General features: G+C 64.6%; 47 protein-coding genes and 1 other RNA gene. 24 read left to right on the forward strand and 24 right to left on the reverse strand.

The features are described from left to right. Positions 1–333: 333 nt before the first annotated feature. From RT131_RS14315 to RT131_RS14345, 7 genes are all read right to left on the reverse strand, one after another. Complete coding sequence (locus RT131_RS14315) at positions 334–1608, reverse strand: citrate synthase (RefSeq protein WP_293706415.1); 1275 nt, start codon at positions 1606–1608, stop codon at positions 334–336. 278 nt (positions 1609–1886) lie between these two features. Next, the gene (locus RT131_RS14320) at positions 1887–2129 is read right to left on the reverse strand and encodes a type B 50S ribosomal protein L31 (protein WP_056931181.1); all 243 of its coding nucleotides are present in this window, start codon (positions 2127–2129) and stop codon (positions 1887–1889) included. A 96-nt stretch (positions 2130–2225) separates the two neighbouring features. After that, positions 2226–3161 (reverse strand): nucleoside hydrolase, encoded by a 936-nt coding sequence (locus tag RT131_RS14325; protein ID WP_313173477.1) that lies wholly within the window; start codon positions 3159–3161, stop codon positions 2226–2228. 65 nt (positions 3162–3226) lie between these two features. Next, entirely contained in the window at positions 3227–5356 is a 2130-nt protein-coding gene (gene recG, locus RT131_RS14330) for an ATP-dependent DNA helicase RecG (RefSeq protein WP_313173478.1), read from the reverse strand. Between the two features lie 239 nt (positions 5357–5595). After that, the gene (locus RT131_RS14335; protein ID WP_313173479.1) at positions 5596–8046 is read right to left on the reverse strand and encodes a TonB-dependent receptor; all 2451 of its coding nucleotides are present in this window, start codon (positions 8044–8046) and stop codon (positions 5596–5598) included. A 36-nt stretch (positions 8047–8082) separates the two neighbouring features. Next, positions 8083–9270, reverse strand: a complete 1188-nt coding sequence (locus tag RT131_RS14340; RefSeq protein ID WP_313173480.1) for an SO2930 family diheme c-type cytochrome — start codon at positions 9268–9270, stop codon at positions 8083–8085. Between the two features lie 9 nt (positions 9271–9279). Then, entirely contained in the window at positions 9280–10515 is a 1236-nt protein-coding gene (locus tag RT131_RS14345) for a parallel beta-helix domain-containing protein (protein WP_313173481.1), read from the reverse strand. A 117-nt stretch (positions 10516–10632) separates the two neighbouring features. On the opposite strand from RT131_RS14345, the gene RT131_RS14350 reads away from it, so the two are divergent. Beyond that, on the forward strand, positions 10633–11670 hold the full coding sequence (locus RT131_RS14350; RefSeq protein WP_313173482.1) for an AraC family transcriptional regulator: 1038 nt from the start codon (positions 10633–10635) through the stop codon (positions 11668–11670). 58 nt (positions 11671–11728) lie between these two features. On the opposite strand, the gene RT131_RS14355 is transcribed toward RT131_RS14350, so the two are convergent. From RT131_RS14355 to RT131_RS14380, 6 genes are all read right to left on the reverse strand, one after another. Beyond that, positions 11729–12112 (reverse strand): RidA family protein, encoded by a 384-nt coding sequence (locus RT131_RS14355; RefSeq protein ID WP_057629049.1) that lies wholly within the window; start codon positions 12110–12112, stop codon positions 11729–11731. Positions 12113–12797: 685 nt separating this feature from the next. Further along, the gene (locus tag RT131_RS14360) at positions 12798–13430 is read right to left on the reverse strand and encodes a heme-binding beta-barrel domain-containing protein (protein ID WP_313173483.1); all 633 of its coding nucleotides are present in this window, start codon (positions 13428–13430) and stop codon (positions 12798–12800) included. A gap of 790 nt (positions 13431–14220) precedes the next feature. Further along, positions 14221–16380, reverse strand: coding sequence for a bifunctional (p)ppGpp synthetase/guanosine-3',5'-bis(diphosphate) 3'-pyrophosphohydrolase (locus RT131_RS14365; protein WP_313173484.1), 2160 nt, complete (start codon positions 16378–16380; stop codon positions 14221–14223). Between the two features lie 106 nt (positions 16381–16486). Beyond that, entirely contained in the window at positions 16487–16786 is a 300-nt protein-coding gene (gene rpoZ / locus RT131_RS14370) for a DNA-directed RNA polymerase subunit omega (protein WP_313173485.1), read from the reverse strand. A 124-nt stretch (positions 16787–16910) separates the two neighbouring features. Then, positions 16911–17531: a guanylate kinase gene (gene gmk / locus RT131_RS14375; RefSeq protein WP_313173486.1), complete on the reverse strand. Its 621-nt coding sequence runs from the start codon at positions 17529–17531 to the stop codon at positions 16911–16913. 207 nt (positions 17532–17738) lie between these two features. Beyond that, a complete protein-coding gene (locus RT131_RS14380) occupies positions 17739–18599 on the reverse strand; it encodes a YicC/YloC family endoribonuclease (protein ID WP_282271467.1) in 861 nt (286 codons plus the stop codon). 110 nt (positions 18600–18709) lie between these two features. Between RT131_RS14380 and rph the strand changes: the two genes are divergently transcribed. The 8 genes from rph to pepQ all read left to right on the forward strand — a co-directional run bounded on the left by rph (position 18710) and on the right by pepQ (position 26511). Beyond that, positions 18710–19438, forward strand: a complete 729-nt coding sequence (gene rph / locus RT131_RS14385) for a ribonuclease PH (protein WP_296250270.1) — start codon at positions 18710–18712, stop codon at positions 19436–19438. Further along, on the forward strand, positions 19435–19824 hold the full coding sequence (locus RT131_RS14390) for a VOC family protein (RefSeq protein WP_313173487.1): 390 nt from the start codon (positions 19435–19437) through the stop codon (positions 19822–19824). The genes rph and RT131_RS14390 overlap by 4 nt, the downstream gene beginning before the upstream one ends. Next, a complete protein-coding gene (rdgB, locus tag RT131_RS14395) occupies positions 19821–20420 on the forward strand; it encodes an RdgB/HAM1 family non-canonical purine NTP pyrophosphatase (protein WP_313173488.1) in 600 nt (199 codons plus the stop codon). Before RT131_RS14390 ends, rdgB begins: the two co-directional genes overlap by 4 nt. A gap of 16 nt (positions 20421–20436) precedes the next feature. Then, a complete protein-coding gene (locus tag RT131_RS14400; protein ID WP_313173489.1) occupies positions 20437–20937 on the forward strand; it encodes a hypothetical protein in 501 nt (166 codons plus the stop codon). A gap of 41 nt (positions 20938–20978) precedes the next feature. Then, positions 20979–22208 carry a radical SAM family heme chaperone HemW gene (gene hemW, locus RT131_RS14405; RefSeq protein WP_313173490.1) on the forward strand — a complete coding sequence of 410 codons (1230 nt, stop codon included), beginning with the start codon at positions 20979–20981 and terminating at the stop codon, positions 22206–22208. Between the two features lie 106 nt (positions 22209–22314). Beyond that, entirely contained in the window at positions 22315–24756 is a 2442-nt protein-coding gene (locus RT131_RS14410; RefSeq protein ID WP_313173491.1) for a DUF1631 family protein, read from the forward strand. Then, entirely contained in the window at positions 24753–25100 is a 348-nt protein-coding gene (locus RT131_RS14415) for a PilZ domain-containing protein (RefSeq protein WP_313173492.1), read from the forward strand. Before RT131_RS14410 ends, RT131_RS14415 begins: the two co-directional genes overlap by 4 nt. An 82-nt stretch (positions 25101–25182) precedes the next feature. Continuing rightward, positions 25183–26511 carry a Xaa-Pro dipeptidase gene (gene pepQ / locus RT131_RS14420; RefSeq protein ID WP_313173493.1) on the forward strand — a complete coding sequence of 443 codons (1329 nt, stop codon included), beginning with the start codon at positions 25183–25185 and terminating at the stop codon, positions 26509–26511. A gap of 1119 nt (positions 26512–27630) precedes the next feature. Here pepQ and pepP read toward each other — a convergent pair. Together pepP and RT131_RS14430 are read right to left on the reverse strand one after the other, a co-directional pair. Further along, on the reverse strand, positions 27631–28956 hold the full coding sequence (gene pepP, locus RT131_RS14425; protein ID WP_313173494.1) for a Xaa-Pro aminopeptidase: 1326 nt from the start codon (positions 28954–28956) through the stop codon (positions 27631–27633). 8 nt (positions 28957–28964) lie between these two features. Further along, complete coding sequence (locus RT131_RS14430; protein WP_313173495.1) at positions 28965–29510, reverse strand: YecA family protein; 546 nt, start codon at positions 29508–29510, stop codon at positions 28965–28967. Positions 29511–29635: 125 nt separating this feature from the next. Here RT131_RS14430 and RT131_RS14435 point away from each other — a divergent pair, with 125 nt between their 5' ends. From RT131_RS14435 to RT131_RS14470, 8 genes are all read left to right on the forward strand, one after another. Beyond that, complete coding sequence (locus RT131_RS14435) at positions 29636–29857, forward strand: TIGR02449 family protein (protein WP_282273125.1); 222 nt, start codon at positions 29636–29638, stop codon at positions 29855–29857. After that, positions 29854–30153, forward strand: a complete 300-nt coding sequence (locus RT131_RS14440) for a cell division protein ZapA (RefSeq protein WP_282273119.1) — start codon at positions 29854–29856, stop codon at positions 30151–30153. Before RT131_RS14435 ends, RT131_RS14440 begins: the two co-directional genes overlap by 4 nt. A gap of 85 nt (positions 30154–30238) precedes the next feature. After that, positions 30239–30423: non-coding RNA, 6S RNA (gene ssrS, locus RT131_RS14445), on the forward strand. 293 nt (positions 30424–30716) lie between these two features. Further along, entirely contained in the window at positions 30717–31307 is a 591-nt protein-coding gene (locus RT131_RS14450; RefSeq protein ID WP_313173496.1) for a 5-formyltetrahydrofolate cyclo-ligase, read from the forward strand. Beyond that, positions 31304–31786 carry an EVE domain-containing protein gene (locus RT131_RS14455; RefSeq protein WP_313173497.1) on the forward strand — a complete coding sequence of 161 codons (483 nt, stop codon included), beginning with the start codon at positions 31304–31306 and terminating at the stop codon, positions 31784–31786. The genes RT131_RS14450 and RT131_RS14455 overlap by 4 nt, the downstream gene beginning before the upstream one ends. A gap of 119 nt (positions 31787–31905) precedes the next feature. Further along, complete coding sequence (gene rpiA / locus RT131_RS14460; RefSeq protein WP_293706389.1) at positions 31906–32553, forward strand: ribose-5-phosphate isomerase RpiA; 648 nt, start codon at positions 31906–31908, stop codon at positions 32551–32553. A gap of 219 nt (positions 32554–32772) precedes the next feature. Further along, on the forward strand, positions 32773–33231 hold the full coding sequence (locus tag RT131_RS14465) for a DUF192 domain-containing protein (RefSeq protein ID WP_313173498.1): 459 nt from the start codon (positions 32773–32775) through the stop codon (positions 33229–33231). Between the two features lie 65 nt (positions 33232–33296). Next, positions 33297–34145 carry a SirB1 family protein gene (locus RT131_RS14470; protein ID WP_313173499.1) on the forward strand — a complete coding sequence of 283 codons (849 nt, stop codon included), beginning with the start codon at positions 33297–33299 and terminating at the stop codon, positions 34143–34145. A gap of 222 nt (positions 34146–34367) precedes the next feature. Here RT131_RS14470 and RT131_RS14475 read toward each other — a convergent pair whose 3' ends face one another. Next, positions 34368–34559 carry a rubredoxin gene (locus tag RT131_RS14475; protein ID WP_303747299.1) on the reverse strand — a complete coding sequence of 64 codons (192 nt, stop codon included), beginning with the start codon at positions 34557–34559 and terminating at the stop codon, positions 34368–34370. 69 nt (positions 34560–34628) lie between these two features. Here RT131_RS14475 and thiE point away from each other — a divergent pair, with 69 nt between their 5' ends. Beyond that, a complete protein-coding gene (gene thiE, locus RT131_RS14480) occupies positions 34629–35255 on the forward strand; it encodes a thiamine phosphate synthase (RefSeq protein WP_313173500.1) in 627 nt (208 codons plus the stop codon). A 198-nt stretch (positions 35256–35453) separates the two neighbouring features. Further along, entirely contained in the window at positions 35454–36746 is a 1293-nt protein-coding gene (gene hemL / locus RT131_RS14485) for a glutamate-1-semialdehyde 2,1-aminomutase (protein WP_313173501.1), read from the forward strand. A 275-nt stretch (positions 36747–37021) separates the two neighbouring features. Here hemL and azu read toward each other — a convergent pair whose 3' ends face one another. Then, on the reverse strand, positions 37022–37474 hold the full coding sequence (azu, locus tag RT131_RS14490; protein ID WP_313173502.1) for an azurin: 453 nt from the start codon (positions 37472–37474) through the stop codon (positions 37022–37024). A gap of 137 nt (positions 37475–37611) precedes the next feature. Here azu and RT131_RS14495 point away from each other — a divergent pair, with 137 nt between their 5' ends. Next, a complete protein-coding gene (locus RT131_RS14495) occupies positions 37612–38208 on the forward strand; it encodes an HAD-IA family hydrolase (RefSeq protein ID WP_313173503.1) in 597 nt (198 codons plus the stop codon). A 250-nt stretch (positions 38209–38458) separates the two neighbouring features. Here the strand turns inward: RT131_RS14495 and RT131_RS14500 are convergent, their stop codons facing one another. Further along, positions 38459–39688, reverse strand: a complete 1230-nt coding sequence (locus tag RT131_RS14500; protein WP_313173552.1) for an acetylornithine transaminase — start codon at positions 39686–39688, stop codon at positions 38459–38461. Between the two features lie 70 nt (positions 39689–39758). Between RT131_RS14500 and RT131_RS14505 the strand changes: the two genes are divergently transcribed. Further along, a complete protein-coding gene (locus RT131_RS14505) occupies positions 39759–40622 on the forward strand; it encodes an ion transporter (RefSeq protein ID WP_313173504.1) in 864 nt (287 codons plus the stop codon). Between the two features lie 262 nt (positions 40623–40884). Here RT131_RS14505 and RT131_RS14510 read toward each other — a convergent pair whose 3' ends face one another. Continuing rightward, positions 40885–41700 (reverse strand): NAD(P)-dependent oxidoreductase, encoded by an 816-nt coding sequence (locus RT131_RS14510; protein WP_313173505.1) that lies wholly within the window; start codon positions 41698–41700, stop codon positions 40885–40887. Positions 41701–41842: 142 nt separating this feature from the next. Here RT131_RS14510 and RT131_RS14515 point away from each other — a divergent pair, with 142 nt between their 5' ends. Next, entirely contained in the window at positions 41843–42517 is a 675-nt protein-coding gene (locus RT131_RS14515) for a hypothetical protein (RefSeq protein ID WP_313173506.1), read from the forward strand. A gap of 54 nt (positions 42518–42571) precedes the next feature. On the opposite strand, the gene RT131_RS14520 is transcribed toward RT131_RS14515, so the two are convergent. Next, positions 42572–43114 (reverse strand): DUF2867 domain-containing protein, encoded by a 543-nt coding sequence (locus RT131_RS14520; protein ID WP_313173507.1) that lies wholly within the window; start codon positions 43112–43114, stop codon positions 42572–42574. After that, on the reverse strand, positions 43111–43773 hold the full coding sequence (locus tag RT131_RS14525; protein ID WP_313173508.1) for a serine/threonine protein kinase: 663 nt from the start codon (positions 43771–43773) through the stop codon (positions 43111–43113). The genes RT131_RS14520 and RT131_RS14525 overlap by 4 nt, the downstream gene beginning before the upstream one ends. A gap of 126 nt (positions 43774–43899) precedes the next feature. On the opposite strand from RT131_RS14525, the gene RT131_RS14530 reads away from it, so the two are divergent. Continuing rightward, positions 43900–45903 carry a bifunctional DedA family/phosphatase PAP2 family protein gene (locus tag RT131_RS14530; RefSeq protein WP_313173509.1) on the forward strand — a complete coding sequence of 668 codons (2004 nt, stop codon included), beginning with the start codon at positions 43900–43902 and terminating at the stop codon, positions 45901–45903. A gap of 171 nt (positions 45904–46074) precedes the next feature. Here RT131_RS14530 and RT131_RS14535 read toward each other — a convergent pair whose 3' ends face one another. From RT131_RS14535 to RT131_RS14545, 3 genes are all read right to left on the reverse strand, one after another. Further along, positions 46075–46683: an LON peptidase substrate-binding domain-containing protein gene (locus RT131_RS14535; protein ID WP_313173510.1), complete on the reverse strand. Its 609-nt coding sequence runs from the start codon at positions 46681–46683 to the stop codon at positions 46075–46077. 115 nt (positions 46684–46798) lie between these two features. Continuing rightward, on the reverse strand, positions 46799–48277 hold the full coding sequence (mpl, locus tag RT131_RS14540; RefSeq protein ID WP_313173511.1) for a UDP-N-acetylmuramate:L-alanyl-gamma-D-glutamyl-meso-diaminopimelate ligase: 1479 nt from the start codon (positions 48275–48277) through the stop codon (positions 46799–46801). Positions 48278–48604: 327 nt separating this feature from the next. Further along, positions 48605–49168: an adenylate kinase gene (locus RT131_RS14545; protein WP_313173512.1), complete on the reverse strand. Its 564-nt coding sequence runs from the start codon at positions 49166–49168 to the stop codon at positions 48605–48607. A gap of 141 nt (positions 49169–49309) precedes the next feature. Between RT131_RS14545 and RT131_RS14550 the strand changes: the two genes are divergently transcribed. After that, on the forward strand, positions 49310–50566 hold the full coding sequence (locus RT131_RS14550; protein WP_313173513.1) for a 6-phosphofructokinase: 1257 nt from the start codon (positions 49310–49312) through the stop codon (positions 50564–50566). Positions 50567–50643 lie beyond the last annotated feature (77 nt).

Genomic DNA, 50643 nt, shown 5'->3' on the forward strand with positions numbered 1-50643 from the left:
CGGCAGAGGCTTTCCCGGCATAGCCTCCCTGCCGAGCATGGCTCGGCACTACCGGACATCTCTCTGCGTTTGTGGGAGCGGCGTAAGCCGCGACGCTGGCAATGCGCGAAAAGCCGCAGAAGCGGCCCCTCCCCAACCCTCCCCTTGCCTGCGGCAAAGGGAGGGAGCGTAGTGCCGAGCCATGCTCGGCAGAGGCTTTACCTGCGAAGCTCCTGCCGAGCATGGCTCGGCACTACCAGGCATCTCCGCGCCTGTGGGAGTGGCGCACAAAAAAACCCCGCCAAGGCGGGGTTTTTGCCGTAATGGAAGCGGCGCATCGCTGCGCCACGGCCATTACTTGTAGTCGCGCACGTCGTGGCCGGTGTAGACCTGGCGCGGACGGCCGATCTTCATTTCCGGGTCGACCTGCTGTTCCAGCCAATGCGACACCCAGCCAGCCGTGCGGCCCAGCGCGAACATGACCGTGAACATCTCGGTCGGGATGTTCAGCGCCTTGTAGATGATGCCGCTGTAGAAGTCGACGTTCGGGTACAGCTTGCGGGCAACGAAGTACTCGTCCTGCAGCGCGGCCTGTTCCAGCTTGATGGCCACGTCCAGCAGCGGATCCTGCACGCCCAGCTGACCCAGCACCTGCTTGGTCATCTCGCCGATCACCTTGGCGCGCGGGTCGAAGTTCTTGTACACGCGGTGGCCGAAGCCCATCAGGCGGAAGCCCGAGGTCTTGTCCTTGGCCTTGACCACGGCCGATTCGACGTTGTCGGCCGAACCGATCTCTTCCAGCATCTTCAGCACGGCTTCGTTGGCGCCGCCGTGTGCCGGGCCCCACAGCGCGGTGACGCCAGCGGCGACCGATGCATACGGGTTGGCGCCGGTGGAACCGACCAGACGCACGGTCGAGGTCGAGGCGTTCTGCTCATGGTCGGCGTGCAGGATGAACAGCAGATCCAGCGCCTTGACCACGTCCTTGTTCAGATCGTACTTGCCGTCGGCCGACTCGAAGGTCTGCTTCAGGAAGCGGCTGACGTAATCCAGCGAGGTGTCCGGCTTGTTGGCCGGCAGGCCCTTGCCATGGCGGTAGATCAGCGCCGACAGGGTCGGCACCTTGGCGATCAGGCGCACGGCAGCCTGGCGGCGCTGCTCGGCGTCGTCCAGGTCCAGCGAGGCGTGGTACTTGGCCGACAGCTGCGCGATCGAGGCAGCCAGGATCGCCATCGGGTGGGCGTCCTTGGCGAAGCTGCCGATCAGCGTGTTGATCGAATCGTCGACGCCGGCTTCGGCGCTCAGTTCGGCTTCGAAGGCCTTGAGCTGGCCGGCGTCCGGACGCTCGCCATTGATCAGCAGGTAGGCCACTTCGACGAAGCTGGACTTCTCGGCCAGCTGCTCGATCGGATAGCCGCGGTACAGCAGCACGCCCTTGTCACCGTCGATGTAGGTGATGGCCGACTTGCAGCTGGCGGTGGCGGTGTAGCCCGAGTCGTAGGTGAAGAGACCGGTTTCCTTGGTCAGCTTCGAGATATCGACACAGTTATTGCCCAGTACGGGTTTGACGACAGGCAGAACGACCGACTTGTCGCCGGCGTTGAGCGTGACCTGATCAAGATCGGACACAGTGTGCGCTCCTCAAGTGGAAGGCGCCTGTCCTGACGAATGGGGTACGGGCAGGCGCGTGAAGGAATTCCGCAGTTTTCCACTGCGGTTCCGACGATTATCGCACAGCAGCATTTGCAGATTGCGAAGACAAAAGTCTTATAGGCGCAGTTTCGCCGCGACACAGCGTCGCATGCGCACAACCGCCCGATTCTGCAAGGGTTCAGCCGTACGACAGACAAGACAAAACAACGGCCGCGCAAAGCGCGGCCGTTGTTTGTCCAGCAACAACAGTTCGATTAGCGCGCGTAGCGCTTCTGGAACTTGTCGATGCGGCCGCTGGTGTCGATAACCTTGTGCTTGCCCGTGTAGAACGGGTGCGAAGCCGAGGAAATTTCAACCTTGATCAGCGGGTATTCTTCGCCGTCTTCCCACTTGACCGTTTCCTTGGAGGACATGGTCGAACGGGTCAGGAACTTGAAGTCGGAGGTCACGTCGTGGAAAACGACGTTGTGGTAATCGGGATGGATATCGGCCTTCATGGGCTCGCACCGTGTGGGCTGGTGGTCAAGACGGCCATTATAAGCACGACCCGCCACGATAGGCAAGTCGCGCTCACTGAACCGCTGGGCCGGCGCCTATTGGCCCAGCGCCCGCCGGACCTGGGCCTCGAAACGGGCCTGATCGTAACCGATCAACAAGGCCGTATTGTCCGCCACGCCGGTCTGGCGGTTCCAGTCGACGATGGTGGCGCCACGGGTGCGGGCGCCGGTCAACTCGATCGACAGCGGCCGCTGTTCAACCACGGTGCCCCCCTCCGGCTGCAATGCCCAGGCCATCGCCAGCGCATCGGCGGCGTACCAGCGCTCGCCGCGACTGTCTTCCGACCACAACCGGGTCTGGCGTGAAATCAGCTCGTAGAAGCGTGCCTTCTCGGTATCGGCGGCCAACCATTGCTCGACATCGCGATGCATCAAGCCATGGGCGATGGTGGCCTCCCAATCGGCGACTTCGATGAACGGGAACGCGGTGAAAACGATATGCGCCGCTTCCGGATCGAAGGCGATATTGAACTCGGCGGCCGGGGTGATGTTGCCGTGGCCGGTGATCGCGCCGCCCATCACCACGAAGCGCTTCACGCGCTGCGGCAGACTGGGGTCCAGCTTCAGCGCCAGCGCGATATTGGTCAGTGGGCCCAGCGCGACCAGCAGCAATTCGCCTGCATATTGGTGCGACAGGCGCAGGATCGCCAACGCGGCGTGCTCGGCTTCCACCTTGCGCGCGGCCAACGGCAGATCCACATCACCAAAGCCGTCGCGGCCATGCACGTGCGCGGCATCCTCGGCCGGATACACCAACGGGTCGGCGGTGCCGGCGAATACCGGCACGTCTTCGCGGCCGGCGACCTCGCACAGTTTCAGCGCGTTGCGCACGGTGTATTCAAGGCCGACATTGCCCGCCGCCACCGTCAACGCGACCACCTCGTGGCGCTCGTCGGCAAAGGCCATCAGCAGTGCCAGCGCATCGTCCACGCCCGGATCAGTATCAATCAGCAACGGTATCTTCTTGCTCATCTTCTGCTTCACTTCTGGTTGGCCATGGAGTCTGTCACGGCCTCCATGACAGTGGAAGCACGCAATCAGGCCGCTGCGTAGCGCACCGCACCGCCAATCCAACGGTTGACGATGCGGTCGGCCAGCGCCGGCGCGTCATTGAGCAGGCGTTCGGCAAGATCGTGCACGGTCGGCAGCAGGCCGGCATCGCGGGCCAGATCGGCCACGCGGAAAGTAGCCAAACCGGTCTGCCGCGTACCCAGCAGTTCGCCGGGACCACGCAGTTCCAGGTCCTTTTCCGCGATCAGAAAGCCATCTGAGGTGAGCCGCATGGTTTCCAGGCGCTCCCGCGCCATTGCCGACAGTGGCGCCTGGTACATCAGCACGCAGCTCGATGCGGTGGCTCCGCGCCCTACGCGTCCGCGCAACTGGTGCAGCTGCGCCAGGCCCAGGCGTTCGGCATTCTCGATGATCATCAGCGAGGCATTGGGCACGTCGACACCGACTTCGATCACGGTGGTGGCGACCAGCAGATCCGTCTCCGCCTGCTTGAAGGCACGCATTGCCGCCTGCTTCTCGGCCGCCTTCATGCGCCCGTGCACCAGCCCGATGCGCAGTTCCGGCAACTGGGCCGACAAGGCTTCGTAGGTGGTCTGCGCGGCCTGCGCATCCATGCGGGCGTTGCCCGGGCCCGCGCCTTCCTCGGTTTCCTCGATCAGTGTGCACACCCAGTACACCTGCCGACCCTGTTGACAGGCGATGCGGATGCGCTCGACCAGTTCCGGGCGCCGCTCGGCGCTGATGGCGATGGTCTGCACCGGCGTGCGACCGGGCGGCAGTTCGTCGATGGCGGACACATCCAGATCCGAATACGCCGCCATCGCCAGCGTGCGCGGGATTGGCGTGGCGGTCATCACCAGCTGGTGCGGCACCACCCCGGCCGTGGCGCCCTTGTCACGCAGCGCAAGCCGCTGGTGCACGCCGAAGCGGTGCTGCTCGTCGACGATGGCCAGCGCCAGATCGTTGAACACCACGTTGTCCTGCATCAGTGCGTGGGTACCGACCACTACCTGCGCATGGCCGCTGGCTACATCTTCCAGCACCTTGGCGCGGGCCTTGCCGGTGACCTTGCCGGCCAGCCAGGCAACGCGGACACCCAAGGGCTCGAGCCATGCGCGCAGGTTGGTCAGATGCTGCTCGGCCAGCAGTTCGGTGGGCGCAGCCAACGCCACCTGCTTGCCGCGTTCCACTGCCAGCATCGCGGCCAGGGCGGCGACCACGGTCTTGCCGGAACCCACGTCGCCCTGCACCAGCCGCAGCATCGGATGGGCGCGGGCCAGATCCTTGCGGATTTCGTCGAACACGCGCTGCTGTGCGCCGGTCAGTCTGAACGGCAAGGCCTCGCGCAGCGCTTTGACCAAGCCATCCTGGCCGCGCAATGACGGCGCACGGTGCTGCTGCAGGGCGATGCGCTGGCGGCGCAGGCTGAGGTGGTGGGCCAGCAGCTCTTCCATCGCCAAGCGCCGCTGCGCCGGATGCGTGCCCGCACCCAGGGCACCTATATCGGCGTCGGCGGGTGGCCGGTGCATGGTCAGCATCGCCTCGCGCAACGACGGCAGACCCATGCCGGCAAGCATGGCCGGCGGCAGCAATTCCAATGCCGCGGCATCAGGCAGGCGATCCAGTGCCTGGCCGATCAATTTGCGCAGGCTGGCCGGGCCAATGCCCTCCACTGCCGGGTACACCGGGTCCAACACCGCGCCCAGCGCGGCATCTTCGCCGTCGCCAAGCAGGTGATAACTGGGATGCACGATCTCCAGCCCATTCTGACCCGCGCGCGGCGTGCCATAGGCGCGCAGACGCCGGCCTACCGCGAACTGCGACACCTGCGCGGCGCGGAAATGGAAGAAGCGCAGTACCAGGGTGGCACCGGACTCGTCGCTGATTGCCACCCGCAGCACCGGCCGGTAGCGGAATCCACGTTCCACGGCCTCCACCCTGCCCTCCACCTGCGCGGCCATACCGGCCTTCAGGGCGCGGATGGGCAGCAGCGTGGTGCGGTCCTCGTAGCGCAACGGCAGGTGCAGCCAGAGGTCCTGCAAGGTGCTCAGGCCGCGTGCTTCCAGCTTGGCCGCCACCCGTGGCCCGACCCCGGCCAGGCGGCTCAGTGGTTCGGTGGAAAGATCGAGGGTGGCGAGGTCACGGCGTGCAGACATGGCATAAGGATGCCGTCATGTGACGCAAACAGAAACCCCGGCGAGCTTGGACGCCGGGGTTTCCTACTCCCCAAGTGTTGCTTCACTGCTGCTTTGTCGATTGGCGCCTTCAAGCAATTCGCGGAGCTGAGCCATGCTCGGCAGGGGCTTTCCCGGTAGCGCCTCAGCCGAGCGTGGCTCAGCTCCGCGGAACTCCCCTCACCCCAGCCCCTCTCCTGCAGGGAGAGGGGCTTCAAGCGTTAGAACTTCACGGTCATTTCCAGGCCGTACGTGCGTGGGTCGGTGATGGTTGCGCCGACTACGCCCAGGGGATCGTGCCCATAGGTGTTGAGGCCACGGACGTACTGCTTGTCGAACACGTTGTTGGCATACACCGCCCAGTTCCAGTGCTTCAGCGGTGAGGTCCAACCGACCCGGACATCCGTGCGCTGCTGTGATTCGCCAATGTTGAGCACCTTGCTGATGCCGCAGTCACCCTGCAGGTCGGAACCTGCGTTGCAGCGCTGGGCGCCGCGGTAAGCGTGGCGCAGCGAGAAGCGCAGCTGGCCATTGCCACCAAGGTCAGCGACGTAGACCGCACCCGCCGAGGCGGTGAAGCGCGGCTCGCCGGTCGGTGCCCCGTCCAGATCCACACCTTCCGGTGTCACGTAGTTCTTGTATTTGGAATCTATCCACTCGGCGGCTGCATCCAGGGTCAGTCCGTCGGTAACCTTCCAGCGCATATCGAAGTCAACGCCGGTCGCTTCCAGATCGCTGGTGTCGAACACGTAGACCGGGATGTCGACCGGGTTGTTCGGATCCGGATCGATCAGGCGGATCGCCTGGCGGTTGTCGTACTGGTAGTGGAAGACAGATACGTTGTAGGAGAAGCGGTCGAAGCTCTGCTTCAGGCCGACTTCCAGGTTCCATACATCCTCGTTCTCGAACGCCGGACCGATCTGCAGCGCATTGAAGCCACCGGCCTTGTAGCCCTTGGCCAGCGAGCCGAACACCATGGTGTCGTCGTTGAGGTGGTAGTCGACGACGAAGCGCGGGCTCCAGTCACTCCAGCTCTTCTTGTCGCGCACCAGCTTGCCCTTGTTGACCATGGCCGGCGGGTCGATGAAGGCCATGTCGAAGGTCAGCAGCTCGCGGGTGATCGGAATGCCCATGCCCGCCAGCGCCTGGAAGAAGCCCAGCGCTTCCAAGGTACCGAGCTTGGCCTCCAGACCGGGCGCATTGCGCGGCGTATTGAGCCAGGTGAAATCCTTCTCGTCGCGGGTGTAACGCAAGCCGAAGGTCAGGTTGAGGCGATCGGTGGCCTTCCAGATCACGTCACCGAAAGCAGCATAGGACGTGGTACCCAGCGTGTTGTTGAAGCGCTCGTTCCACTTCTCGCCAACCAGCGAAATCGGAATGCCGTTCATCTGCGCCAGCATCGAGGTGAAGTTGAACAGGCTGCCATCGGGAATGCCCAGCTGATAGGCCACCCCCATGTTGCGGATTATGTTGTCCACCGCCTCGGTATTGGTGTTGACCTCACTGGTCTGGCGCGCGTCCTCGTCGAAATAGCTGACGCCGGCCACCCAGTCGAAGCGTTCGTTGCTGCCCGAGAACTTGAACTCCTGGTAGAACGTCTCGTTGTTCTCGGTATTGACCGAATCCACGTACAGGTCGAAACGGTTGGTGCCGTCCTCCTCGGTGTGGTTGGTGGAGTCGTATTTGCGCCACGAGCTGGTGGAAGTGAAATTGCCCCAGGACAGTGCGTGGTCGACGATCAGGCTGACGCCATCGAAGGTGCGCCATTCGGCATTGTCGGCATCGCTATAGGTCTTGATCTTGCGCGGGTCCAGATAGTCATCCGGGTCCACCGGTACTGGCGGGCGCGCCGGATAGGCCGGCAGCGGCACGATGCCGGTGGTGACCCGGCCGTTCTGGTCCAGGCTTTCGTGGTCCCAGGTGATGTAGGCGGTGGTGTTGTCACCGAATCGGCTTTGCCAGGCCGCGCGCGTGGCCCAGACGTTCTCGCCGCCCAGGTCCTTGCCGGTGGCGCCGTCCTGGAACCAGCCATCGCTGGTGTTGATCAATGCATTGAAGCGCAGTGCGGAGTTGTCGCCGGTCGGGATGTTCCACATTGCATCGGCGTACTTCTTGCCGTAGTTGCCTACGCGCATGGTGGCGCGCGCCTCGGTCTCAGCCTGTGGGCGCCGGGTCACCAGCGAGATCGCGCCGGCGGCGGTATTGCGGCCGAACAAGGTGCCCTGCGGCCCCTTCAGCACTTCGATACGTTCCACATCGACGAAGGGCAGCAGCACGCCGCCACCTCGCCCGCCGTAGACGCCGTCAACGAAGATGCCTACCGCCGGATCGGTACCAATGCCGAAGTCGTCGGTCTCGACGCCGCGCAGCCGGAACGAGGGCTGGGTCGGCTGCACCGCGCTGATCACCAATCCCGGCACCAGCGAATCGATGTCGCCAAGATTCTCGGCGGCCACGTCGTTGAGCAGGTTCTGATCGACTACCTGCAGTGCGATTGGTACATCCTGTATTTCCTGCTGCCGGCTCTGCGCGGTGACGGTGATGCGATCAAGCGTGGTGGCAGCATCCTCCGTCGCCGACTGTGCCATTGCCGGGGCAACTGCCCCCACCACCATCAGCCCGGCCATGGCCCGCTGCAGTCCGACTACCAGATTCCGTTGCTTCACTCGCATCGCGTTCTCTCCCACGCAGTGAGGTGTATGCCGGCGTCAGACCGCCGGCGGGCCCGTGTTGCCGGGCTGGCCTTCGCCAGCCGTGTCGCAGTTTGTTTCCAGCGCGTTGATCCATTCCCGGATCAGGGTCACGCCTTCGCTGTGCACCACCGCCCGCCCAACCTCGGGCATCATCACCGCCGGATCATCGCTGTCCATGCGGTAGGCGATGATCGAGGCATCGGCATCACCGGGCTGGATGTCATAGCGACGATTGCCAGTGCCCTTGCCCGCGGCGATGGGTTGCTTGCACATGCCCAGCTTCAGGTGATCCTGGGTAGACGCATCCAGCCACAGGCCGGAGGTGATGGCCGGGCCGGTGCGGCTATGGCAATGGCCACAGTTCACGTCCAGATAGGCGCGTGCGCGCGCATCCAGCGGCGCGGCGGGATCAGTGGCATCGGCCGCGCGTGGCAGCTGAGCCGGTGCAGGCAGGTCTTTCAGATAGCCGACTTTGACCAGATGCGCGAGCTGGTTGTCGTGGCCGCTGAGGTAGTCAAAATCGCGATTGAGGTTGCGTGCCTTGGGGCCGATCGGCAACAGCTTGCGCGAACGGTTGTCGGTGATATGGCAACCGCCGCACTGGTTCTGGTCCGGCACCTGGTACGCAAGCGCTTCACGCGAGCCGTCTGCGGCAACCAGTTCCAGATCCACGCTGGCTCCGGTGCGTTGCAAGGTCGCCTTGGTCTGTTCTTGATTCCAGACGTAAGGCAAGGCTACCCAGCCTTCCTTGCGATGGACCAGCAGCCGGGTTTCGATCAGCCGCACCTTGGACAGATCCAGGCTCTCTTCGTGCAATGACGATTGCGACGGTGGCGTGCGTGCCACCGACCTCCCATCAGCTGCACCGCTCGCCGGCAGCGGGTAGTAGAAGGTCTTGCTGAGAATGGTGCCCACCGGAAAATCGAAGGCGTGTTCGGGCTGGTAGCCGGCGGCCTGACCCTTCGGCATCCAGACCGTGCGCAGCTTGTGCGCGTAATCACTGAACAGCGGTGTGTTCAGGTCATACGGCACCACGCCGTCATTAAGCGAAAGCCTGCCATCGCGGATGCGCAGCACATGCCATTCATCCAACGTCGCCGGCTGGCCCTGCTCGAAGAAATGCACCGCAGCCGGTTTGCCGCAGCCAACAAGCATCAGCAAGGCGCCGACCAGCGCGATCACCCGCACCATCAGATTGCGCATGCCCAAGCCTCAACCACGCTTCAGATCGATGGCCGGCAAGCGCGGCAGGTCGCATTCAAATGGCTTGGCATCCTTGCTTGGGTTCTTGTAACCGCCAGGACCATCGGCGTTGATCACGCCACTGACGTTGCGCAGGCAGATCTGCGGGCCCATCTTGACCCCGTCCACCACCCGCTCCTTGTTGTAATAACCATCCCAAAGCACGTCCGGGAAGTTGCCGGTCAGGCCATACATCGCCACCTTCAAGGCCTTCAGGTCCAGCCCGTCGGGTGAGTCACCGCCGCCGGACAAGGTGTTGTTGTGAATGTAGATGCGTTCCGGGTATGGATCGAAATTGGGCGAGGCGCTGCTGTCCTTGTAACCGGTGGAATACACGCTGGAGACGATGATGTTGGTGGTGGCGTTGTCGCGCACTTCGTTGTCAAACACCTCGATGTCATCGTTGGAATTGATGACGATGCCCGAGCCGGCCGGCACGCTGGCCACTGGCGTACCCTTGGCACCGAAGTTCTCGTGGTTGTTGGCGATGACCTTGTTGTTGAACACGCGGATGTTGGCGCCCTGCTGCGACAGGCCCGGCATGTTGAACACCAGGATGCCGCCGGTGTTGCCAGTGGCGACGTTGTCATACACATCAGCGTTGCGGGTGTTCTCGACCTCGATGCCGGCAACGTTCTGCTCGGCGCGGCTGTTGCGCACGATCACTCCGTCGGACTGGCCAACATAGATGCCGGCATCGGAGGCGCCGATGGAAATGGTGTTCTCGATCAGCACATTTTTTGTCAGCACCGGGTAGATGCCATAGGCGCCATTTTTGGTACTGGGGCCGCCGGTCCACTGCACCTTTACGCCACGGATGGTGATGTTCTCCGACTCGCTGATCTTCAGCCCGTCGCCCTTGGAGTCCTCGATGGTGAGGTTCTCAATGGTGAAGTTGTCGCCGTTGACCAGCAGCCCTTCCGCACCGGCCTTCTGCCCCTTGAAGCTGAGCACGGTCTGGTCCATGCCGGCACCACGGATGGTGACGCCGTCGGCGCGCAGGCTCAGGCTGCGCTCGAACTGGTGCCGACCGGCCGGGATGTCGATCACGTCGCCAGGCTTGGCGTCGAGCAGGCGTTCCTGCAGCGTGGCCGCGAATGCCCCGTCGGCCGCAGCCACGCTTGGTGCCTGTTCGGCCTGCTTCTGGCAGCCGACGACCATGACGGCCAAGCTGGCGGAAACCGCCCAGGTAATGCTGCGCTGCATGACTTGCTCCCATACGCTGGCAGATGTTGGGCGCAGTCTGGCCTTCAGGCAGTGTTCACGCGAAGGGCAAGAACGGCATACTTGGGGGGGCAAAGCGGACAAGCTGGAGGGGCTTGAATGCAACGCAGGAATCCAGGCAGCGACCGACTGGCCGTGGCCAACGTGCCAACCAACATGCTCAGCGGCCTGTTGTTATTGGGCAGCCAACTGGGCGTGGATACCGAAAATTGGCTGTCTGGCCTGCACCTGAGCAGCGACCAGCTCAATGACCCACGCACCCGCATTTCCTATCGACAGGCCTATGAGGTCATCCGCCGTGCCCTGCCCACCCTGCCTATCGAGGCCGCTGGGCTGGCCATGGGAGGCGCGCAGAACGGAGGCAACTTCGGCCTGCTGGGACTGGCGATGAAGACCGCACGCACCTTTGGCGATGCGGTAAAAATCGGTCTGGACTACCAGCGCAACCTTGGTCCCCTGATGGACCTGACACTGGATGAAAGCGCCGCCGAAACCCTGTCCATCGTCGCCACGGCGCCGGAGCAGGCGCATGACCTGCTGCCCTTCCTGTGTGAGGAGATGTTCTCCAGCATCCTCATGCTCGGGCGCGAGCTGGCCGGTGATGCCTTCAGTCCGGTGCGACTGGAGCTGGGCTATTCCGCCCCTGCCAAGCTGGATGCCTATCGCACCATGTTCCGCTGCGAACCCAGCTTCGACCAGCCGCGCAATGCCATCGTGGTGGAGCGGCACTGGATGCAGCTCCCTTTTGCCAGCTACAACCCGGTGACGTCGCAGCAGGCCTTGTCGCTATGCCGTGCGCAGCTGGCAACCCAGTCGATGCGGGGTGAAACCACGGCCGTGCTGGAACGTTTGTTGCGCACACGACTGCGCGACAATCCGCAGATGAGTGATGTCGCCCAGGCGCTGCACCTGAGCGAGCGTACCCTGCGCCGGCAGCTCGCCGATGAGGAAACCAGCTTCAGCGAGGTGCACGATCGCCTGCGCGTCGAACTGGCCCTGGAACTGCTGCAGGACCTGGAGCTGAGCATTGCAGCGGTCGGCAACCAGCTGGGTTTCAACGATGCGCGCGAGTTCCGCCGCGCGTTCAAGCGTTGGACTGGCCACACCCCCAGCGAGACCCGCCAATACCAGGGCTGACACGCAGATGCCCGGCACTGGCCGGGCATCTGGGGTCACTCGCAACGGCAATGATCGATCAGTCGATGATCATGATCGCGTCGACTTCAAACGCGGCGCCCTTCGGCAGGCCCGACACTTCGATGGTCGAACGGGCCGGGAACGGGGCCTGGAAGTATTCCTGCATGACCGCATTGACCTTGGCGAACTCGCCCAGGTCGGTCAGGTACAGACCCAGGCGCACCATCTTGTCCAGCGAGCCACCGGCTTCCTCGGCCACGGCCTTGAGGTTGTCGAAAGCGCGGCGGGCCTGTGCGGTGACGTCGCCGGCGACGATCTCACCGGTGGCCGGGTCCAGCGGGATCTGGCCGGAGAAGTACACGGTGTTGCCGGCGCGCACGGCCTGCGAGTACGGGCCGATGGCGGCCGGGGCGTTGGCGGTGTTGATGATCTGGCGGGACATGGACAGCTCCAGTCTGGAAAAAGGTCGGTCATTGTAACGTTGCCACCTTGGCGGGCGGCTGACCAGGCTGGCATTGATCAAAAAATCATCAGCGATCCGAAAGCTTTGCCGCACAAGGCCCATGGAGGCTTATCCACAACTTGTAGGCATCACAGGACACAAGCTGTGTGGATAGCCGCATGCAGGTAGAGCCGAGCCATGCTCGGCTGCGGCTTTCCACGCAAACCCGATGTGATCTTGTGGGAGCGGCGTCAGCCGCGAAGCTACCGATCCATCCGACTGGCAGACATGAGCATCGATTCATTGCTGCCAGTTTCGCGGCTGACGCCGCTCCCACAAGCCCCCCCGCTATGTCGGTAGGGCCCCTGCCGAGCATGGCTCGGCACTACGGTTTAGTCATCCACAGGTCGTGGACAAAATATCACCACGTTTTGCAGAGATCCACCGCGCAAGGGCTGCGCAGCCTTATCCACAGCTTGTGTATGTACCAGGACACAGTCTGTGTGGATAGCGCGGCTGGCAATCCAACGCGGGTCTGTAGGAGCGGCGTCAGCCGCGAAGCAGATGATCCATCCGGCTAGCCAGCATGCCTGCTCGACTTATTGACACCAGTTTCGCGGCTGACGCCGCTCCCACGAGTGCCTCATACCCTATCGGTAGAGCCCCTGCCGAGCATGGCTCGGCACTACACTGCCTGTGCGGTCGGGTTGGGCGTTGGCTCGCCGATCCGGCGCAGCGTATTGCGGTCGGTATGCGCGAACGGCTCGCTGCGATCGGGAATGACCAGCATCGTTTCCTGTTCATACGACCAGGTGCCATCGTCATTGATGGTGACTTCGATCTCGTAGCTCTCGGTCCGGAACGCATGTTCCAGGAACGGATTGGAGCTGATGCCATTGACCGTCGAGCCACGCTCGGCACGCAGGCGGAAGCATTTCGCATCGGGTGCGGCCCTGCCCACCGCCATCGCGGTCTGCCCGCGCGGGATGGTCAGCGTCTGGATCACCGTGCCGGTCGCCGGCTCCCACAACCAATAACCGACCTGGTCATGGAAAGTCTCCACTTCGCCCGGTTTGTGGATGCGGGTGTGGTAACGCAGGCCATAGAACAACTGCGGGCCATTGGGCTGTGCGTCGATCGGCTGCAGTTCGACATGTTCGATAAAGGCCTGCCGCTCGGGGCCATCGGCCTTGGGATTGACGTCCATGCCGCGCTCGCCGATCCAGACACCGGCCATCGGCGCCAGTGGCCCGAGGTTGGCCAGCGTATTGGTATCGGCAGTGGGTTCGGTATAGATGTCTTCCGGGAACGTCGTCATGAGGTACAGCCTGGTGAGGATCCCGGCAATGGTACGCAGAACACGCCGCGGGCTCACCTCCACCTGTCCACAAGTGATGGACAAAATATCACCATGTTTTGCAGAGGCCCGTAGTACAAGGGCTGCGCGCTGTTATCCACAACTTGTGTAGCTAGCAGGACACAAGCTGTGTGGATAGTCGAATACAGGTAGCGCCGCGCCATGCTCGGCTGGGGCGTTACCGAACAACCAGCTGTGGGTTTTGTGGGAGTGGCGTAAGCCGCGAAGCAAGTGGTCCATCCGATTGCAGGCAGCCCGGTTGTTCCAGCGCTGCCAGCTTCGCGGCTGACGCAGCTCCCACAGTTGCCGCTGCTATATCGGCAAGGCCCCTGCCGAGCATGGCTCGGCACTACAGTTGATCCATCCACAGGTCGTGGACAAAAAATCACCATGTTTTGCAGAAGCTTGCAGCGCAAGGGCTGCGCGGCCTTATCCACAGCTTGTGTAGGCAGCAGGACACAGTCTGTGTGGATAGCGGAATACAGGTAGCGCCGAGCCATGCTCGGCTGGGGCTCTACCGAACAGCAAGCTGTGGATTCGTGGGAGCGGCTTCAGCCGCGATGCAGGTGGCTCACCAGATTGCAGGCAGTCCGGCGATTTCTGCTGCGCCAGCTTCACAGCTTACGCCGCTGCTACAAATTGCCGATGACGCCCCTGCCGAGCATGGCTCGGCACTACATTGGGGGGTCTCTGCCGAGCATGGCTCGGCACTACATTGGGGGTCTCTGCCGAGCATGGCTCGGCACTACCGTTATTGGCGGCGAACGGACTGGACTACCTGCAGCCGGCGCAGGCGGCGCATGACTTCGGCCAGGTGATTACGGTCGCGGACCTGGATGTTGAAGCACAGCACCGCTGCGTTGAAATCCCGGTCCAGGTAATCCACCCGCTCGATGTTGGAATGGCTATGGGCAATGGCGGCAGCCAGCTGCGCCAGCACGCCGGTGCCGTTCTCCACCTCGACCACCAGCGCGGTGTCGTAATCGCCGACCACATTGGTATCCCAGCCAATCGGCACCCAGCGATCCGGGGTCTTGCGCAGCTCGGCCAGGTTCGGGCAATCCAGTCGATGTACGACGATGCCCTTGCCGGCGGTGTGGTAGCCCATGATGTCGTCGCCCGGAATCGGCTGGCAACAGTTGGCGAAGCTGACCACGCCACGTTCGCTGCCATTGATCAGGATCTTCTCCTGGGCGCGATGGGCGACGCCACTGGCGCGCAGCTCGGCATAGGACATCAGCGCCTGTGCGGCCTGGGTCGGCATCCAGTTGCCCAACGCCACATCGGCCAGGAAGGCTTCCAGGCGCGGGTAGCGGTGTTCGGTGAGGAAGGCATCGAGCCGTCCCTTCGGCAAGCGCTCGATCGAGCTGTCCATCGCCTCCAGCGCGCGGTCCAGCATGCTGTGGCCCAACTGCACCGCGTCCTCGTGCTCCAGCTGCTTGAGCTGGTGACGGATCGCCGTGCGCGCCTTGCTGCTGACCACGAATTCCAGCCACTGCGGCTTGGGCGAGGCCGAGCGCGCGGTGATGATCTCCACCGTCTGCCCACTGACCAGACGCGTGCGCAGCGGCACCAGCTTCTTGTCCACCCGCGAGGCCACCGCACGGTTGCCCACGTCGGTATGCACCGCATAGGCGAAGTCCAGCGCGGTGGAGTTGCGCGGCAGCGCCAGGATCTTGCCCTTGGGCGTGAACAGATAGACCTCGTCCGGGAACAGGTCGACCTTGACGTTGTCCAGGAACTCCAGCGACGAACCGGCCGTGCGCTGCGAATCGATCAGCTCGACGATCCAGGCATGCGCGCGGCTCTGCGCGCTGTTCGGGCCGTCGCCGCCGAACTTGTAGGTCCAGTGCGCGGCCACACCGCGCTCGGCGATCAGGTCCATTTCCTCGGTGCGGATCTGCACCTCGATCGGCGAACCATACGGCCCGAACAGCACCGTGTGCAGCGACTGGTAACCGTTGGCCTTGGGAATGGCGATGAAGTCACGGAAGCGACCATCCAGCGGCTTGAACGCGGCATGCACGCCGCCCAGTGCGTGGTAGCAGTTGGGCACGTTGCGCATCACCAGGCGGAAGCCGAACACATCCATCACCTGGTCGAAGCTTTTGTTCTCCTCGCGCATCTTGGTGTAGATGCTCCAGGGGGTCTTGATGCGGCTGATCAGGCGGTGTTCCAGTCCTTCGCGCGCCAGGCGCTGCGACAGCTGCACTTCCACCTGCGCCATCGACTCACGGCGCACCACCGGCTGGCTGCGGATATGTTTTTCGATAATGGCGTGGCGCCACGGGTACAGCGCGCGGAAGCCCAGGTTCTGCAGCTCGGACTTGATCAGGTTCATGCCCAGGCGCTGGGCGATGGGCGCGTAGATATCCAGCGTTTCCGTGGCGATGCGGCGCCGCGCCTCGGCACTCTGCGCACCCAGGGTACGCATGTTGTGCAGGCGGTCGGCCAGCTTGATCATGATCACGCGCAGGTCGCGCGACATCGCCAGCAGCATCTTGCGGAAGCTCTCCGCTGCCGCTTCCTGGCGGTCGCGGAACTTGAGCTTGTCCAGCTTGGTGACGCCCTCGACCAGGTCGGCCACAGCCTGGCCGAACTCGGCGGCCAGCTCTTCGCCGGTGAGCGGGGTGTCTTCGATGGTGTCGTGCAGGATGGCTGCGATCAGGGTTTCAACATCCAGGCCGAGCTCGGCCAGGATGCGCGCCACGGCCACCGGATGGGTGATGTAGGGCTCGCCGGATTTGCGGGTCTGGCCGGCGTGCGCGGCGGCGCCCACTTCCCAGGCACGACGCAGCAGCGGCAGCTGCTCGGTGGGGAGATAGCTGGCTGCGCGCTCGAGTTGCAGTACATAGTCAGGTATCACCCCGCCCGCGGGCGTGGCTACCTGGGCGGAAGGGCCTGGGTTCATGTCAGAAGACTATGCCAGCAGGCGTTCCACGGCAATTCCCATAACGCAAACAGCCCGCTTGCGGCGGGCTGTTTGCAGACACCATCAATCAACGCGAAAGAAACAATCAATCGTCGTTCTTGGACATGTCTTCGTCGGCGACAACTTCGGCTGCGGCCCACTCCAGTGCTTCACGCTCGGCACGCTCGCGCTCGGCCTTCTCGACTTCCTCGATCAGCTCGTTGTCGATGCGACGGGCGGCGATCTCGCGCAGCGCCAGCACGGTCGGCTTGTCCTCGCTCTCGCTGTTGTCGATCGTCGCCTGGACACCATTGGCCAGCTGACGGGCGCGCTTGGACGCCATCATGACCAGCTCAAAACGGTTGTTAACGACTTCCAGGCAATCTTCTACGGTAATGCGGGCCATGCGGGCTCCCGGCGACCTGCAACGGCCGCTCGATCGAATGAGGGAAAGGGGACGGATTGTAAGGGCAGACCGGTTCCGGAATCAAGCCAAGGCCTGAACAGCCCCTTGCGGATCAATCACTTGCTCAGTTTTCAGGGGCCAGCAGCGAGGCGATCAGCTCGCCGTGGCGTTGCTGCTGGGGCTCACAGCGCAGCCGGCTGGCGGCAAAGATCGAGCACATTTCACCCACCGCGGTGTCGAAATCCTCATTGATGATGACGTAGTCGAACTCGTCGTAATGCAGCATTTCCTCGCGCGCGGCGGCCAAGCGCTGGGCCATGACCGCCTCGCTGTCCTGGCCACGCTTGCGCATGCGCTCATCCAGCGCCTGCCGCGACGGCGGCAGGATGAACACGCTGACCGCGCCCGGCACCTTCTCACGCACCTGGCGCGCTCCCTGCCAGTCGATTTCCAGCAGCACGTCCTTGCCGGCCGCCAGCTGCGGTTCCACCGACTGCCGGGCCGTACCCTTCCAGTCGCCATGCACCAGCGCGTGCTCGAAGAAATCGCCGGCGGCGATCATCTGCTCGAACTCGGCGGCGGAGACGAAGTGGTAATGCTTGCCGTTGACCTCGCCCGGGCGCATGGCGCGCGAGGTGAAGGAAATCGACAGCGAAATGTGCGGGTCACGCGCCAAAGTGGCGTTGACGATGCTGCTTTTGCCGGCCCCGGACGGGGCAGCGACGATATAAAGGGTGCCACGCATGCGGTGGGCCAACGTCGGAATGGCCCGGCATTGTACCGGCGCGGGCGGCTCTGTGCAGGATCGAGGGGTGAAGGCCCCCAGTTACCGCGGGGGCGGCTCCACCTGTAGTGCCGAGCCATGCTCGGCAGGGCATTACCGGTAAGGCATCTGCCGAGCATGGCTCGGCACTACCTTGGGTTCCTTGCCGAGCATGGCTCGGCACTACCCTTACTCGATGTTCTGGACCTGCTCGCGGATCTGGTCGATCAGCACTTTCAGCTCGACGGCGGCATTGGAGGTGCGTGCGTCCACCGACTTGGAGCCCAGGGTGTTGGCTTCGCGGTTGAACTCCTGCAGCAGGAAGTCCAGGCGGCGGCCGACCGGCTCGCGCTGACGCAGCACGCGGCGGATTTCCGCGATATGGCTGTCCAGACGGTCCAGCTCCTCATCCACGTCGAGCTTCTGCAGCCACATCACCAGCTCCTGCTCCGCCCGGCCCGGATCAACCGGGTGCGGCAGGTCGGCCAGGCGTGCGGCCAGCTTGACCCGCTGCCCCTCACGGATGGCCGGGATAAGCTCGCGGACTTCACCGGCAATGCGTTCGACCGAATCGACGCGCTCGCTGATCGCCGTGGCCAGCTTGTCGCCTTCCCGCTCACGTGCCTGCACGAAGCTGGTGACGGTTTCTTCCAGCAAGGCCAGTGCTTCGGCATGCAGGGCGGCACTGTCGGTCGCCTCGGCGCGCAGCACGCCGGGGTATTGCAGCAGGTCGGTGAAGCCCACCTGCATCCCGGGGAAGCGGCTGTGCAGGCGCTGCGCCAATTCAGACAGCTGATCCACCAGCACTTCGTTGACGGCCAGCGAGGTGGCGGCTTCCGGTGCACGCAGGCGCATCACCAGGTCGAGCTTGCCGCGACTGACCCGGGCTGCAACGCGCTCGCGCAGCTGCGGCTCCAGCGCACGCAGGTCCTCGGGCAGACGCACGCCCACTTCAAGGAACCGGTGGTTCACCGAGCGCAGTTCGCAGCCCAGGGTGCCCCACGCGGTGATGCGTTCGCCGCCGGCATAGGCGGTCATGCTCCGAATCATGTGCTTTCCGATGTGTTTCAAAGGGCGAATGGTAACCTAGCCACCTCTGGACGCTGGTGCATCCACCACCCAGACGCCCGCCAGATCAACTCGTACTAACCGGATTCCCCATGACCTTCTCCCGTCCCAGCGGCCGCCAGGCCGATCAGATGCGCACCGTCACCATCGAGCGTTCCTTCACCCGCCATGCCGAAGGCTCGGTGCTGGTGAGCTTTGGAGACACCCGCGTGCTGTGCACCGCCAGCGTCGAGAACCGGGTACCGGGCTTCCTGCGTGGCAAGGGCGAAGGCTGGGTCACCGCCGAATACGGCATGCTGCCCCGCTCCACCCACACCCGCTCCGACCGTGAAGCCGCGCGCGGCAAGCAGGGCGGCCGCACCCTGGAAATCCAGCGCCTGATCGGCCGCACCCTGCGCGCCTGCATCGACCGCAACGCACTGGGCGAACGCACCATCACCCTGGACTGCGACGTGCTGCAGGCCGACGGTGGTACCCGCACCGCCGCCATCACCGGCGCATACGTCGCCCTTGTGGACGCGGTGAACCTGCTGATGAAGCGCGGCGAGATCAAGCGCAATCCGTTGTTCGGCGCCGTCGCCGCCGTGTCGGTCGGCGTCTACAAGGGCCAGCCGGTGCTGGACCTGGATTACCCCGAGGACAGCGACTGCGATACCGACATGAACATCGTCATGAATGACGGCGGTGGCTTCATCGAGCTGCAGGGCACGGCCGAAGGCCATGCCTTCCGCCGCGAGGAGCTGGACGCGCTGCTGGTGCTGGCCGAAAAGGGCATCCGCGAGCTGTTCGACGCCCAACAGGCGGCATTGGCGTCGGCATGAACCGGCGCCTCGCCCTGGTCACCCTCGTCGTCGCCGATTACGACGAAGCCATCGCCTGGTACACCGGCAAGCTCGGCTTCCAGCTGCTGGAGGACCTGGACCAGGGCCGCAAGCGCTGGGTGGTGGTCGGCCCGACCGATGGCAGCGCCGCCGCGCTGCTGTTGGCGCGTGCCAGCGACGAAGAGCAGCGCAGCCGCATCGGCAACCAGACCGGTGGCCGCGTTGGCTTCTTCCTGCACACCGATGACTTCCATCGCGACCACGCGGCAATGCTCGCGCAGGGCGTGGAATTCCTCGAAGCCCCACGCGATGAACCCTATGCGACGGTCGCGGTGTTCCGCGACCTGTACGGCAACACCTGGGACTTGTTGGAGCCCAAACAATGAAACTGGTACTGGCCAGCGGCAACGCCGGCAAGCTGAAAGAACTGCAGGCCATGTTGGCCGATCTGCCGCTACAGATCGTGCCGCAGCGCGAACTGGGCGTGGACGACGTGCCGGAAACCGGCCTGACCTTCGTCGAGAACGCGTTGATCAAGGCCCGCCATGCCTGCGCGGTGACCGGCCTGCCAGCGCTGGCCGACGACTCCGGCCTGATCGTCGATGCACTGGACGGCGCGCCCGGCCTGTACAGCGCACGCTATGCCGGCAGCCCTACCGACGATGCAGCCAACAACGCCAAGCTGCTTGATGCGCTGCACGATGTCCCGGCCGAACGCCGCACCGCGCGTTTCTACGCGGTGATCGTGCTGCTGCGCCATGCCAACGATCCGCAACCGCTGATCTGCGAAGGCAGCTGGGAAGGCCGCATCATCGACGAACTGCGCGGCAGCAATGGCTTCGGCTACAACCCGGTGTTCCTGGATGAAGAACTCGGCCTGACCGCGGCGCAGATGGAACCGGCGCAGAAGAACGGCCGCAGCCACCGCGCCAAGGCGCTGCAGCTGTTGTTGCAGCGCATCTCGCAACTTGCGTTCGATTGACCACGGAGATCAGGCAATGACGCCACGCCGCTATCGGACCCGGATGGGGCTTGTGCAGCTTGTCGCCATCCTGGGCGCTGTAAGCGGCGCGATAGTGGGCGCCATACTGGCGTATGACGGGGAGCAATCCTGGCTCGCATTGCCGCTTTGGGCGCTTGGCTGCGCCCTGGTCATTTCACTGATCGCTGCTCCCATCCTGTGGCAACGCGTGGTGCTGGATGAGCTGGCTGGCCAGCTCCGCTACCACAACATCGCCACCGCGCACCGCTGGCGCAAGGTGGACCTGGTGGACGTGCTTGAGGTCCGCTACGACAACTTCGCCGACAAGCGCAAAGCCATGGTTTCCGGCCTGTATCTGCACATGCGCAATGGCAGCCGACCGGCGCGCCACCGTCTCATGGACAACGAGGTCGGCAGCTATCAGGGGCCGTCACCGATGTTCCGCGATGTCAGCGCAGCGGTGCTACGTGCACAACCACGTTCGCTGGTCGATCCAATCCTGCTGGCCGGGCAATAGCGCCCGCAACCCTGTACTCCCACTCTTTCCAACAGCCGTCCATGCCGCACTCCCACGACCACTGCAACCACCTTCCCGGCGAATCCTGCGCGATCGATCACGGTCACGCTGCCGGCGTGCAGCTGGTACCGCCACCACTGGCGCTGTACGTGCACCTGCCGTGGTGCGTGCGCAAATGCCCGTACTGCGACTTCAACTCGCATGCCGGCAAGGGCGACCTGCCCTTCGACGCCTATATCGATGCGCTGATCCGCGACCTGGACCAGGACCTGCCACTGGTCTGGGGACGGGTAGTCAACAGCGTATTCTTTGGCGGCGGCACCCCCAGCCTGTTCCCGCCAGAGGCGATTGACCGTTTCCTGCAGGCAGCCAGTGCACGACTGCGCTTCGCGCCGAACCTGGAAGTGACGCTGGAGACCAACCCGGGCACGGCCGAACACGGCCGCTTCGACCGCTACCGCGCGGCCGGGGTAAACCGCATCAGCTTCGGCATCCAGACGTTCAATGATGAGGCACTCAAGCGACTGGGGCGCATCCACGACAGCAACGAGGCCGAGCGCGCGGTCAAGCTGGCGCAGGACGCCGGTTACAAGAACTTCAACATCGACCTGATGTACGCGCTGCCGCAGCAGACCCTGGCCCAGGCCGAGTACGACCTCGAGCGCGCCTTCGCCCTCGACCCCACCCATATCTCGCACTACCAGCTGACGCTGGAGCCGAATACGGTGTTCTTCGCCCGGCCGCCGCAGGGCATTCCGGACGAAGACAGCGCCTGGGACATCCAGGAGCATTGCCAGGCCCTGCTCGCCGAGCGTGGCTACGGCCAGTACGAGGTCAGCGCCTATGCCCGCGACGGTTGGCAGTGCCAGCACAACCTCAACTACTGGCGCTTTGGCGACTACCTTGGCATTGGCGCCGGTGCCCACGGCAAGATCAGCTCCGGCGCCGAGCAGCACGTGCTGCGCCGCTGGAAACACAAGCACCCGCAGACCTTCATGGACACCGCCGGTACCCCGGCCAGCATCGGCGGCGATGACGTAATCAGCGCCGAGCGCCTGCCGTTCGAGTACATGCTCAACCTGCTGCGCCTGCACGAAGGTTTCAGCCTGCGCGATTTCGAGTCGCGTACTGGTTTGGCACGAAGCGTGCTTGCACCTTCACTGGCAACGGCGCTGGAGCGCGGCTGGCTCATAGGTAACGGTGATTACTGGACGCCCACCGAGCTTGGCCGCCGCTTCACCAACGATGTGGTGGAGTTGTTCCTACCGTAAGACCTGCAAAAAGTGGCCGTTGCATCACATAAATGATAGAAAACGCCCATTCAGGGGCAAGGAATACGGGATGTCAGGCACAGCACCACGCTCATCCAGCAAATCCATGGCACGGATCGCCGCCACGCCGGCACCTGCGCGCGTACGACAGCTATTGGAAAGCATTTTCCTCGCCACCGATGAAGTCCTGCGCACACCGCTGCAGCTGACCGCCATGGAGCTGGAACGGGCGCTGTTCAAGAACGCGGAGATGGCCCACAACAGCCAGATCCAATCTGACATCTACGCCCAGCTGCGGGTGCTGCGCGACCACGCCGAACAGTTCCCCGATCTGTTCCTGGACGCGTTGGCAGCGCAGCTGGCCAGTTTCAAGGACCCGCCCAAGCCCGTGCAGGAAGCGCACGCGTCGACCTTCAAGTCGATGACGCTGGTTGAAGACACCGACATCGACCGCGACATCGTGCTGCACGAAATGGCGCGCCGCGAAGCCTTCCGCGCCCCCAGTCCCCTGCTGTTGCTGGGCCAGCGTTTCGCAGTCCTGGCTGCGCAGCCGGCGTTTGATCCCGAGCACCTGCCCGTAGGCCCCTACGCCCAGTGCCGGGCGTTGCGCGACAGCGGCGAACAGATGCAACTCAACCTCGATACCCAGCTGCTGCTGTTCCAGGTATTCGAGCGCATGACCATGTCGCGTCATGCGGAGCTGGTGGATCGCCTGAACATCCTGCTGGAGCGCGAGGGCGTGCTCCCGGGGCTGGTGTATCGCCCCCACCTTTCCCGTCCTTCCGCGCCCCGCGGCGCAGGGGCTGCCGGCGGCAACGCCGATGCAGGCACCGCTGGACGTCGCACTGCAGGTTCGGCGCCCCTGACCAGCTGGCAAGGCCAGGCCCCGCCGGCGTCATGGGCCAGCATCTCCAATGAGTTGCAGGCGGGTGCGCCCCCCGCCGCCGGCCCGGCCAACGCCACACCGCCCCAGCAGACGGCCATCGGCGCCCCCAGCGCGCCGATGGAAAGCCTGCACACCCTACTTGATGCCGCACGCCACGCTCTTGCGTCGGGCGCAAACAATGCGGGCGCATCGACGGGGAGTGGCGGCACGCCCGCCGGCCAGGCCAGCGCCGCGCCTGCCGGCGGTCGCGGCATGCCCGACTTTGCCGCGCTGCAGGCACAGGCCGAGCAGGGCGCGGCGGCTCCGGCTGCCGCTGGCAGCCCGCCGAACATTCCGGCGGAGCCGGTGTCCACCCAGATTGCACTGGACATGCTGGGCAAACTGCAGGCGGCCGCATCCTCATCGGGCAGCCGCCACAGCATGGCCGACATCCGCAACGCGCTGATCGCACAGGTCAAGGCCGAGCACGGCCCTGCGGCGACATTGTCGGTGCAGGATGGCGACACCATGGACCTGCTCGGCATGCTTTATTCCGAGCTGCAGCGCGAAGTGCGCAGCGAGGGCCCCGCCGCCGACCTGCTGCGTCGCCTGCAGGTGCCCTTGGCCCGCGCCGCGATCAGCGACCAGGAGTTCTTCCTGCGTGACCAGCACCCGGCACGCGAACTGCTCAATGCCGTCGCCGAATCCGGTGCGGTATGGCTCAGCGATGAGGACAGCGACCCCCTCTTGCTGCTGAAGCTCAAGGACGCGGTCACCAAGGTCGTCAGCGACTACCAGGGTGATGAAGCTGTCTTCGTTGAGGCCAACGACATCATCCAGGGACACCTGCGTGCGGCGGCCCGGCGCGCGGAGATGGCCGAACGGCGGCAGGTGGATGCCGCGCGCGGCAAGGAACGCCTGGAGGCTGCCAAGCAACTGGCCAGCAGCAGCATCGATGCGCTCTGCCAGAGCACTGAACCCCCGAAGTTCGTGCAGACCCTGCTGCGCAAGGCATGGGCCGATGTACTTACCCTCACCTTGCTGCGCCATGGCGAAGGTTCGGAGGAATGGCGGCAGCGCGAGCAGGCCACCCGTCGCATCGCCGAGATCACCGGCCTGGCACCCGGGGGTGCCGCCGATACGGGTTTCGGCGAGGAAATCGAGCAATCACTGCTGCAGGTGGGTTACCACCAGGATGAGGCCGCAGCAATCTCCCGCCGCCTGTCCACACCGGGCGGTGAGGACGCCATCACCTCGCGCACGGAACTGGCCGCCAAGCTCAAGACACGGACCCGGCTGGGTGAAGCCGGTGACCCGGACGAAGAAGAGCGTCGCCGGAAAGTCGAACCGGCCCGCACCGAAGAGGAAGAGGGCTATTACCGCCAGCTGCGTACCCTGCCCTTCGGCACCTGGTTCGAATTCACCGTCAACCAGCAGGGCGACAACCGGCGCCAGCGCCTGTCCTGGTACAGCCTGATCACTGGCAACGCCTTGTTCGTCAACCAGCGCGGGCAGAAGGTTTCCGAGCAGTCGCTCGACGCGATGGCGCGGCTGATGGCCAAGGGCCAGCTGCGTATCGTCACCGAGGACAAGGGCCGCCTGATCGACCGCGCCTGGCAGGCCACCGTGCGCGCACTGCGCTCGATTGCCGGCCACACCTCCAACAGCGGGGAATCCGCATGATCACCAATACCCGTCGCGCGCCGCGTCTGCAGGTTCCCGAGCTGGTGCAGGTGCGCGACCAGATGACCGGCACCCATATCGGCAGGCTCGGCAACATATCCGAAACCGGCATGTTGCTGATCACCTCGGTGCCACTGCAGGACGACGCGCTGTACCAGCTGCAGTTTCCCATCCCCGACGGCCGCGGCGGTCACCTGCAGATCGACGTGGGTGCACATCTCTTGTGGTCCGAACCTACCCATGCACCCGAGCAGTCATGGGCCGGCTTCCGCTTCCTGACCCTGGACAAGGGCCATCGCGAGCGCCTTGTGCAGTGGATCGAAGGCAGCATCCCTGCGGCCTGAGTGCCGAAAACGGCACAGCAGCGGCAGGCCGATTGCGGCAGAATTGGGACCTGCATTCCGCACGTCCCAGCGAGCCACCGCGATGAACCAGCACGATCCAGGCAGCCTCTACGCCCAACACCTTGCCCAGATGATCCGCCGCGCCGACGCGGCGCTTGCGCGCGGTGGTTTCGATCACCTGGTGGTTCCCAGCGGCACCCAGCATTACCAGGCGTTCGACGACCGCGACTACCCGTACGCGGTCAACCCGCAGTTCAAGACCTGGCTACCGCTGACCAAGCTGCCGTACAGCTGGCTGATCCATACCCCGGGCAAGCGCCCGACCCTGGTGTTCTACCAGCCCTTCGATTACTGGCACGTGGTCCCGGACGCACCCAGCGGCTGGTGGGTGGAGCATTTCGACATCCACATCATCCGCAAGCCGGAAGATGCCTTGGCACTGCTGCCGGCCGACCCCAGCCGCTGCGCCATCCTCGGTGAGCCGCAGAGCGCGCTGGGCGGCTTTGCCCCGAACAACCCGGCGACGGTGATCAATTACCTGGAATGGCATCGCGGCTACAAGACGCCGTATGAGATCGCGCTGATGCGCCAGGCACAGGTACTGGGCGTGCGCGGCCACCGTGCCGCCGAAGCCGCGTTCCGCACCGGTGCCAGCGAGTTCGAGATCCACATGGCGTATTGCAGCGCCGTCGGCCAGGACGCCAACGAGCTGCCCTACGGCAACATCATCGGCCTCAACGAACACGCCGCCGTGCTGCATTACACCGACCTGGGCAAGCAGGCCCCGCAGCCGCTGCGCAGCTTCCTGATCGATGCCGGTGCCTCGGCCCATGGCTATGCCAGCGACATCACCCGCACCTATGCCGCGGCGGGCCACGATGAGTTCCAGGCCTTCATCGATGCGGTCGACGCCGCCCAGCTGAAGATGTGCGCAGCGGTGCGTTCCGGTTTCGACTACAAGCAGCTGCATATTGATGCGCACCTGTCGTTGATGGGCATCCTCAAGGATTTCGGCGTGATCAATGTCGCGCCGGAGACCGCGCTGGCCACCGGCGTGAGCGCGGCCTTCTTCCCGCATGGCATCGGCCATCTGATCGGTGCGCAGGTGCACGATGTAGCCGGCTTTGCCGCCAGCGAGGACGGCGGCCGCGTCGAGCGCCCGGCCGGCCACCCCTACCTGCGTATGACCCGCGTACTGGAACCGGGCATGGTCGTCACCATCGAGCCGGGCCTGTACTTCATCGACATGTTGCTGGACGAAGTGAAGAAGGCCGGCAATGCTGCCAGCGTGAACTGGGAGCGCGTGGATTTCTTCCGTCCTTATGGTGGCGTGCGCATCGAGGACGAAGTGCTGTGTACCGAAGGCGAAGCGGACAACCTGACCCGCCCGGAGTTTGCCGCGCAGGCGTGATGGTTTGCCGGGACGGCGTGTAGCTGCTGCCCTGGTTATTGGAATACACCGTTGATGTAGGTGAGTGCGGCCTGGCGAAAGCTGGGCCGTATTCGTTTGCGCCTCACTCGGTGGCGATCGAGGTCGGCTTCCCGGGTGCGCTGACGCTTACCCGGGCTACGTGATCGCACCATCCCTCCATTCCCACTGCCCGACCCACGACCCAGCAAGGGCGCTTCCGCTCCGCTTCTGCCTGTGCATTGGCACTTGCCCTCCCTTGCGCGCAGCGCAGGGGAGGGTATGGGAGGGGTGCCTTTGCCTTTGCCTTTGCCTTTGCCTTTGGCTTTGCCTCTGCATTTGGCTCTGGCTTTGGCAATTGCAGTTGCCCTTGCTCCAAAAGCTCTTGATCTACCGGGCCCCTTCCGCAGCGACGGAGCTGGCAGACAAGACCCCGCACGGGGCGACGTGCATGGATGCACGTCGTTTTTCGACGATACAAGGATGTATCGTCGAAAAATCCTGCCAGCGGAGTGGACCTGGAGCGCGCAGCGCGGAAGGCGCGTAGGCAGGGTGTGCTTTCTTTGGGCCACCTTTCTTTGCACAAGCAAAGAAAGGTGTGCTCGCGCGCCGAAGGCGGGCGAAAGCCCTTGATCTTGATCTTGATCTTGATCTTGATCTTGATCTTGATCTTGGTTGCGGTTGCGGTTGCGGTTGCGGTTGCGGTTGCGGTTGAAGCAAGAGCAAGAGCTTTCACTCCCCTTCGGGGAGCGAGTCACTTTTCTTTGCTTGTGCAAAGAAGAAGTAACCAAAAGAAAGCACACCCTGCCTCCGCGCCCACGCCGCTGCGCGACGCGGGTCCACTCCGCCGCCGGGATTTTTCGACGATACATCCCTGTATCGTCGAAAAACGACGTGCGTCCTGCACGTCGCCCCATACGGGGTCTTGTCCGTCGGCTGCGTCGCTGCGGAAGGGGCCCGGTAGATCAAGAGCTTTGGAGCAACGGCAACTGCAGAAGCAACGGCTGGAGCAACGGCTGGAGCAACGGCAACAGCAACTGCACCCCTCCCATACCCTCCCCTACGCTTTGCGTAAGGGAGGGCAACTGCAACTGCAACTGCTACAGCCGAATGCCTTGCGGCTCAGCGCTTGGCCATGAAGGCCTCGATCTCGTCGGCACTGCGTTCAAGCGCACCGGTCAACACACGGTGCCCGTCTTCGGTGATCAACACATCGTCCTCGATGCGGATCCCAATCCCACGCCAGCGCGCCTCCACACTGCGATCGTCCGGCGAGATGTATAGCCCCGGCTCGATCGTGAACACCATGCCGGGTTCCAGCAGTCGCGACTCACCAGCAACCCGGTAATCACCCACATCGTGCACATCCATGCCCAGCCAATGCCCGGTCTTGTGCCGGTAGAAACGCTGGTAATGACGCTCGATGATGTTCTCTTCCAGATCGCCCTTCAGCAGCCCCAGGCGCAACAGGCCTTCGGTCAATACCTCCACCGCCGCAAGATGCCCTTCCTCGTAGGCAATGCCCGGCTGCGCCTGCTCCAGGGCCGCTGCCTGTGCCGCCAGCACCAGATCGTGCAGCGCGCGTTGCTCCTCGCTGAAACGGCCATTCACCGGAAAGGTCCGGGTGATGTCGCTGGCATAGCCGCGATACTCCGCACCCGCATCGATCAACACCAGATCGCCATCGCGGCTGCCGCTGTTGTTGTCGCGGTAATGCAGCACACAGGCGTTGGCACCTGCACCGACAATGCTGTTGTATGCAGGACACGCATCGGCCGCACGGAACTCGCGTTCCAGCTCCGCCTGCAGTTCGTACTCATGGATGCCTGCACGTGCCGCACGCATTGCCGCGCGATGCGCACGCACGCTGATATCCGCTGCAGCCTGCATCAAGGTGATCTCGTCGGCGCTCTTGTACAGGCGCTGCTCGTGCAGCAGATGACCCAGCTCCAGGAACTCATGCGGCGGCTGCGCACCATTGCGCACCTGCGAGCGGACCCGGTTCACCCACCCGATCAACTTCAGGTCGAAATCCGCATCACGACCAAAGTGGTAGTACACCCGCGACCGACCTTCCAGCAGGCCGGGCAGGATTTCATCCAGATCCTCGATCGGATAGGCATCGTCCATGCCGTAGCGCGAGACCGCACCATCCTGGCCTTCGCGCGGTCCGTCCCAGGCTTCCCGGTCCGGGTCGCGCTCGCGGCAGAACAGGATCACCTCCCCATGCTTGCGCCCCGGGATCAGCACCAGCACCGCCTCCGGCTCCTGGAAGCCGCTCAGGTACCAGAAGTCCGAATCCTGGCGGTACGGGTAGAACGTATCGTTGCTGCGCACCCGCTCCGGTGCCGCCGGCAGGACCAGAATTGCGTCATCACCGGCCGCTTCCATCAGCTGCCGGCGGCGGAGCGCGTACTCGGCGGGTGTAATCCCGGACAGACGCTTCATCATCGACCTCAGTTCAGGCTCTGCCGATGGCGCGAACCCATCACGCAGTCGCCGTGCAGCAGCAACGCGGCCACACGCACGAACTCCTCGATCTCCGACAGCGCGTCTTCATCCTCGTCGGCACTGTCGAACTCGTCGCTGGAGGCCTGCGCCAGGCGCGCCAGGTCCTGCAGCGCCTCTTCGCCCTCCTCGCTCAGCGCCGGGCGCTTGCCCGAGGCCAGTCCGAAGCCGCCAAGGAAGGCACGGCACCATTCAAACAAGGCGTCGGTACGTGCCTGCAGCGGTTCGGCCGCATCCACCAGCACCAGCTCGAACGCAAAGTCACGGTCTTCCAGCTGCGCAACCGACGCCTGCCGCAGCAGGTCCAGGGGGCTGCCGGGTTCCGGGGTCGGCAGACCATCGTCGGCCAGCACCTTGGCCGGCCACGCGGGCACATCGGCGCCACCGGCGGCCAGCCAGCCGCACAGTCCACCATGGAGTTCAGCCGGGGAAGCGGCCAGGCCCAGCGACTGGCTGGCCTGGAGGATGTCGTTGACGGCGGGAAGGTCGGTCATGTCACTGATCTGTAAAGCGGAAAGGAAGGCCGGCACCGGCAAGATGGCGGCGGCCATACAGTGTACCAACCGCGCTGTATGCTCCTTCTTGACCGGCCCTTATCGCCATGCCTATCGTTCCGTCCATGGACTCCTTCGACCCCGCTGGCCAACTGCTGGCCCTAGCCTCCCGCCTTGAGCTGCTGCTTGAGCGCAACCAGCGGCTGAGCGATGAAAACCGCAGCCTGCGCCAGCAACAGGAACAGCTGATCAGCGAACGCTCGCAATTGCTGACCAAGAACGAGCAGGCCCGCTCGCGGGTGGAAGCCATGATCACCCGCCTCAAGTCGCTGGAGCAGCACACGTGAGCAACAACGAACCGGTCAGCGTCCATATCCTGGACCGCGAGTACACCGTTGGCGTGGAACCCACCGAGCGCGAAAGCCTCACCGCCGCCGCACGCGTGCTCGACGGCAAGATGCGCGAGATCCGTGGCAGCAACCGGATGGCGGCGGTGGACCGCATCGCGGTGTTGGCGGCGCTTAATCTTGCGCATGAGTTGCAGCAGGTGCGCGACGAGCAACTCGCCCAACAGCAGCGTTTCCAATCGGCGATGAACGAGTTGAACCGCCGCCTTGACCTGGCCATCGACAACGCGCGTTGATGCAGCTGACCAGCTCAGACAGATGAATCCGCAATTCGTGAAATACGGCTGCACCTAGCCGCGCAACCTCGTTATACTGGCGACGCGTTCTCTGCTGTGAACGACGGCGTGTGCAAACATTCGCCTTGTCCCTTAATTACGACCACGGGGGCGCGACGGAGCCGGGTGTGCAAGTCCGCCTTGTAGCGGGAAGCCCGATGGCCCCCCAGCGTTCCCACTTGAACCCCGGGTTCAAGGTCGTTTCGCACGCATCGTCACCGCGGAGAATGCAATATTCCAGAACGGCGCCCAACGGGCGCCGTTCTTTTTTATCCTTCTCCCCACGGGAGAAGGTGCCCCGAAAGGCGCGTCCTGTAGTGCCGACCCATGGTCGGCATTGGTTCTGCCTGCAATGCTTCTTTTTTGTCCTTCTCCCTCCGGGAGAAGGTGTCCGAAGGGCGGATGAGGGTAAGGGGCAAACCGTCACGAAGCTTGGCTACGCCAGTGCCTCGCACTTACCCTCTCCCCAACCCCTCTCCCGATGGGAGAGGGGCTTAAGCTCCCTGCCCGCAGACTTCTCCCCCATGACTGCCGATCCCCGCCAACTCCTCCGCCAACAACTGCGCCAGCGCCGCCGCGACATCCCTGCTGCCGAGCGCATCGCTGCGGCCGAAATCCTCGCCACAAACCTCCTGTCCCTGCCTTTCGCCGGGATCAGCGGGCACGTCGCCGGCTATTGGGCAATGGACGGCGAGATCGCGCTGCACCGCTGGCAGATGCAGCTGCCACCGCAGCAGACCTATTGCCTGCCGGTGCTGCACGGCAAGCTGCTGCGCTTCGCGCCGTGGCGCCCGGGCCAGTCCCTGGTCAGCAACCGTTATGGCATTCCCGAGCCGGATGTCGACCCCGCACAGGCGCTGCGGCCGGAGGAAATGGCCTTGGTCGTCGCCCCGCTGGTGGGCTTTGATGACGGTGGCCGGCGGCTGGGCATGGGGGGCGGCTGGTATGATCGCAGCTTCGCATTTCGGCAGCGCCAGGCCGCGCCGCCGTGGCTGGTGGGGGTAGGTTTCTCCGCCCAGCAGGTGCCGTCACTACCGGTCGAGGACTGGGACGTGGCGGTGGATGCCATCTGTACCGAGCAGGCCACTCTCTACCCGGAACCGTTGAACGCATGACCGCCCGCAAGCGCTACTGGCTGATGAAGTCCGAACCGGACGCCTTTTCCATCGACGACCTGCAGCGCGTGGGCACCGAGCCGTGGAATGGCGTGCGCAACTACCAGGCGCGCAATTTCATGCGTGATGGCATGAAGGTCGGCGACGGCATCCTGTTCTACCACTCCAACACCAAGGTGCCGGGCATCGTCGGCGTCGCCACGGTGGCCAGCGAGGCCTACCCGGACGACACCCAGTTCGACCCCAAGTCCGATTACTACGACCCCAAGAGCACGCGCGAACAGCCGCGCTGGATGCTGGTGGACGTGGGTTTTGAGCGCAAGCTGGCGCAGGTGATCGCGCTGGACGAGATCAAGCTGCATGCCGAGGAACTGGGCGAAGGCTTTCCGCTGACCGCCAAGGGCAACCGCCTGTCGGTGTTCCCGGTCAACGCCGCACAGTGGAAGCTGCTGCTGTCGCTGGAAAAGAAAGCCAAATAAGCCTCTTTTGTTGTGGGAGCGGCGTAAGCCGCGAAGCTGACAATCTTTCAGCCCCCGGCTTCGCGGCTTACGCCGCTCCCACAACAAAAGAAACCGTTTTCCAACCTGTTGAGCCCACCATGTCCGAAGCCAAGCGCCTGGCCGCCGAAAAAGCCATCGAATACGTCCAGAAGGGAATGATTGTCGGTGTCGGCACCGGCTCCACCGTTGCCTACTTCATCGAAGCCCTGGCCCGCATCAAGGACCAGATCGAAGGCGCGGTCTCCAGTTCCGACCAGAGCACCGCCCTGCTCAAGGGCCACGGCATCGAGGTGCTGGACCTGAATCACACCGGCGGCCTGTCGCTGTACGTGGATGGCGCCGATGAGTGCGACGGCAACAAGAACCTGATCAAGGGCGGCGGTGCCGCGCTGACCCGCGAGAAGATCATCGCCGAGGCCAGCAAGCAGTTCGTCTGCATCGTCGACCCGAGCAAGCAGGTCAAGGTGCTGGGCAAGTTCCCGCTGCCGGTGGAAGTGATCCCGATGGCACGCAGCCTGGTGGCCCGCGAGATCCTGGCCCTGACCGGCGGCCAGCCGGTGTGGCGCGATGGCGTGGTCACCGACAACGGCAACCTGATTCTGGACGTGCACAACCTGTCCATCACCGACCCGGTGAAGTTGGAACAGCAGCTCAACCAGATCCCGGGCGTGGTCACCGTTGGCCTGTTCGCACGCCGCCCGGCCGACGTGGTCATCGTCGGCGGCGAGCCGCCACAGGTGCTGTAAGCCGAGCCCGCGCAACTCTGGCTGCTGTTTCGGCTCTGGCTGTTGCTTTGGCTCTGGCTGTTGCTTTGGCCGTTGCTGTTGCTTTGGCCGTTGCTTCGGCTTCCGCTGTTGCTTGTCCCTTCTCCCGTTTACGGGAGAAGGTGCCCGAAGGGCGGATGAGGGGAAGCCTTTGACTTCCCCCTCCCGCCTGAACACCTCCCAGGAACCAGGTCCCCAACCATGTTCAACGCCTCCCTGCGTACCCTCTTCACACTGTCCCTGCTCGCCCTGGCCGGCTGTGCCAGCGCCGACGGCAAGCATTGGGTGGAACTGGCCGGTACCCGCTACCAGGTGGAACTGGCGCAGAACGACGAAAGCCGCGCCCGCGGCCTGATGTTCCGCGAACAGATGGAAACCGACCACGGCATGCTGTTCATCCACGACCGCGAGGAGCCGCAGGCGTACTGGATGAAAAACACCAAGATCCCGTTGGACATCCTGTACTTCGACAGCCAGCGCCGCCTGGTCGGCCAGCAGCGCGATGTCCCGCCGTGCTCGGCCGGTGACATGTGCCCGCCCTACCCCAGCTTCAACCCGGCCCTGTACGTGTTGGAACTCAACGCCGGCCAGGCCGCCAAACTCAAGCTCGAAGACGGCGCCGAGCTGACCTTCGGCCCGGGTATTGCCACCGGCAACTGACTGATCCGAGCAGATTGAACAGCGGCGCCCTTGAACCGGCGCCGCTTTGCCGCCAGTCTTGGGCCATGTCTGAAACGCGCATTACCCTGCCGCAGTGGGATGAACTGGCCGGCCTGCCCGACGAGGCACTGCCGCTGCTGCCGACTGCCCTGCTGATCGCCCGCGATGAATACCCGCAGCTGGACCCGGCCGAGTACGACCGCGTGCTGCAGGCCCACGCGGACCACCTGCGGGTGGAAGTGGATGCCATCGGCGAATGGCCGCTGAAGGTGGCCGCCATCAACAACCACCTGTTCAACGAGGTGGGTTACAGCGGCGACAACGACGAGTACTACGACCCGCGCAACAGCTACCTCAACGAGGTGTTCGAGCGCCGCCTGGGCAACCCGATCTCGCTGGCCCTGGTGCAGATCGAAGTCTCGCGCCGGCTCGGCCTGCCGCTGGAAGGCATTTCCTTCCCCGGCCATTTCCTGGTGCGGCTGCCGGTGGAAGACGGCGTGCTGATCATGGACCCGTTCAACGGCGGTCGTCCGTTGGGCGTGGACGAACTGCGCGAGCGCGCCCGCAGCAACCTGGGCGGTGAAACGCCCGATGACAACGTGCTGGCGCAGATTCTGGACCCGGCCCCGCACCGCGCCATCCTGATGCGCATGCTGCGCAACCTGCATGGGGTCTACGCCGAGCGTGGCGAGTGGGACCGGGCAGCGCGCAGCGCCGACCGCATCCTCAAGCTGGCGCCCGAACAGGCCGATGCCGTGCGCGACCGCGGCCTGGCCTACCTGCAGCTGCAGCACCTGGCCGGTGCCCGCGCCGACCTGGCGCGCTACCTGAAGATGGAGCCCGATGCTGCAGATGCCATCAGCATCCGTGAGCGCCTGGTTGAACTGGGTGGCGAAAGGCCGAGACTGCATTGAGCCTGGCTGCCCTACCCAACCTTGTGGGAGCGGCGTAAGCCGCGAAGCCACTACAGCATTCGAAACCGGCGAAGATCCTGATCCGACCGAACACATGTGCCGGCATTCCGTGCACGAACCCGTTTTCGCCCTGACACCGCGTTGATCAATGGCTGCGGGTGCAGCAGTGGCTTCGCGGCTGACGCCGCTCCCACAAACCGCACAAGCCGCGCGCTGCGGCTCTCAATCCAGCTCGACCATCTCGAAGTCGTCCTTGGTCACCCCGCAGTCGGGGCAGGTCCAGGTGTCGGGCACGTCTTCCCAGCGCGTGCCCGGGGCGATGCCTTCTTCCGGCAAGCCGTCGGCCTCGCTGTAGATGAAGCCACAGACGACACACATCCAGTTGCGCAGGGTGGAGGCCGTAGCGTCGGACATCGGGGATAATCACCGGACAGAGAAGCGGCGTTGATTGTCACATTCCCCGCGCCGTACCGGTAGCCATACATGACCCAGCTTGCCGACGCCCGTGGCGTCTACCTGATCACCCCCGACGAAACCGACAGCGCACGCCTGCTTGAGCGGGTGCGTCCGCTGCTGCCCGGCACCAGCTGGCTGCAATACCGCAACAAGGCGGTCGATGCGCCCACCCGACTGGCCCAGGCCACTGCCCTGCAGGCGCTATGTGCCGAAGCCGGCGTGCCACTGATCATCAATGATGATGCCGCGCTGGCCCTGCAGGTCGGCGCCGCCGGCGTGCACCTGGGTGAAGACGACGGCGACATCGCCGCCGCCCGTGCCCTGCTTGGCCCGCAGGCCATCATTGGCGCCTCCTGCTATGACGAGTTCGAGCGTGCCCAGCGCGCGGTTGTTGCTGGCGCCGACTATGTGGCTTTCGGGGCGTTCTTCCCCAGCCGCAGCAAGATCACCCCGCGCCGCGCCAGTCCGGAGCTGCTGCGACAAAGCGCCGCACTTGGGGTGCCACGTGTGGCGATTGGCGGGTTGACCCCGGACAATAGCCGGGCTGTGGTGGACGCTGGTGCGGACCTGATCGCGGTGATCAGCGGCGTGTTCAGCGAGGCCGATCCGGTGGCGGCGTTGGACGCTTATCGCAGTTGCTTCGGGTCTGTCTGACCAGCCAAGCCCGCACGATCTCTGCCATTCCCTTCTCCCACCTGCGGGAGAAGGTGCCCCGAAAGGGGCGGATGAGGGGGCTTTTGACGTTTGCTTGCTAGAAGCTTGCCCTCACCCCAACCCCTCTCCCGCAAGCGGGAGAGGGGCTAATGCAAAGCCCAGCTCTTCGTTGTTGTTGATACCTCAAAGGACTCACGCATGAACCACGCCCAATCCCACGCCCTGTTCACCCGCGCGCAGACCCTGCTGCCCGGTGGCGTCAATTCACCGGTGCGTGCGTTCAAGTCGGTCGGCGGCGAACCGTTCTTCGTGCAGCGCGCCGATGGCGCCTACCTGCATGACGTGGATGGCAGCGCCTATATCGACTACGTCGGCTCCTGGGGCCCGATGATCGTCGGCCACAACCATCCGGCCGTACGCGAGGCCGTGCAGCAGGCGATCGGCAACGGTCTGTCATTCGGCGCGCCGTGTGCGGCCGAAGTGACCATGGCCGAGACCATCACCCGGCTGGTGCCGTCCTGCGAGATGGTGCGCATGGTCAACTCCGGTACCGAGGCGACGCTGTCGGCGATCCGCCTGGCGCGCGGCGCCACCGGCCGCAACAAGATCGTCAAGTTCGAAGGCTGCTACCACGGCCACGGCGACTCCTTCCTGGTCAAGGCCGGCAGCGGCATGCTGACCCTCGGCGTGCCGACCTCGCCGGGCGTGCCGGCCGGGTTGAGCGAACTCACCCTCACCTTGCCCTACAACGATTTCGAAGCGGCTACCGCGCTGTTCGAGCAGCAGGGCGCGGATATCGCCGGCCTGATCATCGAACCGGTGGTCGGCAACGCCAACTGCATCCCGCCGCGCGAAGGCTACCTGCAGCACCTGCGTGCCCTGTGCACGCAGTACGGCGCGCTACTGATCTTCGACGAAGTGATGACCGGCTTCCGCGTCGCCCTGGGCGGCGCGCAGGCGTACTACGGCATCACTCCGGACCTGAGCACCTTCGGCAAGGTCATCGGCGGCGGCATGCCGGTAGGCGCCTATGGCGGCCGCCGCGAGCTGATGTCGCAGATCGCCCCGGCCGGCCCGATCTACCAGGCTGGCACGCTGAGCGGCAACCCGGTGGCCATGGCCGCCGGCCTGGCGATGTTGCAACTGGTGCAGGCGCCGGGCTTCCACGAGCGCCTGACGGCGGCAACCAACACGCTCTGCGATGGCCTGGAAGCGGCCGCGCGCGAGGCCGGCGTGGCCGTCACCACCAATCGCGTCGGCGGCATGTTCGGCCTGTTCTTCAGCAGCGAGAAAGTCGAGACCTATGCGCAGGCCACCGCCTGTGACATCAAGGCCTTCAACGTGTTCTTCCACGCCATGCTGGAGCGCGGCGTGTTCCTGGCACCGTCGGCCTACGAGGCCGGCTTCCTGTCCAGCGCGCATGACGATGCGGTGATCGAAGCCACCCTGGTTGCGGCACGCGAGGCGTTCAAGGTGGTTGCGGCGGGTTGATCCTGCAGCGGAGTCGGCAAACAAGCCGGTCGGTTTAATGCGGTAACGCTGTTCTTCCTGACGAAGCAGCGTTACCCACAATCGGAAGCAGATGCCGCATTCGTTCGTGGGAGCGGCGTAAGCCGCGAAGCTGGCCTTGCCCCAGGCCTTGACCCGCGTGCAATCTGAGGATGCAGTTTGCTTCGCGGCTTACGCCGCTCCCACGGAAGCCCGCCTTGGAACTGCTCTTTTTGCTTGGGTGCGCGCAGCGCACCCAGCGCTTCATTACAGAACAATCACCCAAAAACCAGCTTGCCCTTCATCATTCCCCAGTGCCCCGGGAACGAGCAGAAGAAGGTGTAATCACCACCACGCGTCAACTTGCTGGTCGCAAAGCGCACCTGCGTGGTCTGCCCGCCACCGATCACCGGCGTGAACGCGATCACCCGCGCATCATTCTTCGGCAGGTAACTGTCAGCCAGCGTCGCACGCATGCCAGCCGTGGCCACTGGTTGGAAATCCGGGGTGCGCGTCAGCACCCAGTTATGCCCCATCGCGGTAGCCGGCATCCGGCCGATGTGCTTGAGGGTCAGGTCCACCTGCGTGCAATCGGCAGCAACGCGGATCTGCGGCAGCGAGAACTGCATGCGGTCATTGCTTTCGATGGTGACCGCGCAGGTGCGGGCCAGCGCAGGCGCGGCAGGCAACAGGCCGGCAAGGGCCAATAACAGCAGGCTGGAACGCTTCACGGTGAACTCCAAACAATGACAACTACGGTGTCCTGATTCTAGGCAAAGCCCGCAGATTTCACCTGTGACGCGATGTCGCAGGCTGCACGCAGACGCCGTGCCAGCGATACTGCAGCCCCACCCTTGCCGCGCCATCGATGCAACGACCACACGCACTACTACTGGATTTCGACGGCCTGCTGGCCGACTACGATCACCGTATCCACCTGCGCCAGCTTGCCGATGCTGCCGGCTGCGCACCCGAGCAGGTGGATGCGGCATTGCGTACGGACGGGCTTGAATTCGCCCATGCCCGCGGCGAGCTGGATGGTGAGCAGTTGCTGCAGGCCTTGAATCAACGCCTGGACAGCACGCTGGGCGCGACGCACTGGCACGCTGCACGCCTCGCTGCGACCAAGCTGCGCAGCGATTGCATCGCGGTGCTGGAGCGCGTGCATGCGGATGTGCAGGTTGCAGTGCTGACCAACAATGGCCTGCTGACGCGGCCGGTCATCGAGCAATTGCTACCGGGTCGCCGCGTGCTGTGCAGCGCTGCGCTCGGCGCGCGCAAGCCTGATCCGAAAGCGTACCTGGCAGCCTGTGCTTCGCTTGGCTGTGCGCCTGAGCGAAGCCTGTTCGTCGACCACCTGTTCCGCAATGTGCAGGGTGCGCGCGAAGCCGGGCTGCATGCCGATACTGCGTTTCACGCCCAGTCGCTGCGGCGTTTGTTGAAGCGGAATCACTGCCTGGGGTGAAAGGCCGCGCGCTGCGCACGCCATACCCTCATCCGCCCCCCGCCTTCGCGGGGACAGGCTCTACGGGCACCTTCTCCCGCAGGCGGGAGAAGGGAAGGGTCATGGCTTACGGCTAACTGGTGCTGTGCTCGCCCCCCGCAACAACGAGCATTCCCTTCTCCCGCGCGAGGCAGAAGGTGCCCGTAGAGCCTGTCCCCGCGAAGGCGGGGGGCGGATGAGGGGAAGCGCTTCGCTCGCCGAAAAACCCAACTTACCCGCGCGATGCCATATACGCCGCAATCGCCTCGCGCACGCGCTTCAGGCCTTCGGCCACTTCTTCGTCGGTGATGTTCAGCGCCGGCACGAAACGCAGCACGCTGGTGCCGGCCTGCAGGATCAGCACCTGCTTTTCCGCCGCCAGATCCAGCAGCATGCCGATGTCGGCGACGTAGTCGGGCTTGAGCACCGCACCCAGCATCAGGCCCATGCCACGCACCTGCTCGAACACCCCGAACTCTTCGCCGATGGCTTCCAGACCGGCTTTCAGTGCGGCCGACTGGCGCACGACGTTGGCCTTGATCTCGTCGGACGACAGCTTGCGCAACGCCACGCGAGCAACCGCCGCCGCCAGCGGGTTGCCGCCGAAGGTGCTGCCGTGCGCGCCAACGCCCATGATGTCGGCGACCTTGGGGCCGGCCAGCATTGCGCCGATCGGGAACCCGCCGCCCAGCGCCTTGGCCAGGGTGACGATGTCCGGGGTCACACCCCAGTTCCAGTGCGCGAACAGCTCGCCGGTACGGCCCATGCCGACCTGGATTTCATCCAGTACCATCAACGCATCGTGCTGGTCGCACAGCTCGCGGGCGCGGCGCATGAACTCGGCACTGGCCGGCATCACCCCGCCCTCGCCCTGCACCGGCTCGAACATCACCGCGGCCACATCGCCACCGGCCATCGCTGCTTCAAGCTGGGCGACATCGTTGAAATCGACATAGCGGAAGCCACCGGGCAGCGGCTCGTAGCCTTCCTGGTACTTCGGCTGGGCGGTCGCGGTGACCGTGGCCAGGGTGCGGCCATGGAAGCTGCCGCGGAAGGTGACAATGAAACGCTTCTCCGGGCCACGGCCCTGCGCGCTGGCCCACTTGCGCACCAGCTTGATGGCCACTTCATTGGCTTCGGCGCCGGAATTGCACAGGAACACGCGTTTGGCGAAGCGCGAGGCGTCCACCAGCTCCTGTGCCAGATGCAGCGGCGGTTCGCTGTAGAACATGTTGCTGGTGTGCCAAAGCTTGTCGGCCTGCTCGAACAGGGCAGCCTTCAGGTCCGGGTTGTTGTGACCCAGGCTGCACACCGCGATGCCGGCGGCCAGGTCGATGAACTCGCGCCCCTGCGTATCCCACAGTCGCGCGCCCTGGCCTCGCTCCAGCACCAGCTGGCGCGGGCGGTAGACCGGCAGGTAGTAATTGGACAGGGACAACAGCGGCTCGACGACAGCGGTCATGGCGTTCCAGATCAGTGGGTGTGAATGTTCCATTGTCCTCCATTCCACGGGCCTGCGGCACAATGGGCGCATGCGACTGTTCTCTGCCCCCCAATTGAACCCGGCCAGCGACAGCGGCTGGCGCCGCCGTTGGTTCGACATCATCCACCGCACCGATACCCCACCCTCGCGTCGCTTCGACCTGCTGCTGGTCTGGGCCATCCTCGCCAGCGTGCTGGTGGTGATGGTGGACAGCGTCCAGCGCATCCACATTGCCTGGGCCAGCTGGTTCTACGTGGTCGAGTGGGGCTTCACCCTGCTGTTCACCGCCGAATACGTGCTGCGCCTGCTGGTGGTACGACGACCGCTGCGCTATGCGTTCAGCATCTGGGGCATCATCGACCTGCTGGCGATCCTGCCCTCGTACATTTCCTTCTTCGTGCCCGGCGCACAGAGCCTGCTGGTGGTGCGCGTGCTGCGCCTGCTGCGGGTGTTCCGCATCCTGAAGCTGACCCGCTACATCGAGGAAAGCGGCGTGCTGATGGCGGCCCTCTGGCGCAGCCGTCGCAAGATCCTGCTGTTCCTGTCGATGGTGGTCACCATCGCCATCATCGCCGGCGCGCTGATGTATGTGATCGAAGGCCCGCAATACGGCTTCAGCAACATCCCCGCCAGCATGTACTGGGCGGTGGTGACCATGGCCACGGTGGGTTTTGGCGACATCGTGCCGCACACCACCCTGGGGCGTTTCATCACCTCGGTGCTGATCCTGATCGGCTACAGCATCCTGGCCGTGCCCACCGGCATCTACACCGCCGAACTGGCCGGCAACATGCTGCGCGAGAACCGTCGCGACAACCGCGGCTGCACGGTCTGCGGGCATGAGGGCCACGAGTTCAAGGCGCACTACTGCAACCGCTGCGGGCATGTGCTGCCGGAGCACATCGAGCATTGAGCGGTGTTGCCGGGGTTTGCAGGAACGGCGTAAGCTGCGGAGCTGCTGATGCGTAGTGCCGAGCCATGCTCGGCAAGGGGCCTTGCCGGGAAAGCCTCGCTGCCGAGCATGGCTCGGCACTACAGGTGAGGCTGTAACGGTGAAGCTCCTTGCCGGGCATGGCTCGGCAACACAAGTGAGGAATCCCCGGTAAAGCCCCTTGCCGAGCATGGCTCGGCACTACGGGGCTCCCCTTGCGCGTTGCGCGCAAGGGGGAAGGCAGTCAGAGAAACAGATCCGGCATCAATGGACGCGACGGGTCCATCGCATAACCCGACAAATCGGTGATGCCGGCCTCAGCCAGCACCTCGTCATCCAACAGGAACTGCCCGCTGAACTCGGCCGCCGGCCGCGTCAGCACCGCATGGGCGGCATCCGCCATGATTTCCGGCTTGCGGCAACCACCCACGTCCACGCCAGGAATCATGTTGATCGCGTCGGTGGCGATCACCGTGCGCGGCCACAAGGCATTGACCGCCACGCCCTTGCGGCCGAACTCTGCTGCCAGGCCCAGGGTGACGAAGCTCATGCCCATCTTGGCCAGGGTGTAGCCGGTATGCGGGCCCCACCATTTCGGATCGAGGCTGGGCGGCGGCGCCAACGTCAGGATGTGCGGGTTGGGGGCCTGCAGCAGGTGCGGCAGGCAGGCCTGCGCGCACAGGAAGCTGCCGCGTGAGTTGACCTGCTGCATCAGGTCGAAACGTTTCATCGGCGTGTCCAAGGTGCCACGCAGCCAGATCGCCGAGGCGTTGTTGACCAGGATGTCGATGCCGCCAAAGGTGTCCACGGTTGCAGCTACTGCCGCATTGACCTGGTCTTCTTCGCGGATGTCGCACTTCAGCGCCAGACCCTGCCCACCCGCGGCATTGACCGCCTCGGCCGCGGTATGGATGGTGCCCGGCAGCTTGGGATTGGCGACCGCCGACTTGGCGGCGATGGCGACGTTGGCACCATCGCGCGCGGCGCGCAGGGCGATAGCCAGGCCGATGCCGCGCGAGGCGCCGGTGATGAAAAGGGTCTTGCCTTGCAAGCTGCTCATGCGCACTCCGGAACCGGTAAGAAAGCTGTCCGCATTATGCAGATACCAGCACCCACGCACAGTCCCGCCGCTTTCCTGAGGCGCGACACTCAGGGTTCATATGGTTTGCCGATACTTGTGCACTATCGCGCAAGGATTCCCGATGAAGACACTGCACCTCGCTGCTCCGCTGCTGCTCGCCCTGAGCCTTGCGGCATGCCAGAAGCCACACCCCGCTGCCGAAGTTGCGTCGGCGACCAAGGATGTCACCGCGCAGACCACCGGCCTGGGCGAACAAGCCACCCGCATCGGCCCCACCGCCGTATGGACGGGATCGATTGAGGCCTGCCGCACCGACACCGCCGCCGACAACTGCCTGTTGCAGGTAATGCGCACCGCCGGCGCGTCACCTGTCGCACTGGCGGCTGCCAGCACCTTGTCCGCGCAGGGCAAGCCGGGCTATGTGACCGCATGGCAGGACGTCGAAGGCGTCGGCGTGGCCACGCTGGAATTCCCGTTCCGCGCCAATACCAACCAGGGCACCTGGCTGGTGGATGCCAATGGCCTGGCCATCGATGTGGACGAGGAAGTGCTGGATGACACGGCACGCGGTTCGGACGCCTACAAAGCCTTCTCCAGCAAGCATCCCGACTCTGGCCCGTTCGCGCCGGCAGTGGCCGCCGGCACCCAGGCCTTGCCAGACGGCGGTGTGCGCCTGCGCTACACCACACCGCTGCGCAGCTGCCATGCCTGCGCCGATGATGGCCATGTGACCATCGGCTACGACTTTGATGGCAAGCGCGGCTTCAAAGGCAAGCAACTGCTCGAGCTACGCTGAGAAAGCGCCCGTTGTCGCAGGGCAAGCACTTGCGCTCGGCACAGGCAGTGAAGCTCAATGCCGCCCGGGCGCAGCCATGCGCCGCGCATAGCGCTCCAGCAGCTGCGGCACGATGCGCCGGTGCACGGGTGCTACCGGCAACATGTACAGCCGCCCAAACGGCCGGTGCAGGTGAACCACGGTGCTCACCTGCAGCTGGCAGCCGTCGTGCCCGGGGCCAAGCTCTACTGACAGTTCGACGCGCAGGTGACGGTCGCTGTCGCCCAGTACCACGCCATCGCCCGTCAACGCCCGCACAGTGAATATCCCGAGCCTGTCGCCAACCGCCAGTCCTTCCGGTGCCTGCACCGGCACGCTGCGGATCGCGCCCAGGTGCTTCATTCCCAACAGGCGCATTCCGGCATTGCGCAGCCACATCAGGCCCTCGAACCAGGCCGGCACCTGCCGGGCGATATCCAGATAGGCCTGCACCGCACTGTCCGGCCGGCGCTGCAAACGCACCTCGGCCGCATGGGCGAAATGGCTGCCGGGCAACAGCGGGTGCAGCATCGCATCGGCACCTATCTCGACCTCGCATGCACGCCCAATACGGTTCAAGGCTTGGGTCCCTGCCCCTCGTTGTCTTCCCAGTGCAGGATGCGACGGGTGACAAAACGATAGACCGGCTTGCCTGTCGCAAACCAAAGCTCGCGTATCCATGAGTGCCGTTTTAGCAGGCGCAGCTCCACCGGGGTCAATGCCTGGCGGCAGTACATGCGCTTGTGCTTGAGCAGGTGACGCAGGTCCTCGCGCGCCAACAGCCGCATCCAGCGCGAACGCGGGTTGCCGCACACGGCCAGCTGGAAGTCGATCAGCGCCGGTGAACCATCCTCGCGTACCAGCCAATTGGCCTCCTTGGCCAGGTCGTTGTGGGCGATGCCGTGGCGGTGCACGCGTTGCAGCAGGCGCCGCGCCGCGCGGAAATAGCCCACGTCGCCATGCGGCGGGCGCTGGTACATGGCCGCGCCCTCCATGAAGCTGCGGTCCAGCCAACGCCCATCCCAGGCCAGCAACCGCGGCGTCGCCTCCATGCCGGCAAGCTTGGCCAGCGCGCGCGCTTCGCGCCGCGCCAGCCACCACGCAGGCAATCGCAGCCACCAGGGCGTCGCCCCGAGGTCTCGGCGCACGAAGCGTCCGTTGGGGCCTTCCATCAGCAGGATGCGCCCGAAGCTGTCTGCTTTGAGCGCGGCAACGGTAGCCGGTGAGGATTCAGTCATCACAATAGTCTAGTCGCCACGCTGGCATTCACCGAACGGCATCGCAGGTGAACAGGCCACCGCACATTCCACTGAACCTCCACCGCTGCCATCGGTCTGACTCGGGCTTCCCTTTATAATCGGCCGATGAATTCTTCCTGGATCGACGCCACGCTTGCGTGGATCGCCGCCCATCCCGTCCTTGCTGGCCTGGCGATCTTCGCCATTGCCTTCTGCGATGCCGTGATCATCCTTGGCGCCATCGTGCCGGCCCTGCCGCTGATGATCGCGGTAGGTGTATTGATCGGCATGGGCGAGCTGTCCGGCCCCTATGCGGTGATATGTGCAACCTTGGGCGCCTTCGCCGGCGACGGCTTGAGCTATTGGGTGGGCCGCCGCTGGGGTGATCGCCTGCGCGGCGTCTGGCCGTTCAGCCGCTACCCGCAACTGCTCGACCGTGGCGAGTTCATGTTCCGCCGCAATGCCTTCAAGAGCATCCTGATCGCCCGCTACGTAGGCGCCATCCGGCCCTTCGTGCCAGCAATCGCCGGCATGGCCAACATGCGCTTCAGCAGCTATCTCAAGGCCAGCGGCCTGGCCTGCCTGTCCTGGGCGATCCTGTTCCTGCTACCCGGCTGGGCGCTGGGCCAGGCCTATGACGCCGTGGCGGCGGTGGCCGGGCGCCTGTTCCTGGTGATTGCCCTGCTCGGCACCTTGCTGGGACTGGTCTGGGCCATCGTGCTGTACAGCTACCGCTGGTCGGCGGCACGCATGGACGGATGGCTGGCCCGGCTGCTGGCCTGGTCACACCGCCACCCGCACTTCATCGGCCATTCGCTGAGCGACCTGTTCGACCCCAAGCGTCGCGAATCGGTGCCGCTGGCGATGCTGGCGCTGATGCTGCTGGTGCTGGGTTGGGGCTGGTTCGCGCTGCTGATGGTGGTGGTGGGACATGGCGAGCCGCTGGCGCTGGACCTGGCGGTGCACCGGCTGATGCTGGCCCTGCGCAACCCGCTGGCGGACTATCCAATGGCGGCGCTGGCCTCGCTGGGCGATTGGCAGGTGCTGTTGCCGGCGATTGCCGCGGGCATGGGCTACCTGGCCTGGCGGCGGCGCTGGATGGCGGTCTTCCATTGGTTGGCGGCGCTGGCTTTCGGCCTGGCCCTGACCAAGCTGCTGGGCGCCACCGTCGATGTGGTGCGGCCGCCGGCCGCGAGCAGCGGGTTTGGTTTCCCGTCGGTGGCAGTGACCATGGCGACCATCACCTTTGGCTTCTTCGCCGTGCTGATCGGCCGTGAACTGCCAGGACGTACCCGCGTCTGGCCGTACCTGCTGTCTGGCGCGGTGGTCACCGTGATCGGCTTTGCCCGCATCTATCTGGGCGCGCACTGGCTCAGCGACGTGATCGGCGGCATGTTGTTCGGCGTGTTCTGGCTGTTGGTGCTGGGCGTGGCCTATCGGCGCCGCTTCAACCGCTCGTTCTGGGTCAAGCCGGTAGCCTGGCTGTTCTATGGCGTGTTCGTGATTGCCGGGCTCTGGTATGCCCCGCGCAACGTGCCGGCCAAACTGGCCAAGTTTGAGCCTGCGGCCGCCAGCATCGTGCAGATGGACGCCTCGCATTGGTGGCAAGCGGGTTGGCGCGAGCTGCCGGCACGCCGCAATGATTTCGATGATGACCAGCGTTGGCCGCTGGACGTGCAGGTGGCCGGGCCGCTGCCCGCCCTGCAGCAGCAGCTCGAACGCAATGGCTGGAACCGGCAACCACAGGCGGGCTGGCAGCAGGCGCTGATGATGCTGGACATGAAGGCCACGCCGCAGCAGGTACCGGTATTGCCGGCAACGCTGGACACCAATGTCGAGGCACTGCTGATGCTGCGCCCCGGCGAACGCCCGGATGAGGTCTACGCCCTGCGGCTATGGCCCTCTTCGGCCCGTCTGCAGCCGGGACAGGCTCCGGTGTGGCTGGGCAGCGCACAGACCCTGCGTTACCAGCGCCACCTCAAGTTGTTCGGAATGTGGCGGCCGCTGCGTGGGGTAGACCCCGCGCTGGATGCACTCAAGCAGTCGCTGGATGGCGTTGAAACCCAGCAACAGGTGCAGCCGGAAACCGGCTTGCCGTTGTTGATGATCCGCGCCGAACCAACACCATGACAACGTAGTGCCGAGCCATGCTCGGCAAGAGGGGCGTTCCCCGCGACACGTCAGTGCGGTAGTGCCGAGCCATGCTCGGCAGGAGGCATTATCGGGACAGCTCCTGCCGAGCATGGCTCGGCACTACGACCGCGGACCGCGTTGCCCGCTCACGCCGCTCCTGCAACTCGGCTACAGATCGCCCTCGATCGGCACGTCCAACTCGGGGATCCACTCCAGCAAACGATCCAGGCGCCGCTGCGGATCGTTCTCCTGCAGCAGCTGCAACCGCTGCGTTTCACGCAGCGGCAATAGTTCGGCCAGGCGCCAGCCCACCCACGCCGCCTGATCCAGCTGCGCCGGACCGGCAGTCGTGTACTCGCCACCAATCTGTTCGATGATGTGCTCCAGAACCGTGCCCAGCAAACCGTGCTCGGGCTGCAGTTCGTCATCACTGTCGCGCTCGCACCACTCCACGTCGGCCATCACCAGGCCGTTGTCACGCACGTGGCTTGCACTCACATGGAAGCGCCGCGCACCGCGCAGTCGCAACACCAGGATGCCGTCCGCACCGACATCGAAATCCTCGACCACTGCCTCCACCCCCCATGCAGCAGGGATCGCCGGCGCACCCACTTCTTCACCCTCCAGGATCAGGCACACGCCGAAACTGCTGCCGCTGCGCCCACATTCGCGCACCAGGTCCAGATAGCGCGGTTCAAATACACGCAGGCTCAAGGTCGCACCGGGCAGCAACACCGCGTGCAGGGGAAACAGGGCAAGACTGAGCAATTGCATCATCCGGGTAACGTTTCAGCAGACGCCCTGATGGTACTCCACCGCATCGAAGCGACCATTCATCGCGTGCCGCAGCCGCCGCTGCAGCGCCGGGTTGCATGCAACCCGGCCTGCCTCATCAACTGCCCTGCAGTTGCGCCAGGAAACGTCGCGGTGCGCCATCAAAACCGCCGTTGGACATGAACACCACGTGGTCGCCAGCACGTGTGACATTGCCGAGCTCGCTCAGCAATGCGTCCGTATCGGATACGGATTGCGCATCCCCACGCACGGCATCGATCACCCTGGCAGCATCCCACGGCAGTTCCGGACGCGCCAGGAACACCACCGCATCGGCAATGTCCAACGACGGCGCCAGCGCCTGCGAATGTGCGCCCAGGCGCATCGAGTTGCTGCGTGGCTCCATCGCCACCACGATGCGTGCCTCACCCACCCTGGCGCGCAGCCCTTCCAGCGTGGTGTGGATCGCTGTCGGGTGATGGGCGAAATCATCGTAGATGGTGATGCCCTGCGCCTGGCCGATGACCTCCATGCGCCGCTTGACGCTGTGGAAACCCGCCAGGGCCGGCGCAACCTGTGCCGGATCCACGCCCACCGCATGCGCGGCTGCCAGCGCGGCCAGACCATTGAGCACGTTGTGCCGACCCAGCAGCGACCATTCCACCGTTGCCACTTCAACACCGCGATGCAGTACCGCGAAAGCGCTGCCGTCCTGCTGGATCAGGCGCGCGCTCCATTCCAGCGCCGGATCAAATCCAAACCGTTCGACCGGCGTCCAACACCCCATCGCCAGCACTTCGGCCAGATAGGTGTCCTCACCATTGACGATCAGGCGGCCACGGCCCGGTACGGTGCGCACCAGGTGATGGAACTGACGCTGGATCGCAGCCACGTCCGGGAAGATGTCGGCGTGATCGAATTCCAGGTTGTTGAGGATGGCGACCAGCGGACGGTAATGGACGAACTTGCTGCGCTTGTCGAAGAACGCGGTGTCGTACTCGTCAGCTTCCACCACAAAAAGCGGTCGACTTGAACCTGATCGATCCGAAAGGATCGACGCGTCCTCCCCTTCCCCCGCCGGGGGAAGCTGCCCCGCAGGGGCGGATGAGGGTAAGACCTTGCCCGCAACCTCGACCAGCGACCGTCCCAATCGCGCCGACACCCCGAAATCCTCGGCCACGCCGCCGATCAGGAAGCCCGGCTCACGTCCTGCGGCCTGCAACAGATAGGACAGGATGGTGGTGGTGGTGGTCTTGCCGTGGGTACCCGCCACAGCCAGCGTGTCACGACCGGGCAGCACCCGTTCGGACAGCCATTGCGCCCCGGAGGTATAGCGACGGCCTGAATCGAGCACAGCCTCGACCGCAGCATTGCCACGCGAAAGCGCGTTGCCCACCACTACTTCGTCGCAATCCGCACTGATATTGGATGGCAGGTAGCCCTGCGACAGGCGGATACCCAAGGTTTCCAATTGCGTGGACATCGGCGGATAGACCGCCTGATCGCTGCCCTCGACCTGATGACCGAGTTCGCGGGCCAAGGCGGCCACACCGCCCATGAAAGTGCCGGCAATGCCGAGAATATGGATCTTGCTCATTCACCGATTGTCGCCGATGCGTCGATCCAGGGGTATCCGGAGCAACTCCCAGCTGTACCCCTAATCACATGTAGGGGATTCCCCGATACCGTCACACGACATTCACACTGAAAATACGTGACGCCAGCCTCAGTATCCCTCAGGTCCTACTCCCCAAGAGGCCATCCCCAGGGAGCTCATGCTGATGGGGCCGTGAGCACGCCCTTAGCTGGCTTTTATAAGCGAAACGCCCGGATCCAGTGCATGGATCCGGGCGTTTCCGTATGCGCGGCGGCCTTCGCTGACACGCAGACGGCCGTGGCGGTCACCCGCCACAGCCGGACATCCTCAGCGCTTGGTCGCCGCCAGGATGCGGGCCAGCACTTCGTCCAGCGCGCCAACGCCATCGACGCGGGCCAGGGTGCCCTTGGCGGCGTAGAAATCGATCACCGGCGCGGTGGAATCGTTGTAGACCTGCAGGCGCTGGCGCACCGATTCCGGGTTGTCGTCGGCGCGGCCCTGCTCCTTGGCGCGGCCGGCGATGCGCTCGACCAGCAGTTCGGTCGGCACGTCCAGCTGCACGATGGCATCCAGCGGCTGGTTCAGCTTGGCCAGCAGTTCACCCAGTGCATTGGCCTGGGCCACATTGCGCGGGTAACCGTCCAGGATGAAACCCTTGGCGGTATCGGCCTGGGACAGGCGCGACTCCAGCATGCCCAGCAGGATGTCGTCGGACACCAGGTTGCCGGCATCCATCACCGCCTTGGCCTGCTTGCCCAGCTCGGTGCCGGCAGCCACTTCGGCGCGCAGCAGGTCACCGGTGGAAATGTGCGGAACCTGCAGTTGTTCCTTCAGGCTCGTCGCCTGCGTGCCCTTGCCCGAACCGGGCGGTCCCAACAGAACCAATCGCATTCCTGACTCCCATATGTTTGAGGTAACGGGACGGACAGCGGCGTTAGACTCATGGGCCGATTCACGCTGCACCGCAATATGTGCAGCTTACCGCATCCGGCCAATGTCCCGGAATGTCCCCCGCTCTGGAGAGTATTGCCCATGTCCAAAGGCACCTTGCTATATGCCCAGTCCGGCGGCGTCACCGCCGTCATCAACGCCACCGCCTCGGCCGTCATCAGCGAGGCAAGATCGAAGAAAATCAAGGTGTTGGCTGCACGCAACGGCATCCTCGGCGCCTTGCGCGAGGAGCTGATCGATACCTCGAAGGAGTCTGCCGCCAACATCGCCGCGCTGGCCCACACCCCGGGCGGCGCGTTCGGCTCGTGCCGCTACAAGCTCAAGTCGCTGGAGGCCGACCGCGCCAAGTACGAGCGCCTGCTGGAGGTGTTCAAGGCGCATGACGTGCGCTGGTTCCTCTACAACGGTGGCAATGACTCGGCCGACACTGCGCTGAAGGTCTCACAGCTGGCCAAGGAGTTTGGCTACCCGCTGACCTGCGTAGGCGTTCCCAAGACCATCGACAACGATCTGGCGGTCACCGATACCTGCCCTGGCTTCGGCTCGGCGGCCAAGTACACCGCCATTTCGGTGCGCGAGGCGGCGCTGGATGTGGCGGCGATGGCCGAAACCTCGACTCGCGTCTTCATCTACGAAGCGATGGGCCGCCATGCCGGTTGGCTGGCCGCCGCTGCAGGACTGGCTGGCGAGAACCCCGATGACGCGCCGCAGATCGTCCTGTTGCCGGAGCGTGCCTATGACGAGTCGGTGTTCCTGGCCAAGGTGAAGCAAGTCGTTGAGAAGGTCGGTTTCTGCGTCGTGGTGGCCAGCGAGGGCATCCATACCGCCGACGGCCAGTTCGTCGCCGATGCCGGCGGGGTCAAGGATTCCTTCGGCCACACCCAACTCGGCGGCGTGGCCTCCTACCTGGCCGGCAAGGTCAAGGCCGAGCTCGGCTACAAGGTGCACTGGACCTTGCCCGACTACCTGCAACGCTCGGCCCGCCACATTGCCTCCAGGACCGACTGGGAACAGGCGCAGGCGGTGGGCAAGGCAGCGGTGCAGTTCGCGCTGAAGGGACAGAACTCGGTGATGCCGGTGATCGTGCGCAGCTCCGACGTACCGTACCGCTGGAAGATCGAAGCCGCGCCGTTGTCCAAGGTAGCCAACCACGAGAAGAAGATGCCGGCCGGCTTCATCCGCAAGGATGGCTTCGGCATCACCGAAAAAGCACGCCGCTACCTGCAGCCGCTGATCCGTGGCGAAGCGCCGCTGCCGTATGGCCGCGATGGCCTGCCCAAGTACGTGACGTTGAAGAACATCGCCGTAGCCAGGAAGCTCCCGAGCTGGGAAGCCTGAGCAGGCAATGTAGTGCCGAGCCATGCTCGGCAGAGGCTCCACCGGTAACGCCTCAGCCGAGCATGGCTCGGCTCTAC

It is taken from the genome of Stenotrophomonas sp. (assembly GCF_032066555.1).
Classification (GTDB): domain Bacteria; phylum Pseudomonadota; class Gammaproteobacteria; order Xanthomonadales; family Xanthomonadaceae; genus Stenotrophomonas.

What these genes read in the sequence shown, in the direction of transcription:
- RT131_RS14505 (WP_313173504.1), top strand. Translation starts at nt 39,759, where the DNA reads ATGCGACTGTTCTCTGCCCCCCAATTGAACCCGGCCAGCGACAGCGGC.
- rpoZ (WP_313173485.1), bottom strand. Translation starts at nt 16,786, where the DNA reads ATGGCCCGCATTACCGTAGAAGATTGCCTGGAAGTCGTTAACAACCGT.
- RT131_RS14475 (WP_303747299.1), bottom strand. Translation starts at nt 34,559, where the DNA reads ATGTCCGACGCTACGGCCTCCACCCTGCGCAACTGGATGTGTGTCGTC.
- RT131_RS14380 (WP_282271467.1), bottom strand. Translation starts at nt 18,599, where the DNA reads ATGATTCGGAGCATGACCGCCTATGCCGGCGGCGAACGCATCACCGCG.
- RT131_RS14340 (WP_313173480.1), bottom strand. Translation starts at nt 9,270, where the DNA reads ATGCGCAATCTGATGGTGCGGGTGATCGCGCTGGTCGGCGCCTTGCTG.
- thiE (WP_313173500.1), top strand. Translation starts at nt 34,629, where the DNA reads ATGACCCAGCTTGCCGACGCCCGTGGCGTCTACCTGATCACCCCCGAC.
- RT131_RS14450 (WP_313173496.1), top strand. Translation starts at nt 30,717, where the DNA reads ATGACTGCCGATCCCCGCCAACTCCTCCGCCAACAACTGCGCCAGCGC.
- RT131_RS14495 (WP_313173503.1), top strand. Translation starts at nt 37,612, where the DNA reads ATGCAACGACCACACGCACTACTACTGGATTTCGACGGCCTGCTGGCC.
- RT131_RS14390 (WP_313173487.1), top strand. Translation starts at nt 19,435, where the DNA reads ATGAACCGGCGCCTCGCCCTGGTCACCCTCGTCGTCGCCGATTACGAC.
- pepQ (WP_313173493.1), top strand. Translation starts at nt 25,183, where the DNA reads ATGAACCAGCACGATCCAGGCAGCCTCTACGCCCAACACCTTGCCCAG.
- RT131_RS14345 (WP_313173481.1), bottom strand. Translation starts at nt 10,515, where the DNA reads ATGCAGCGCAGCATTACCTGGGCGGTTTCCGCCAGCTTGGCCGTCATG.
- rdgB (WP_313173488.1), top strand. Translation starts at nt 19,821, where the DNA reads ATGAAACTGGTACTGGCCAGCGGCAACGCCGGCAAGCTGAAAGAACTG.
- RT131_RS14545 (WP_313173512.1), bottom strand. Translation starts at nt 49,168, where the DNA reads ATGCGATTGGTTCTGTTGGGACCGCCCGGTTCGGGCAAGGGCACGCAG.
- hemL (WP_313173501.1), top strand. Translation starts at nt 35,454, where the DNA reads ATGAACCACGCCCAATCCCACGCCCTGTTCACCCGCGCGCAGACCCTG.
- gmk (WP_313173486.1), bottom strand. Translation starts at nt 17,531, where the DNA reads ATGCGTGGCACCCTTTATATCGTCGCTGCCCCGTCCGGGGCCGGCAAA.
- RT131_RS14365 (WP_313173484.1), bottom strand. Translation starts at nt 16,380, where the DNA reads ATGAACCCAGGCCCTTCCGCCCAGGTAGCCACGCCCGCGGGCGGGGTG.
- RT131_RS14320 (WP_056931181.1), bottom strand. Translation starts at nt 2,129, where the DNA reads ATGAAGGCCGATATCCATCCCGATTACCACAACGTCGTTTTCCACGAC.
- RT131_RS14465 (WP_313173498.1), top strand. Translation starts at nt 32,773, where the DNA reads ATGTTCAACGCCTCCCTGCGTACCCTCTTCACACTGTCCCTGCTCGCC.
- RT131_RS14550 (WP_313173513.1), top strand. Translation starts at nt 49,310, where the DNA reads ATGTCCAAAGGCACCTTGCTATATGCCCAGTCCGGCGGCGTCACCGCC.
- RT131_RS14470 (WP_313173499.1), top strand. Translation starts at nt 33,297, where the DNA reads ATGTCTGAAACGCGCATTACCCTGCCGCAGTGGGATGAACTGGCCGGC.
- RT131_RS14435 (WP_282273125.1), top strand. Translation starts at nt 29,636, where the DNA reads ATGGACTCCTTCGACCCCGCTGGCCAACTGCTGGCCCTAGCCTCCCGC.
- pepP (WP_313173494.1), bottom strand. Translation starts at nt 28,956, where the DNA reads ATGAAGCGTCTGTCCGGGATTACACCCGCCGAGTACGCGCTCCGCCGC.
- hemW (WP_313173490.1), top strand. Translation starts at nt 20,979, where the DNA reads ATGCCGCACTCCCACGACCACTGCAACCACCTTCCCGGCGAATCCTGC.
- rpiA (WP_293706389.1), top strand. Translation starts at nt 31,906, where the DNA reads ATGTCCGAAGCCAAGCGCCTGGCCGCCGAAAAAGCCATCGAATACGTC.
- RT131_RS14335 (WP_313173479.1), bottom strand. Translation starts at nt 8,046, where the DNA reads ATGCGAGTGAAGCAACGGAATCTGGTAGTCGGACTGCAGCGGGCCATG.
- RT131_RS14530 (WP_313173509.1), top strand. Translation starts at nt 43,900, where the DNA reads ATGAATTCTTCCTGGATCGACGCCACGCTTGCGTGGATCGCCGCCCAT.
- RT131_RS14360 (WP_313173483.1), bottom strand. Translation starts at nt 13,430, where the DNA reads ATGACGACGTTCCCGGAAGACATCTATACCGAACCCACTGCCGATACC.
- RT131_RS14430 (WP_313173495.1), bottom strand. Translation starts at nt 29,510, where the DNA reads ATGACCGACCTTCCCGCCGTCAACGACATCCTCCAGGCCAGCCAGTCG.
- RT131_RS14535 (WP_313173510.1), bottom strand. Translation starts at nt 46,683, where the DNA reads ATGATGCAATTGCTCAGTCTTGCCCTGTTTCCCCTGCACGCGGTGTTG.
- rph (WP_296250270.1), top strand. Translation starts at nt 18,710, where the DNA reads ATGACCTTCTCCCGTCCCAGCGGCCGCCAGGCCGATCAGATGCGCACC.
- RT131_RS14455 (WP_313173497.1), top strand. Translation starts at nt 31,304, where the DNA reads ATGACCGCCCGCAAGCGCTACTGGCTGATGAAGTCCGAACCGGACGCC.
- RT131_RS14500 (WP_313173552.1), bottom strand. Translation starts at nt 39,688, where the DNA reads ATGACCGCTGTCGTCGAGCCGCTGTTGTCCCTGTCCAATTACTACCTG.
- RT131_RS14525 (WP_313173508.1), bottom strand. Translation starts at nt 43,773, where the DNA reads ATGACTGAATCCTCACCGGCTACCGTTGCCGCGCTCAAAGCAGACAGC.
- RT131_RS14410 (WP_313173491.1), top strand. Translation starts at nt 22,315, where the DNA reads ATGGCACGGATCGCCGCCACGCCGGCACCTGCGCGCGTACGACAGCTA.
- RT131_RS14515 (WP_313173506.1), top strand. Translation starts at nt 41,843, where the DNA reads ATGAAGACACTGCACCTCGCTGCTCCGCTGCTGCTCGCCCTGAGCCTT.
- RT131_RS14350 (WP_313173482.1), top strand. Translation starts at nt 10,633, where the DNA reads ATGCAACGCAGGAATCCAGGCAGCGACCGACTGGCCGTGGCCAACGTG.
- recG (WP_313173478.1), bottom strand. Translation starts at nt 5,356, where the DNA reads ATGTCTGCACGCCGTGACCTCGCCACCCTCGATCTTTCCACCGAACCA.
- RT131_RS14355 (WP_057629049.1), bottom strand. Translation starts at nt 12,112, where the DNA reads ATGTCCCGCCAGATCATCAACACCGCCAACGCCCCGGCCGCCATCGGC.
- RT131_RS14325 (WP_313173477.1), bottom strand. Translation starts at nt 3,161, where the DNA reads ATGAGCAAGAAGATACCGTTGCTGATTGATACTGATCCGGGCGTGGAC.
- RT131_RS14415 (WP_313173492.1), top strand. Translation starts at nt 24,753, where the DNA reads ATGATCACCAATACCCGTCGCGCGCCGCGTCTGCAGGTTCCCGAGCTG.
- RT131_RS14510 (WP_313173505.1), bottom strand. Translation starts at nt 41,700, where the DNA reads ATGAGCAGCTTGCAAGGCAAGACCCTTTTCATCACCGGCGCCTCGCGC.
- mpl (WP_313173511.1), bottom strand. Translation starts at nt 48,277, where the DNA reads ATGAGCAAGATCCATATTCTCGGCATTGCCGGCACTTTCATGGGCGGT.
- RT131_RS14400 (WP_313173489.1), top strand. Translation starts at nt 20,437, where the DNA reads ATGACGCCACGCCGCTATCGGACCCGGATGGGGCTTGTGCAGCTTGTC.